The following is a 56,795-nucleotide window of genomic DNA, read 5'->3' as shown; positions in this document are numbered from 1 at the left end:
TCGACGACCAGAAATTTGCCTCTGGCATGCACCACGCAGGCGACGGTTACGTGTGGCTTAAACATCCGGACTCCTTTATTTATGCGTCCCGCCATTCACCACTGGCGAGATTGTCGAGTGTGTAATTGCCCATCGCATAGCGAATTAAGCGCAGGGTGGGAAACCCCACATGAGCGGTCATACGGCGCACCTGACGATTGCGCCCTTCATACAGAGTGACCTTCAGCCAGCAGGTGGGAATCGATTTGCGCTCGCGAATGGGCGGATTACGCGGCCACAACCAGTCGGGTTCCGCCACCCGTTCAATACCCGCAGGCAGGGTGGAACCATCGTTCAGCGTGACGCCAGTGCGCAGAGCGTTGATCGCCTCGTCTGTCGGCTCGCCTTCGACCTGCACGTAGTAAATCTTGCCCGTACGCTTACCTGGCTGAGTCAGTTGCGCCTGCAACGCCCCGTCGTTGGTCAGTACCAGCAGGCCTTCGCTGTCGCGGTCGAGTCGCCCGGCGGCGTACACGCCCTGCACGTCGATATAGTCTTTCAGCGTGCGGCGTCCGGCATCGTCAGTAAACTGCGGCAACACATCGTAAGGTTTATTGAACAGAATGACGCGCTTCGGCGAGTTATCGTTACGCGGTCTGGTGGTTTGTCTTGAGCTGAATCGCTCAACCCGGTGATTTCTATAAGAAGTTTTCGGCATGGTATTTTCAGACATGGTCAATTGCCGCATTATAGCCTAATTACGAATGCCTTTCATGGAGCCAAACATTCAGGTAGTATTGACAGGCCCATTACAAATCATTAACAAAAAATATTGCTCAAACTTGTCCGCGCCTGCGGTGCGAGAAAGGAGGAGCAAACCCAGAAGCGCTCGAAGGAGAGGTTAATGGAAAGCAAAGTAGTTGTTCCGGCGGAAGGCCAGAAAATCACCCTGCAAAACGGCAAACTCAACGTCCCTCACAACCCGATTATCCCGTTTATTGAAGGCGATGGCATCGGCGTTGATGTTACCCCGGCGATGCTGAAAGTGGTGGATGCCGCTGTCGAGAAAGCCTATAAAGGCGAGCGTAAAATTTCCTGGATGGAAATTTACACCGGTGAAAAATCCACCAAAATTTACGGCCAGGACGTCTGGCTCCCGCCTGAAACGCTTGATCTGATTCGTGACTATCGCGTTGCCATCAAAGGCCCGCTGACCACCCCAGTCGGTGGTGGTATTCGTTCCCTGAACGTTGCGCTGCGTCAGGAGCTTGATCTGTATGTTTGCCTGCGTCCGGTTCGTTACTACCAGGGCACCCCAAGCCCGGTAAAACATCCGGAACTGACCGACATGGTTATCTTCCGTGAAAACGCTGAAGATATTTATGCTGGTATTGAATGGAAAGCTGACAGCGCTGACGCGGAAAAAGTGATCAAATTCCTGCGTGAAGAGATGGGCGTGAAGAAAATTCGCTTCCCTGAGCATTGCGGTATTGGCATCAAGCCGTGCTCTGAAGAAGGGACCAAGCGTCTGGTTCGCGCGGCTATCGAATATGCGATCGCGAATGACCGTGACTCTGTCACGCTGGTACATAAAGGCAACATCATGAAGTTCACCGAAGGCGCGTTCAAAGACTGGGGTTACCAGCTTGCTCGCGAAGAATTCGGCGGCGAACTGATTGACGGCGGCCCGTGGCAGAAAATCAAGAACCCGAGAACCGGGAAAGAGATCATCATCAAAGACGTTATCGCTGATGCCTTCCTGCAGCAGATCCTGCTGCGTCCGGCAGAATATGACGTCATTGCCTGTATGAACCTTAACGGCGACTACATCTCCGACGCTCTGGCGGCGCAGGTTGGCGGTATCGGTATCGCACCGGGCGCAAACATCGGTGACGAATGCGCACTGTTCGAAGCGACCCACGGTACTGCACCGAAGTATGCCGGTCAGGATAAAGTGAACCCGGGGTCCGTTATCCTTTCCGCAGAGATGATGCTGCGCCACATGGAATGGTTCGAAGCTGCAGACCTGATCGTGAAAGGTATGGAAGGGGCCATCGCGGCCAAAACCGTGACCTACGATTTTGAACGTCTGATGGAAGGCGCTAAACTGCTGAAATGTTCAGAGTTTGGTGACGCGATTATCGCGAACATGTAATCCAGTTACTGGGTTAAATGCGAAAGGGAGCCAATCGGCTCCCTTTTTTTCTGTCCTCAAGAAAATCTATCCATAATCTCTTATGAACGCATGGTATCCGGCAGGTGGGCTTCATGTAACCACAGTCATGCTTCAAGAATCGTAGGGGCAACCGGAGAGTCTCCTTTTGGTTCAGCATATTAGAGGCTTTTGGTGCTGTCCGACAGGGTATTAAGGGAATAGTGTCATGGAAGGTGAATTTAAATAATCATATGAAAACAGAGGGATACTATTCAGTAGCATATTTATAACATTGAAAGTTTAGCAAAAAGTGCTGTCACTAAAATAATTAGCAGGGTATTAAATCTGTTATAAATTCTTAAATAAATGAGAGGCCATCTTAAAGATAAAGGGTGTTTTTCATGTAAGTAGCGATAAATCCAGGAACAAAAATAAGTATTACTAAGAATTTATGAAGGCGGGTAATTTAGAAGCCTTATTAATATTTTACTCGCCAGATTTCCCTATATTGACTTGTTTTTAGTGCAGTGCAAAACTGCATCTGGACATAAATATAAGGAGCCTTTACTAAACAATGTCCCACTATGGCTGACATGCTGGTTAACTGCATGCAGGTAGCGGAGGTTTCTTTCAGATAAATTCTTACTTTTGTTCTGTTAGGGTATTTTTATAAGGAATTGTCTGGCGATGTGAAACATTCTCAGGATAAGCAAGTTTCACAGGGGCTGTAACGATTTCTTGTGGATAGTTATGTTTCCTGGCGACGCCCGACAGGATGCCTTCCCCGAAAATAACTTCTCAATAGCATTTATTGATTTATCCATGGCAGTAATACATGGAGGGATTAAATAAACCACCGCACTCAATGGTAGTTATCATTCTGTTAAGTACGTATTTCGGAAATATTTTCTGAAAGGGATGGTGTTGCTTTTTTTTAACAAAACAGGCCTGTCGATTCTGTTTAATTTTAATAACAATAATGAAACAGGCAGGAAGCCTATTATTTTACGAGCGTGCAATATGAACAAAATCTATCGTGTTATCTGGAACAGTACCCTGATGCAGTGGGTGGTAACCTCTGAGTTCGGACGCGCCAGAATTAAAAGAGCAGTCAGTAAGTCAGTGAAGGCTGCAGGTTTGATAGCTGCGCTGTCAGCGGGAGTATTTGCAACTGCTGCCACATATACACCGGAAACTGCTAATAATGCCGGGCAGACCATGAATGTCACTGATAACGGGACGTACAGTCTGGATGGTAGCATTCAATTCACCGGTTCAACAGGTATTAATAAATACGGCTATCCTTCCATCCAGGCCGCATGGGACGCGGGGGGCATTATCTCCGGTTCCGATCCAACAGGAATGTTCACTATGAGTACCGGTGCACAATCTGCCGGTGTTCTGGTTACGGATCCATCAACTAATATTTCACTGGTGGTCAGCACCTTCGATAACAGCCAAATTAAAATTAACACGCCAGGAGTCCCTGGTATGGTTATTTACGTTCCAAACCCAGAGGGAAGCGGCCCATTTGTTGACGCGCAAATCGCGGACGTTTCTGGTGGCGGTACATTTAACCTGAATGCAAGCGGAACTGCGGGAGACAAAACTACAAAAAATACAATATTTGTCAATGTGACGAATGGAACGGCGAACATTAATTCGCAGAATCTGACATTTCAATTTGCCGATAATACCTCTGCACTAACATCCGACGAACTGGAATCGAAGACGGTTTCTTCAAATATAGTTACATTTAATGGCACATTCACGGTCACATTGGCTGACGGCTCGCAGGTGAATCAGACAGTCAATAATATAGATGATTTTCAGGCGTATAACTCATGGTTAAAGCAGGCACTTACTGCAGGCGAGTTGGGTGTGGGTGTTGCAGCGCAGGCAGCGTATAACAGTGCGTTTAGGCAGGCTTATACAGTAACAACGGAGACATGGACATATAACCCTCAGGAAGCGCCGTTTACCGCTGATGACCCGGCGCTCATTCCTGTGGGTGACCGGATCGGCCTTGCTGCGGACGGCCCTGATTCCACAATCAGTATTAATCCTGGTGCAAGTGTAACTATGCATAGCCAGGGTACGGCTCTGGCAAGGATCAGTAACGGTGCTAAATATGTAAATAACGGCACGATCAATGCGGGTGCCTACTGGATGAACAATACTCTGGTCGGTCTGAGCGGTGCAACGCTGGTGAATAACGGCGTTGAAAATATGCTGACGACTAACGAACACTCCCCCGATTCAATCAGCGGTGCCGGGACTACATATGTTAACAATGGTGTCGTTAACCTGTCAGGCTGGACGGGATCAACGACCTCGGGATACATATCCAACAGAACCTGGATGAACGTCGGGGATGGTGCGACCGGTATCAACAACGGCGCGATCAATATCGGCACGACGGCTCAGTTGTTCGGTGGTCGGCCAGTTGCCGCAGCAGTCACAGCGGGAGGGACATTCGTTAATGCCTCCGACGGGGTTATTTATCTTGGGCGTAAGGAGTCAAGTGACACAACATCTGCTCCAATTGCGCGTGGCGGTGCAGATACATTACAGCAGTTCGGTGCCTACGGTTTTTATGTCAACAGTTCCGGTACAGCCAAAAACGATGGACAGATCATAATCGGTACAGGTGTACAGCAGGGTTATGGCATTGTTGCGACTGGTACCGGTGTTAACGTGTCAGTTGGTGCGGATGGTGTGATTACAGACAAGGGTAATTACCCGGTTGCTGCCGGTAGCGCACCGTTGCGCAATGCTGCCATCTACAGTAAGGCCACCTCCGGTACCGTAAACAATGGCGGGACCATCAATCTTCAGGGCACCAACGGCACTGGACTGTATGTGTTTGACGGCGGGCTGGCGTCTTCTTCCGGCACCATCAATGTTGGCGAGAGTCCGCTGTTTGCTTCCTCAGGCCTTCGCAACTACGGTATCTGGTCAACGGCGAATAACTCTAAAGCCACACTCACCGGCGCACTGAACCTGACCGGTGACGGTGCGGTCGGTGCCTATGCCGAAAACGGCGGTAACGTCACCATTTCCGGCAACGGGGCGGTGAACTTTAATGACGGCACTAACCAGCTCGGTTACTACGTCTACGGCCCGACGGCCTCCATCACCAACAACGGTACCGGCGCACAGGATGTCAGTACGGAAGACTCCGTGCTGTTCCGCGTCGACGGCGGTGCTGACTTCGCCGGTGGTGCCGGTGCGGCTTCCGTCCTGACCGCCTCCGGTCAGGGTTCAACCACGGTGGTGGCTAACGGTAAGGATGCCGCATCCGGCAATGTCTCCGCCTTTAACTCCGGCGGCATGACCCTTAACCTGTCCGGACAGGATGCCACCGGGGTGGTTATCCAGGGCGGTGCGCAGGGCAAAATCAGCTCGAATGCCACCCTCAATATGACTGCCACTGGTGCGATTGCAGGGATTGCTGACGGCCAGGGTTATGACATCAACGGTAAGGCGCTGGGCACTCCGGTAGCCGGTGTGCTGGCGAACGCCGCACTGGCAGCGGGTGCCGCGGGCTTCGGTACCGGGACCATTCTGGTGACGGAAGCGGCGCTGAACTCCGCGCTGGATGCAGTCACCGGTTACATCGCCCGTCACGGGGCGGAAGTCAGCAACGCCGGGAACATTGTGTTCACCGGTGAAGACACCACCGGCCTGCTGGTGGAAGCCGGTGCCCGAGGGGATAACACCGGCAGTATCACCATCGGTGCCGGCGGTACCGGTATCGTGGCGCAGGATGCGACCGGTGCGAACACCACCGTGGTCAACACCTCGGGGAATATTGTGCTGAACGGTGGCAGTGTCGCTAACCGCACCACCGGGATTATCGCCAGTGGTGCAAAAACCACAGTTAACATGACCGGCGGTACCGTGACCCTGAACGGCAACGGCGCCACCGGCGTGCGGGCGTCTGACGGGGCGACAGTGAACCTCTCCGGCACCGCCACCCCGGATTTCTCTGACACCGCGACGGACCAGATACTGTTTGCCATCTCCGGCGCCGGCTCCACCATCAATACGGATGTCCCGACCGGTACGGTGCTGGATGCGTCCGGTGAGCGTTCCACCCTGTTCCGCCTGGAAGACGGGGCGGCGATGGGCGGCGACATTCAGGTGGCCGCCAGCGGGAAGGATGCCACCGCGCTGTACGCCACCGGTGAGAACACCACGGCGGTTATCGGCAGCGGCAGTACCCTGGATATCAGCGGTGCCGGTGCCACGGGCGTGATTTCGTCCGGTGGGGCCTCTGCCACCATCACGAGCGGTGCCATCCTTGACCTGACCGGCACCGGGGCGACCGCCGGTATCGTGGACGGCAACACCTATGCGGATGACGGCTCGCTGTCAGAGACCGGTACCGGCGCTGACCTGATTAACGCCGCGACCATCAGCTCTGCCGTGGACAAAGCCACCGCCTTTATTGCGAAAAATGGCGGTGTGCTGGATAACAGCGGCGATGTGGTGCTTACCGGTGATAACTCCACCGCCGTCAGGGTGCTCGGCGGTGAGGTTGACAACAGCGGCAATATCACCGCGAACGGCACCGCCCTGTATGTCGGGGCCGGTGACCAGGGGCAGAGCTCCACCATCACCAACAGCGGCACCGTGCTGGCGACAGACGGACGGGCAGCCATTGAACTGGCGGCCGGCAGTCTGGACCTGGTGGGCAGCGGCGTGGGTACCATTGAAGCCCGCGGGACAGCGCATGGCGTACTGGTAAGCCAGGGTGCCACCGGACTCGACGTGACGGATGCGCTCATCATTGTCAATGTGCCCGGCGCCACCGGTAACGGTATCGAGAACGCCGCGAACCTGACCGACCTGCAGCTGATCGACACCACCATTGATGTGGCGAACGGCGCCGGGGTGCGCACGGCGGTCACCATCAACAGCACCAACAGTGGCACCATTAACGTCAGTGGCGCGGGGACCGGGATTGCATTTGATGACCTCGACGGTAACCCTGTCACCGGTGACCTCGACCTGTCCGGCTCGTCTGACCTGGCCATTAACGTCACCGGTGCGGGCGGTACGGGGATTTATGCCAACACCACCGGCACCGTGGACACGGCAGCGAGCATTACCGTGAGTAACGCCGCCGGCGGCTCTGCCCTGAAACTGGGTGACAGCGTGACGTCTGCCACCAACCGCGGCACCCTGACCTCGGCCAGTGCCACGGCACCGACAGTCGATACGGCAAATGCCACTGCGTTCACCAACACGGCCAGCGGGGTGATTACCGCGTCGGCGTCCGGCAGTCCGGCACTGGCCATGAATGCGGCGGGAGCCACGGCGGGCAACGCCGGGACCATCAACGGCGACCTGGTGATGCGCGGGGCAAACGGCACGGTGTTTAACAGCGGTACGGTCAGTAACAACATCACCACCACCAGTGGCAACAACGCGGTCACGGTGAATGCCGGTACTGTCGGCGGCAATATCGCGCTGAACGGCAGCGGCACCAACAGCGTGCTGCTGACCAGGGGTGCTGACGTGAACACCATCAGTGGCTCCGCAGGTAACGATACGGTCACCATTCTGGGCAACGGCAACACCTTTAACGCCCTGAACGGCGGCAGCGGTACGGCAACCGCGGTGTTTGACGGCGTGACGGCGGGCTTCCACATGGACGGCACCGGCGCACAAATCAACAGCCACAACCAGGTGAACCTGCGTAACGGCTCGCTGTTCAGTCTGGATAATGGTTATTCCCTCGGCGGTAAACCGTCCGGTGGCGCGGGCTTTGACATCGATTCCGGCTCGGTACTGGCGGTGAACGGTACGGCTGACCGGGTACTGGCCAATAAACTGACCGGCACCGGTACGGTTGAGGTGGACAACAGCGGAGCCGCGTTTGACTTCGCCGCCACCACCGGCAGCGCCTTTGCCGGGACCGTGGATTTAAGCAATGCCACGCTGGCACTCGGCGGTCTGAACACCACCGCTATGACGAATGCGACCCTGAAAGCCGACACCGGAAGCATCACCACGGTGGCAGACGGTGAACAGGCTATCGGCGGTCTCACCTTCGCCGGCGGTGAAATGGAGTTCAACGGTACGGCACCGGATGAACGGGTGGCAACCAGCCATGTGACAGTGAACACCCTGGATGCGTCCGGCAGCGGTAAGGTGCAGATTAACATTCCTGACCCGTATGTCCCGGGGCATGACACGGCGACCACCTCGTCGCTGATGACCCAGGATGATGCCAACATCGGTCTGGGGCTGGTCAGTGCCACCACCGTCACCGGCAGCGGCGGTAACCTGGCCCTGGTGGACCAGAACGGCAGCACCATCACGGCAGCCACCCAGGTGGATATCGCCCAGGGCGGCAGCACGGTGGCGAAAGGCACGTATGACTATCGCCTGACCACCGCAGGTGCCACCGGCAGCCAGGACGGCCTGTATGTCAACTACGGTCTGAAAGAGCTGGAGCTGCTGGCGAACCAGACCCTGACGCTTGACGGCACTCCGGGTGCCACCGGCGCGGCGGCGGACCAGTCCGCCCGCATCACCGGCAGCGGTAATCTGGCGGTCAGCACCACGGGCAGTGACGTGCTGTCGCTCTCGAACAGCGGCAACGACTGGACCGGCGACACCACCGTGCTGAGCGGTACCCTGCGTACCGACGTTGACGGCGCGCTGGGCGATACCGCCACACTGGCGATGAACAGCGGGGCGAAAGCCGACCTCAACGGCACCGCGCAGGTGGCGGGGATGCTGGCCGGCGATGTCAGTTCCGTCCTCGACATGCACGGCGGCACACTGGACCTGGCAAACGGCGGTTACAGCAACGGCAGCCTGACCGGCAGCGGTAACCTGAACGTTGACGGCGGTGTGCTGACGATTAGTGGCGCCAACAGCAGCCTGACGGCCACCACCACCATCAGCAGCGGTGCGGAAGTGGTTATTGATGATGCGCAGGGCGCCGGTACCGGTGATATTGCCGATGAAGGCACCCTGACACTGGACGGCGCGACCGGCATGCTGGCGAACGCCATCAGCGGCACCGGTCATGTCGACGCGACGAACGCCACGAACGCCACCGTCACCGGTGACAACAGCGGCTTCAGTGGTCTGTTTAACATTGATGACGGCAGCAACCTGACCGTCAGCGAACAGAACCACCTCGGTACCGCATCCGTCAACGATAACGGTCTGCTGACCGTGAATACGGACAGCGACTGGACGCTTGATAATAATGTCATCAGCGGCAGCGGCGACCTGACCAAAGCCGGTACCGGCACCCTGACGCTGGTACAGGACATGGTGAGCTACACCGGTACCACCGACATCACCGAAGGGGAACTGGCACTCGGCAGTGACGTCGCCTCTGCGGTGGACCTGCTGAGCGGGCAGGTGAACGTGTATGACGGCGCCAGATTTACCGGTTACGGCAGCACCGCCGGGGATGTCGACGTCATGCAGGGCGGTACCATGCAGACGGACGACTTCCTGGTGGGCGGTAACCTGACCAACAGCGGCGCTGTCCTGCTGACCCGCACAGACAACGTACCGGGCAACACCCTGACGGTGAACGGCAACTACACCGGTAACAACGGTCTGCTGGCATTCAACACCGAACTGGGGGGCGATGACTCACCGACCGACAAACTGACGGTCCACGGCAATACGGCCGGTAACACCCGCGTCAGCGTCAACAACACCGGCGGTACCGGGGCACAGACGGTGAACGGTATTGAGGTCATCCAGGTGGACGGCAGTTCTGACGGCAGCTTCGCGCTGACCACCGGAACGGTTGAGGCAGGTGCCTATGTCTATGCGCTGGCGAAAGGCACGGGAGATGCGGCGAAGAACTGGTACCTGACCAGTAAATGGAAAGGCAGTATCCCGCCGGCGGATGACCCGACAGACCCGGTTGACCCGGTCGACCCGGTTAAACCCCCGGTGAAACCGCCGGTGGTTGACCCGACCGCCCCTGACGCACTGCGTCCGGAAGCGGGCAGTTATATCAGCAATATCGCGGCAGCCAACACGCTGTTTAACCACCGCCTGCACGACCGTCTCGGTGAACCGCAGTACACCGACGCCCTGCGTAACGGTGACGGTAACGCCACCAGCATGTGGATGCGTCACGTCGGCGGTCACGAGCGTTCCTCTGCCAGTGACGGCCAGCTGAAAACACAGAGCAACCGCTACGTGCTGCAGCTGGGCGGCGACATCGCACAGTGGAGTTCCGACGGCCTCGACCGCTGGCATCTGGGCGTGATGGGGGGCTATGCGAATGAGCACAGCAACACCCGCAGTGACCGTGCCGGTTACGACTCTGACGGCCGTGTCAGTGGTTACAGTGCCGGTCTGTACGGTACCTGGTACCAGAATGACGCGGACAAAACCGGGGCGTATGTCGACAGCTGGATGCTGTACAACTGGTTCGACAGCAGCGTGACCGCAGAAAACCGTGACAGCGATGAGTACAAGTCAAAAGGACTCACCGCCTCGCTGGAAGCCGGTTACACCCTGAAAGCCGGAGAGTTCTCCGGCAGCCAGGGCACGCTGAACACCTGGTATGTGCAGCCGCAGGCGCAGGTCACCTGGATGGGCGTGAAGGATAAAACGCACACCCGCAATGACGGCACCCGCATCGAAACGGAAGGCGACGGCAACATTCAGACCCGTCTCGGCGTGAGAACGTACCTGAACAGTCACCACAAAATGGATGACGGTAAACAGCGTGAGTTCCAGCCGTTCGTGGAAGTGAACTGGATCCACAACACCGAAGCCTTTGGCGTGAAGATGGATGGCACGAAAGTCAGCCGTGACGGCGCGCGCAACCTGGGCGAAATCCGCACCGGTGTGGAAGGCAAGCTGAACGACCGCCTGAGTGTGTGGGGCAACGTGGGCGTGCAGATGGGTGACAAAGGCTACAGCGACACCCAGGGCATGCTGGGGGTGAAATACAGCTGGTAACTGCAGGACCTGAAAGAAAGGAGCCGGGTAACCCGGCTCCGCTTTCAGTGATCTGGCCGGGACAATACAGATTATTAATATTAAACCGATGGCATCTGAAGGACTACGCAGTGTAATGAGTTAATACATAAAGCTATTTTGTGAAAAAATAAAATAGCAGGAAATAAAACATGTCTAAAACAAAGCAGGAATGGCTTTTTCAGCTAAGGAAATGTAACAGTCTGGAGACGCTGGAAAGAGTCATAGAGAAAAACACCTACGAGCTGACAGAGAATGAACTGGAGAGTTTTAATTCCGCAGCTGATCACCGGCTGGCAGAAATAATAATGAACACACTGTATGACAAAGTGCCTGCTTCAGTCTGGAGGCTGGTTCGATAAAAACTTCTTCTCAGGCAGCAAAAAGAATATAAGGCTTTAGTTTCTGATTTACCTGGAAGGAAGATGGTAGTGAAAGGAAAAGTTAATATTTGGCCTGTAGATTTATAATAATAATTATGGTGAATCCCCCTGTGCGGTGGGGCGTTCTGGTGATTATTTCCCTGAAGGCACGCGGACAGACGTCACCAGTGTTCTGTTCACCGGGAGGCACCCGGCACCATAACCTTACGTGTTTTGCTCGTTTGATTATTGTATCCATATTCTACCGCACCATGATGTGCGGTTTTTTTTGCCCACAGTCCCGCTACCCGGTGCGACGATTATCCATAACCAACCCAGGCGGTGCCTTGCAGGGAGTCATTGAATGGGTGATCGACACGGTTCGAATCCGGCTCCGTTACAACCCATCACTTAATCCTGCCAGCAAGCGCTCCTGTGAAGGTTTAATTTAAGAATCCAGGAGATTGCCGTCATTACAACGCTTATTTACATTTAAAGTGCGTAATCCATCTTGAGGAATATATCATGTTTAAGCGTCGCACATTTAAAACTGCATTGGCGGCGGTTATCTCGCTTTCAGTGATTGCCACCCCTGTATTAGCAAATCCGGGGAATGGTAATGGTGGGGGCAATGGGCACGGTAATAGCGGTGGTGGGCATGGCAACAGCGGTAACAGCCATGGCAACAGCAGCGTAAGGAATGACAAAGGAAATTCATACGGCCTGTCTTCCGAAAAAACGAATAACGGGAAGAACAACAGGAAACCTGATCATGTCGACAGAGACATCAGCGTCTCCAGAGCGCGTTCACTGGCAGTTAATTATGGACTGACTGGATATCAATCCTTACCTCCTGGCATCGCAAAAAATGTGATGCGTGGAAAGCCACTGCCGCCAGGGATAGAGAAAAAAACACTACCTGCTTCAATGCTTGGGGAACTGCCAAACTACCCAGGTTATGAATGGAAGAGGATTGGCGATGATCTGGTGCTCGTGGCACTGAGCACTGCGATCGTTACAGCCGTTCTCAATGGTGTATTTGATTAAACATTCAAAGCAATGAATTTCAGAAGCCTCGCAAATGCGAGGCTTTTGTTCGACTTTTATATGCAGGAAGTTGCAATGAAGAGACTCTCAACTATTATTATTTCGTCACGTTGAGTTTACAGCCATTATCTGTACGATAATTTTACCCATGACCAGCGAACCCCCACCGCTGGTCTTTTTTTAACAATGATGATTACGTTTTTTGAGATATATTCTCTCACAATGGCGTTGAATGTCTTTTCATCGTTCGGTTAACATTACTAATGTATTATGCTTGATGCATCGTACACCTGGAGTTATCCGGACATCAGTGTTTTAGTGTCAAAACCATCATTGCCCGCACCTTTGTGCGGGCTTTTTTTTGCCCACTCATGGCGCCTCAACAGGAGACGTTTACTCAAAAAAAGAAAACAAACGAATTCCTGACATTCAAACATTATTTGCTCAAAGTTTCTCTTGTAAACAATGATATTAAAGCATCATGGCGCAATGTTTAACTTGTCGTAAAGCCGGGGGTTGTATTTATTCGGGAGGGAACACGATGAAGAAAATAACATGGGTAGGGGTTGCAACTTTTTCTCTCGCAGGCCTGACTTATTTTATTCCACAATGGAATGTCTTACTGGCGGCGCATGATAGCTGGTGGCCTCTGGCAAAAGAATTCATACTTTTCAGTGGCGTGACGGCATGGATGTTCATGACATTAGCGATGATTTTGTCATTACGTTTGCCAGTCATCGAAGCAGCGACAGGTGGTCTGGATAAAGGGTTTGTCTTACATAAATGGTCGGGAATTATTGCGCTGGTGGCAGGGGTAATGCACTGGCTGATGGAGATTGTTCCAAAATGGATGGCTCAACAGGGCTGGGTAACGCGTCCGGCAAAACCCAGACGCATTGACGCAGGGGCAGCAGACTGGCCGCTCGAACTCGCTTCAACAGGGCAGTCCATCGCAGAGTGGGCAATTTATGTACTGATTATATTGTGCGTTGTCTCGCTGGTGAAAAAAATACCGTATAGCTTTTTCAGGTTTGTTCATAAAATATTCCCACTGGTTTATTTATCTGTCACTTTTCATGCGATAACCGTTCTTGCTAAAACCACATGGTGGTTGACAGTGTCGTCCTGGATAATCGTTATTTTAGCGGCCATTGGTAGTATTGCGGCCTTTATGTCGCTTTTCCAGCGAATCGGCAAGTCACGGAAAAGAAGCGCCACGGTTGCTCGTATTGAACACAATGAAGATATGATAGATGTCATTCTGCAAACAGAAAAACCGATGCATTTCCGTTCAGGGCAATTTGCTTTTGTTCGTTTCGGCAATGACAAAGAGCCACATCCTTTTACTATTGCGTCATCACCGGACAATCCTTGTATGTTGCGCTTCGTTATAAAGGCACTTGGGGATGATACCTGGCGACTGTTTACGGACCTCAGACAAGGAGATACCGCAGAAGTGGAAGGTCCTTATGGGTGTTTTGATTTCACAAGTTCAGCCAAACGTCAAATTTGGGTTGCGGGGGGTATTGGTATTACGCCTTTTCTCTCCCGCCTGACTGTACTGGCACAAAAGGGGGGAAGCGTGACACCCATTGATTTTTGGTATTGCGGGCGCAAAGGGATTCCGGAAGGATTAAAAGAAATATGCCACAAAGCAAATGTTCTATTACATGTCATTGATACCAGTCGTCAGAAACGTCTCGACAAGAGGATGCTCTCTGAGGCGATTTCTTCGGGAGAAAAAGTGGGTATCTGGTTTTGTGGTCCGGCATCATTTGGCCACTCACTACAGCGCGGCCTGAAAGATAAATCGATAGAATTCCACTGCGATAGTTTTTCCCTACGATGATGCGGGTTAATTTATCCTGAATGCACATGAAGTCATTATGTATGGTTAAATCAACGGGCCGGAAAACACGTTTGGTCCGACTGCTCAGTAGAGGATATAAGGGCATGAAACGATAAAGCCCCGGCATCCTGCATGGTGCAGTGCGCGGGGCAGCGATTGTACTGAGGCTGATATTGCGCGATGATCCCCATCGCCGGACGCCACTATCTGAAACTCCGCTGGCCCAATGCACTCAGGGATGTCATAAATTTGCCGATACTGGAAAATAATAATACCCCAATATTCACGTTCAACTTATCAGCGCCAGAAATACGCGCCGGAGTTGACGGCAGCTGAATATTCTGCTCACGGGTAATAATATCAGCGACCACAGGCTGAATATCACTGACGTTCATTTTCTTTACCACCGCATCAACATGGATACGGAATCCTCTTCTGGGAATCGTATTGATAAGCTTATCGCCATCAGGAACCATTTCCTTAAGCGCGCGGCGAATAAGAGAAATGTTCTGATAAAGCGTATTCGGAGAAGTATTCGCTCCACGCTCTTCCCAGACCTTCTGGTATAATTCAGCATGAGAAACAATTTTCCCTTGCTGATCAAGAATAATCTCGAGACATTTTGCCGCCGGGTAAGTCAGTTTTGCCGCAACACCAGAGCTTTTCAGCACCAGCTGATTTTGCCCCGCGCGGAAATCAATACAGTCATTAATTACGTATAACATCATGGTACCTGTTTCTCGTATCATTCTCAGACGCCGGATTCTGGCATTTCAATAACAATAAAATGGCTGTGATCTGTTGTGGCGCGAAAGGTCAGCACCGCCGGACCACTGATTTCCAGAGAATCGCGCTCATTCAGAACACAGTTCTCATCAACAGTCAGACTTCCTTCAACATTGTTGAGATATGCCTGACGTCCTGCTTTCAATTCAAATGTCACATTATGATCATTCACCAGTTCGCTGGCGTACATGTTCACATCCTGATTCAATAGCAGCGGTGCATCGCTGTTGTTGATACTGCCCACAATATGCAACAGCGTGTTCAGTCGATCCGCAGCGGTGAATTTATGGTTGCTGTAACGCACTTCCAGACCCTGAGCGGGTGGGATAATCCAGATTTGCAGAAAGCGACACCAGTCATCGTCATTATTCAGCTCCGAGTGCCAGACGCCTTTCCCTGCGGTAACAACCTGAACATGTCCACGTTCCAGAACATCCTCTTCACGGGTGGCGCTGTCCCAGTGTGTCAGTTTGCCATCAATGATGTAGCTGACAATTTCCATATCTTTATGCGGATGTCGGTCAAACCCATGATGAGGTTTAACATTGTCATCATTGATCACCCGCAACACACCGAAGTTAATATTGTCCGGATCATAGTAATTGGCGAACGAAAAATGAAAAAAAGTATCTGCCGGATGGTATTCACTCGCTGGCAGATAATGCAGCGTATTTGCTTTCTTTACATAATAAGGGGTTGTCATTGTCTGTCTCTGGTCTACACATAATGAATGCATAATATATTTTGCTTCTTTTCCGATAAATGGGGCGGTGGCTAAAACACCGTTACGCAAAATGAAAGAATATGACCTGATTTCGTTACGCAGTTTTGTTGCCGTGGTGGAAATGGGCAGTTTCTATAATGCCTCAGTTCAGATGGAAACCAGCAGCGCGTCGATCAGCCGTCGGGTCTCCGCCCTGGAAAATGCACTTGGCGTTCATCTTCTTAACCGCACAACGCGACAACTCGAACTGACAACCGCCGGACAACAGTTTTTTCAGGATATAAAAGAGATCCTGGAATCCTTTGAGCAGGCGGAAGAGCGCCTTTCCAGTATTCAGGAAACCCTGAGCGGGGTAATACGCATGGCCGCGCCGATGACCTTTGGCATCCGAAAACTGTCACCGCTGCTACCTGCGTTCATGAACAAATACCCCCAGATAATGATTCAGCTTCAGTTAGAAGACCGGATTACTGACCTTGTGGGTGAAGGTATTGATTTGTCGTTAAGGATCGGCGAGCTCCAGGATTCAACCTTAGTCAGCACGCGAATAACGGAACTTCCACGCCTGTACTGCGCCTCGCCGGAATACCTTGAGCGATATGGCACGCCACAGACGCCTGCCGATCTTAAAGGGCATCGCTGTCTTCGTTATTCGTATCTGACCGCCCGAAGCGAGTGGGGAATTACCGAAGGGGGAGAATTACCGGATATGCATTTTCCTTTATTTGCCGGAAATGGCGAGGTTTTACGGGAGGCCGCGATTCAGGGCGTCGGGATAACGATGTTGCCATGGTTTATTGTTGAGGACGCTATCCATGCCGGGGTCCTGGTACCGGTGCTCCAGCCCTATGCTCCGCCTCCGTTGCCGCTGTCCATCGTCCGTCCGACACGGCGTTATACCCCTCTGCGGGTAACCACACTGATGGACTGGTTGCGGGGTACGTTGTTTACGACCGGAAATTAATAAAACCGCCAGAGAAATCCGGCGGTTTTAACATCTGCCTTTAACTTTTAATGCTTTGTGCTGCATCGTCGATGACATCAGCAACCGCTTTCGGTTGGGTGAGGAAGAGCACATGACTGGCGTTCACCTCGACGACCCGGGCGTTGATCCGTTCAGCCGTTTTGCGCAGCAGTCTGGGGTCGATGGCGTTATCCTGGGTGGCAATAATGGCCCAGCTGGGTTTATTTCGCCAGGCGGCATGCGTCACTTTGGCATCGAAGTTCGCCATATTCAGCGGGACTTGCGAATCACGTAAAAATGCGGCATCGGCATCACTCGTATCGCCGGCGAAACCAGTCTTAAATTTTTCCAGATTGATAAAACCGAAACCATCTCGCTGTGTGTCGATAACAAATTCAGCGGGTGGGGGGATTTGCGTAAATTGTGAAGCGGTCGATTCACCTGCATCAGGTGCCAGCGCAGACACATAGACCAGCCCGGCGACCTTCGGATCAACACCCGCTTCCGTAATCACGGTGCCGCCATAAGAGTGCCCAACCAGAATAGTCGGACCTTGCTGCCGGTCGAGAACGCGTTTTGTTGCAGCGACATCATCCGCCAGTGATGTCAGTGGGTTTTGCACAATGGTCACCCGGTAGCCGCGCCCGGTCAGTTCGTCATACACACCGCGCCAGCCAGATCCGTCTGCGAACGCGCCATGTACCAGTACAACATTACGTACCGTTTGTGTGTCGGCAATACGGTCGGCAGAAACCGCTAGGCTAGCCGTGGCCAAACCCACAGTTGCAGTAATAGCGGCCAGAAGAGCTTTAAATTTCATGGTCATTACCCTCTATTATTCGCGATAACAGTTATCGCGATAAATAAAGCTAGGGGGATTTTTATTTTGTGTCAAGCGATAACATTTATCGCGATAGTTATTGTTGTGGTATGCTTGGTAGTGATGACCAGGAGTGAAAGATGACGACATTGAAAACGAAGAAGAATATGCCCGCTCCGCCTCTTGATGACCAGCTGTGTTATGCCATCTATTCGGCAGGTATTGCTATTCAGCGGATCTATAAACCCCTGCTGGATGCGATGGGGCTGACGTATCCCCAGTATCTGGTACTGAACGTGTTGTGGCGTGATGATAAACAGACCGTCGGCAAAATCGCCCAAAAGCTGGCGCTGGAGCCCAGTACGCTGACACCGCTCCTTAAGCGTCTCGAAGCGGCAGGTTTTCTGCACAGGACGCGAAATCCTGACAACGAGCGGCAGGTAATGATTGCCCTGACGGAGCGGGGACGACAGTTGCAGACCAGGGCGGGTTGTCTGAGTGATTCGCTGCTGGAAGCATCCGGGCAATCACCTGCAGAACTGGCGCAACTGAACGGTCAGCTCCGCCAGTTGCGGGATGCAATGTATTCACATCTGGATGGCTGGGATACCCCGGAATAGCCGGGTTCAGCGCCGAATGTTGTGGTATTCAGAAGGTTTAATTTTTAGATGGCGCCGTTGATACCTGATGCTACGCTTTTCTTGGGTATCAGGGGATATATCATGAAAAATAAAGACGAACAAACGGGGCTGGTTGGGCTTGCCATTGGCGCCGCCGTGATCGGACTGATCTCTGCGCAGAAGGCGATTAACCGCAATGCCATCGTAGAAGAACTGGTGCGACTCGGCAGGCAAAATGGCGATGGTGTTGAAGACGAGGTATTTGTAAAAGCGGCGGAATTAGTCAGGAAGGGCATATGAATGCCCGCCTTGTTGTACGGGCACCACAGCGATTATCACTCCCACAGCAACAAGGGAGCGGGTAATCTCTTACACCTCAACATAGGGCAAACTATCAAATTTTAAGCTCCCGTTGAGCGCACTGCTTGATGTCCTTTATCACACTGGTAATGGTTGCGACGATACGCGCCTGATAGTCCTGAAGCTCATCCCAGTCTTCAAAGTCATTGTCGAACTTTTTGGGTAATCCTTCCAGGATAGTGCTGACATCATTACTCAAAATAAATGCTTTTATAACAAGCATATCAGTCAGTTTTTCAATGCTCTCGACAAATATTTTATGATAGTTTTCCTGTTTTTCCTGGAAATCTGGTGAGCCCATTGTCACTTCTAATTGCTGTTTTGCTTGCTGCAGTTGTGAGTAAATGTATTGCTCATCTTCTTCGGGGAGTTCGCTATCCAGGAATCCCTCAAGCTGTTGGGGCGCTATGTGTAGATCGATAGTATTTGATTCATGGTCTACCCACTTCTTAATATTCGAAAGCGCGAGGTATATTGACTCGTAGATTTCATATTTCTTTTGCCAGATCTGCTGGGAGATCCATACTTTTTCAGTAAAACTCGCTTCAATGCGCTTTGTCGCTTCAGTGTTTTGCTCAAGCTGTCTTTTTAAAATGTCGAAGTTTGCAGTAGTGGTGTCAATTTTTACTTTTTCTTTAATGTAAATACCCAGCCCCGCACCTACTAAACTTGCCAGCAACGTCGCCAAAAGAATCAAGGCATATGTACCTCCGCTAAGTTCAAGAGAATTAAGCTTCGTCGCTAACTCTAACCACATTTTAGGGTTTTCCATATCTGGCCTTTTCTCAACATCGTAATGGATTTCGTATCACTATGAACGTTTCTCGTTTGCTGGTCTATAGTATTGTCATTTACCGCCACTCAAAAAGGATCTTCACGTTTCTGAGTTGTTACGTCCATGGATATTTGCTTTATGGAAGAAGAGTTGACGATAATCATCTTTCGGGGCTATAGTTTTTTCAGCTTAATGAGCTGTTGATGGTGATTATGGTAACGCAATATTCATAATCATATTTCCTTTTTTAATATGTTAAGCATAGCTACTACGTAGTTTTGAAAAGGATTACTCATGAAAATACGGATATGTAAAATCATCTTATCTTTATCAATTTTGTTATTCACAGGTTTGAGTTATGCCCATTCCGGAGGTACTAACTCAGAGGGGTGTCATACTCAAAAAAGTACAGGTGAGTATCACTGCCACAACAGGAAGTAGTTTTCCATAATATCCAATCCTGCGTTGTTGGGTAAATAAATACGGGAGCCGGTGGTTCCCGTTTTTGACTGGCTTTAGTTCCGCGCACATCGTTAGCGTTATTTTCCCTCGTCCGGTTTAAACGCTAACTGCCAGGCATACTGACGGATATCCTTTGGCCAGTTCGCGATGCAGGCGGTGAAACCTGCTTCATCATCAGCAAACAATGCCCGCAGGCTGGCTTCGTATTCAGGAAAGTCACCCGCAATTTCATACATAAACTGATACGCACGTTCATGCCTGCGGCGTTTGTTTTCGGCCGGTTCATTGGTTTTTCTTGCCTGCTCGATGAGTCTGCGCAACGTGGCGGACGCGCCGCCCGGCTGAGTCGCCAGCCAGTCCCAGTGGCGAGGGAGCAGGGTGACTTCTTTCGATGCGACGCCCAGCTTCGGCCTGCCGCGGGATTTCACGATCACTGTCTCTTCGCTCGTTTGACTCTCCAGTTCCGGGTAGACCGCTAAGGCGCTGGCTTCATCGCCCTGAACATGAATATCCAGGCGCTTGCCATTCTGATCATTAAAGACGAAAACCGGTTCGTCATTGAGAGTGGTGGCCTGAATTTGCCGTAAAAGCGTGCTCAGGTCGCCGTGAGCTATCTGCCGCTGCTGATGAAAAGCGGTTAAGGTGACACGAGTCATAAGGATAACCTTTTTATCCGGGTAAAAATGATAGCCTACTCTGTATACAGCTCACTGTCAATTATACCCGGGTAAAATGAATGGGCAGGCGAGCTTACGGCAGCGCCAGCGCATCCGCCCCCGCCCGGAAACGCAACTGACCGGAAACGTCGTTTGCCGCCGCGAACACAGCTTCGGCGACATCGGACTCTCGGGTAAATGCTGTCGCTTTAGCGAACCCGTCAAAAACACCACGAGCGAATGATTCATAGACTTCAGGGATCAACCCCTGCATGCGCTGCTGACCATTGGCAGCAAAGCGGGTCGTCGGGCCATATCCCGGCTCGACCAGCTTAACGCGGACACCGAAATGGTTAAGCTCGTGTTCCAGTGAGCCGGTAAACCCTTCAATAGCAGCCTTGCTGGCGGTGTAAGCTGCCACCAGTGGATACGCGGCCAGTGTGGCGCTGGAGGTTACGTTCACAATCGTGCCGCTTCGCCGTGCGCGAAACTGTGGAATCACTGCCTGACACATGGCCATGACGCCGAAAGTGTTGGTCTCGAAGATATCGCGGACTGTTGACATCGGTGTAACTTCAAACGCGCCGAACAGGCCAATGCCTGCGTTATTTACCAGCACGTCGACAGGTCCGGCGGTTTTCAGCGCCAGCGCAATGCTGTCGGCGTCAGTGACATCCAGTAGCAGAAGCTGAAGGTGCCGCGACGCGGGAAACAGGGTTGCTTGTGGTGTGCGCATGGTGGCAATGACTTTCCAGCCCTGTGCGAGGAAATAGCGAGCGGTCTCCAGGCCATAGCCGGAAGAGCAGCCAGTGATCAGTACCGTTTTCATATCAGGCTCCGGGGTGTGGGTAAACTCGGAGTAAACATTAGACGCCCGCATCAGGATTAACGATAATTGATAGTCCGGTTAACTTTAGCGTGAGTCCTGAAATGAGTGATCCACTCTCAGACGTCGTCCGACTGCTTCACCCCGGTGCGGCATTTGCCAATATTATCAGTGGCAAGGGCAACTGGGCGGTGCGCTATTCCGAATACGGTCTGCCCAGCTTTTGCATTATGCTGGAAGGCAGTTGTTTGCTGCAGGTGGACGGTCATGCGCCTGTCACCCTCAGGGCGGGTGATTTCATTCTGCTGCCCGCAACGCCGGCGTTTACCCTGTCGAGTTTTGTACCGGCTCCGCCGGTTTTTCTCGATCCTTTTAGCGTCGCGAGTGAGCAGGGGGAATTACGTTACGGCGATCAGGATGGTCACCCGGAGATGCGCTCCCTGGGCGGGGCATTTATATTCGACTGCGCTGATCCTGGCCTGCTGGTTTCCCTGTTGCCGAAGGTCGTTCACGTCCGGGGATCCACGCGTTTGTCACAACTGGTGGAGATGGTCGGTGAGGAGTCCGCAGAGCAGAAACCAGGGAGCGCCTTTATGCTTTCCAGACTGGCGGAACTGCTGCTGGTGGAGGCGATGCGTTCAGTTGCGACCGGCAGTGCGCCTCCCGGCCTCTTGCAGGGTTTAGCGGATGAACGGCTGGCGCGTGCGTTAAAACAGATGCACGCACACGTTGAGTATGCCTGGACCATTGATGAACTGGCGAAGGCCGCCGCGCTGTCGCGTTCCGTCTTCTTCGTGCGCTTCACCCGCAGGGTAGGGATGGCGCCAATGGAATACCTGCTTGCCTGGCGCATGAAGATCGCCAAAGATTTACTTCGCGACAATGAACTCTCTGTGACCACGATTGCAGAGCGGGTAGGATACAGCTCAGCAAGCGCATTCAGTGTGGCGTTTAGCCGTCATGTCGGCCTGCCGCCGGGGCGTTATGCACGATCGTTGTCAGCAGAATAAAGGGGCTGAAGTGAACACTATCGATCTGAACACGCTTTACGATTCCACAACGCAACGGACATTACGTCTCTGGCAACACCAGCGAGGTAACGAACTGGTGGCGCAGAAGAGCGCGTATGATCCGCAAAAATTTGCCATTGGGGCGGGGATCCAGCCCGTAATGAGTGCGGAGATGCGCACGCTACTGCAGACGTTGACGCAGATTACCCGGTATGATCCGCTGGCTGACGTCATGCCTGAGGCGGCGTTTCATTTCACCTTCCTGCCCGTTACGCTGCCCCTCTGGGAGGCTGATGAACCATTACCGGCAAAAACGCAGGAGTTACTCCGGATCTGGGCGAATTTTCAGGGAGCGATGGTCGCCATCAGCGATCTCAGGCTGGTGGTGCTGCCGGGGCAGTTGTTACTGGCGGGTATTCCTGATGAGCAGTCCGTTGCCCTGCGTCAGCAGTTTTGCACACAGATTTTAGCTTCATCCTGGGAGGCAGAGTTACGTTTGCGCCATGTCAATACGCCGTTGCCGGCACCGTTCTGGCACAGCACGTTGTTACGCTACCGGGCGCAGTGCCTGCCTGAGCATCTGCAGACATTTTTTCTTGAACGTCAGACGTGCCGTTACGGCGATGTTTGCGGCGCGCTGACGCTGACAAAGGCAATTTACAACTGGGCAATAGCGTATCCGTTGGGCCAGCGCGAATAAAAATATAAAGTAATAAGTCGATCATTATCCGAATATTAAAAGTGATAAATAACCTTCTTTGACTATTTATATTTCACATTTATAAGAATAAATATCAAATACAATACATGGCGATACATCGCAAATTCAACGTATTTTTAATTTTTTGATTGAAAGTCGTAAATCGATTGTTATATTAATGATGCCCATTGTTAACGCAGGGATGTAAGAATGAAAAAGAAAATCATTCAACGGCGAATTAATAAAAATCAATACGTTAATCCTGAGCATATCGTCAAGGTTGATTGGCTCAGCCATGATGAAGTCTTTGTCATTCAGATTGTGACGGGAGAACGAATCACCCTGGATAAAGAAGAATCTCATGATTTAATGGATTATTTCGATTTTAAAAATCCATTGTGAAGTTGGCCGCGACAGCGGCCTTTTTACTTTATTCTCTGGTGCTATATGCGAATCGCCAGTTCAGCATGAAATAAAATGACCGCCGCTCCTGAAATGGTTACTTTTTCCGGCTGGTTATCGCGAATAGTCACGGATATATCCACCACGCCGCTGCGACCGATAGCGCGCCCCTGATGACCGCGAATGCGGAGCTGTTTGCCGTCATGAGCCATCAGGCCATGATGTACCAGCCATGCGCCCATCGGGCCGTTGGCATTGCCGGTGACCGGATCTTCGGCAATGCCGATCGCCGGGGAAAACATCCTGCCGTCAGTCTCTGCTTTACCGGGGCGGATGAGAAACGGGAAGAAGCCGTTACAGCCGATTCGCTGGCTGATAGCCGCCAGTGCCGGAAGGTCAGGCGCGAGCGTATCAATTTTCACTTCCGGTTTCAGCGGAACCATCACTTTCGAATGGCCGGTAGAGGCCACCTGAACCGGCAACCCCGGTAGCATGTCATTTTCATCAAGCCCCAGCGCGGCCAGAATCGCGGCGCGGGTTTCTCCCTCCAGCGGCGGCTCAAACGTCGGCGCGCCCTGTTCCAGCGCCACCCGCAGGTCGTCGCCTTCCGAAAGAATATCCACCCGATGGCGGCCCGCCAGTGACGTTTGCCAGACCGTACAGTCCCGCAAACCAAGCACTTTCGAACGCACATAATGCGCCGCGACAGTGGCGTGACCGCAGATCGGCACTTCGACTGTCGGTGTGAAGTAACGAATGCGGACATCGCTGTCATCGCTTTTTAACAGAAAGGCGGTTTCCGAATGGCGCAGCTCGCGGGCGATGAGTTGCATTTGCGTTTCGCTGAGCCCATCAGCATTCAGCACCACACCTGCTGAATTGCCACGAAACGGTTCGGTGGTAAAAGCATCAACGTGATAGATCTGTGGCGTCATTTTTTTCTCCGTGACGGTGATCGGTAATAATGAAATTCAGACGCCTCGGATCTGCGTGTTATAGCGGATAGCGGCCATGGTGGCGGTCATGCTACTGCAAAACAGGCGGTTATACGCCAGGTTCCAGTAGTTATTGCGATGCACAAACACCATGTATTTTTCGGTGCCACAGCAGGGAACGACGCAATAACAGGGTGATGTCTGCTCGTTGGGCGGGAGCCCTTCGCCATAAGAAGAAAAGAGAATGCGGGTTTCTGCGAGAGTAAGCTGATCCATGATAAAACTGTCCATTTCCGGGGCTGATAACGCAAAATTCAGTGCCCCAACCATATCGTATTGAAATGGATTTAGCGAGAAGAACGCGCGTTTGATGTGTACAGAGTGGAAGAGATAAAAAAACCTGCCACAGGAATGCGGCAGGGAAACTAAGAAAGTTTACATCGAATGTCGGAGAAGATTATGAGCTATTTGTATGACAAATAAAAGAAAGATTTGCGTTTAGTTTTTCGCATAATGTGCCTGTAAGGTGCGATGTAACATTAAACCTTCAAAATGTTTTTCATTAGTGTTACAACTAGCCGCGAACGTGACCATCGCCTGTCGAAAAGGAGGGAAGCGCGATGATTCTGGAAAGACTGAAAAGTAAAAACGGCAAGAAATTTCTCGCTGTCGTGGTAATCGCGTTTATTGCGGCGGTTGCCGTGGTCGGAAGAGCAACCTTCGGCGGGGTTGTCAGAGAGTACAATCTGCCGTATTCCGAATGGACAACCGGCATGTTTGTGTTGCAGGGCGCGATGGTCTGTATTTACAGCATCGTCTTTACTATCCTGATTTCCATTCCTTTCGGCTTTATTCTGCTGGGTAGCGACAGCCAGAAAATGAAGTGATGATGCGTAAGGCGGCGGGATAACCGAACGCCTTCACATCATCTGCATTACCACCAGCCAAATTGCGTTCCGGCAACCGCGACGACAGCAATGACAATCATGATCAGCGTGGTTTTACGCATCATGCGCCTCCGGGAGCGGCATAGCCGCCAACAAAAAACCAGGTCAGAAACACAACGGCGGCAATAAAAATTGCTACCGGAAATAGTACGCCTAATTTCATCGTCATTCCTTATTAACTAAACGCGCTTATCATACCCGAAGCGTCATTCTATGGTGCTGAAAAAGAGCGTCTGGCGACGACTTTTTTTATCCAGATACATGGCATCGTGAGCGGCGCGTAACGCAGTTTCGGCATCTGTCGTTACCGGGGCAACGGCCACCAAACCAATGCTCATCCGTAAATGAAGAGGCTCTCAGCGCCGCATTCACCTCACGCTACTTTCATATATTCACTGCGCGCAATAAAAAAAGCCCCGTCGGGGGAGACGGGGCAAAACTCATTGATTATGGAATGATCTGTTCTCTGGTCATTCGAGAACAGGCGTAATCGTACGTGGCAAAAGTGCAGTTAAAATGAAGAAATCGTGAAGATTTACGGGGGCGAAAACGCCTGAGGCCAGTGACTTCGCGGGTTTGCTGCGATACACTCCCGATCGGATTTATCTGAAATCAGGATCGGCAAAAGAAGTATGTTTCAGCTCAGACCAGGCACCATGGCGATGATTATCGGTGCACGTACCCTCGCCGGGCAGGCGAATATCGGAAAATCAGTAGAACTTTTTGCACTCTGCAAGCCAGGGGAACGATTGCTCAACCCGGTTAATGGCGTGATGACAGAACTGCCCGCGGATGCGCCACGCCCGCTGTGGCTGGTGACCGGGGCGGTTTGCGCGAATGATGGTCAGCGTGGGTTCGCGTTTGTACGCGCGGAACATCTGATGCCATTCTTGCCTGATACTCAGCCAGAAGATGCCCGCCTATTTGAGATGAGCTAACCACTCCGCCAGCACCAGCGCATGGTTTTGTCGGGTATTTTTTGCGGCATAGAGCAGGGTCAACCCTGTTTCATCGGCCTTCTTGAGCAGCCGTTTGCCTTCTTCGCGCCGGGTGTCTAACTCCTGGCGGTAATGCTGGCTGAAGCTGGCGAAGTCGATCACTTCACCATAAAACGCTTTACGCAGCGCTGCCGATGGGGCAAGGGTTTTACACCATTCATCCTGCGCCAGACTCTCTTTTTTCATTCCCCGTGGCCATAACCGGTCGACAAGCACACGGTAGCCGTCGCTGGCTTCTGGCGCATCATAAACGCGTTTGCACTGGATCATCGTTCATCTCCCTGGTTCGTGCATACCAGGATAGTCCATTCGCCGCAGATATGACAGTATTACGCCTGCGTCTAAAAACTGTCAGGCATAAGGATCCTGTTATGGAACACACCGCTCTCAACCCCGTACTTCGCATTGCTCTTGTGGGCGATCACAGCGACACCGTACTTGCTCATCAGGCAATTCCGTTAGCTATCGATGATGCGGCTGCCGTACTGGAGATGGTCGTTCAGTATGAGTGGTTGAACACCCCGGCGATAACCTCGGCGGACGACCTTACCAGTTACGATGCGATTTGGGTGGTGCCAGGCAGCCCCTATAAAAACGTCGAAGGCGCATTTACCGCGATCCGCTATGCCCGCGAAAACAGCATCCCGTTTCTTGGCACCTGTGGCGGCTTCCAGCACGCTGTCATTGAATATGCCCGCAATGTGATGGGGTGGGCGGACGCCGCGCATGCAGAAACTGACAGCAGCGGGCGAATGGTGATCGACGCGTTGACCTGTTCACTGGTGGAGAAAACGGATGCCATCGAACTGCGCGGCAACACAATTGTTCACCGTGCCTATGGTCGCGATGTTATTCAGGAAGGGTATCACTGCAATTACGGGATCGCCCCGGATTTTGCCCGTGAGCTGGAGCATCAGCCGCTGCGTGTGACCGGCTGGGATGAAGAGGGTGATATTCGGGTGGTTGAGCTGACCACGCATCCTTTCTTCGTGGCGACATTATTCCAGCATGAGCGTAATGCCCTGGAAGGGCGTCCGGCGCCGCTGGTGCAGGCATTTCTGCACGCCGCTGCGCAATAATACACGTTGCCCGGCGAACGCTGTCGCCGGGCATGTGCATTGTCAGGCATGGATTTCGCGATCGCGCCCCGCGAAGGCACCGAAGCAGGCCATGATGATGGCGAGCAGCGCCACGGCAATCAATGGAATGTGCCAGTCCCCACTGGCATCATGAATTTTTCCCATCAACGGCGGACCGCAGGCCGCCAGCAGATACCCCACCGACTGAGCCATACCTGAAAGCGCCGCCGCCTGATGCGCCGAACTGGCGCGTAAGCCGATAAACGTCAGACCGAGGATCATCGTCGCACCTGACCCGAAGCCGAAAACCAGTGTCCACGCAATGGCCTGATCCGGCAGTAACCAGAAACCCACGGCACTGACAGCGCACATCAGCGAAACCAGCACCGCGATGCCACGCTGGTCGCGCAATTTATGCAGGATCAGCGGAATGGCAAGCCCGGGCGCGGCAGTCGCCAGTTGCAACAGTCCGTGCAGAGAACCGGCCTGCGATTCACTGTAACCGTTGCTGATGAGAATGGCCGGCAGCCAGCCGATAATCACGTAATACACCAGCGAGTTCAGCCCGAGAAACAGCGTCACCTGCCAGGCAAGCGCTGAGCGCCAGATACCGCGATCATGCAGCGAACGTGCGCTGGTGACGGCCGCAGGCTGTTGGTTTCGCCACTGGGGCAGCCAGAACAGTAATGCCAGCAGCGGAAAGACCATCAGCATCAACAGCGCGCCTCGCCAGCCGAAGCCGTGTAGTGCCAGCGGGACGACCAGCGCCGACCCCAGCGCCGCAGCGCCGCCCATCGTCAGGGAATAGGCACCGGTAAGCCGGGCGACATGCTGCGAAAAATCACGTTTGATGAGGCCTGGCAGCAGTACGTTACCGAGGGCGATACCGCAACCGATGATCGCCGTGCCGACAAACAGCAGCATAGCCGAGGGCAATGACCGCACCGCAATCCCCGCACAAATCAACAACAGGGCAGCGAACAGACTGCGCTCAATGCCAACGCGCCGGGCGATGCCCGCTGCCAGCGGTGACACCAGGCCAAAGGCCAGCAGCGACAGGGTGGTTAACAACCCGGTCTGAGCGGTCGTCAGGCCGTATTCCGCGCGAATGCTGTCCAGCAGTGGTGCCGCACCGGTAAACGTCACGCGCAGCGTCGTGGCAATCAGCAGCATTCCGGCGATAAGCAGCAGAGTATGGCGGCCAGTGGGAGTAACAGAAACAGACATAATATTCTCAGTGATAAAAAAGTGACGACACAATAGCGGTTTTCGTCGGTGATTAAATCAAGCTAAAATGACAGATTATCGCTAAATTCGGACAAGATGATGTACGGACTGGGACTGGAAGGTTACGCCCCCGACAGTCAGCACGACGCGGCGGTCGCATTTCGTATTCGCGTTGTGGAGGACGAACAATTTATTCCACGCCACCAGCACCGCAAAGGCCAGTTGATCCTCGCGTTGCATGGTGCCCTGACCTGTGAAGTGGACAATGCCATGTGGATGGTGCCCCCGCAGTATGCTGTGTGGGTTCCCGGCCAGGTGCCGCACAGTAACCGGGCTACGCCGGGCGCGCAGATCTGCTTTTTGTTTATCGAACCTGGCAGGGCAGAGATGCCGGATCATTGTTGTACACTGAAAATCTCGTCGCTGGTCCGGGAACTTATTCTGTCGCTGTCAGAACGTACTGGTGTGGCATCGCAAACGGCGGAAACCGGGCGGCTGGTTCAGGTGCTGTTTGATGAGCTTCCTCAGCAGCCGCAGCAACATCTGCAGTTGCCGGTCTCATCGCACCCGAAAATTCGCGAAATGACAGAGACCATGGCACAGGCGCCGGATCGCTGGCAAACCTTAGGGCAATGGGCGAGCCATTTTGCCATGAGTGAACGTAATCTTGCCCGGCTGGTAGTAAAGGAGACCGGGCTGAGCTTTCTTCGCTGGCGCCACCGCTTACAGCTCATTCTGGCCCTGCAGCTGCTAATTCGTGGGCAGGCCGTGCAACAGGTGGCGCACGCGCTAGGCTACGATTCCACCACCGCGTTTATTACGATGTTCAAGAAAGTGCTTGGTAAGACGCCGAAAGCGTATCTCGCTGAGCTGGATCCCGGATCATGATTTTCCGATCAACAACGACACCAGACCGGCGGCAATCAGCGGCCCGACCGGCACGCCACGGAAAAGCGCGACGCCAAGTACCGTGCCAACCAGTAAACCGGCCACCAGTTGCGGTTGCGCGCTCATCAGCGTAACGCCACGACCGCCAAGCCATGAGACCAGCACGCCGATAGCAATCGCCACCAGCGACTTCCAGTTTACAAACGAATGCAGCAGCGTTGAGGGTGGCAATGAGCCGCTGGCAATAGGGGCCATGACCCCGATTGTCAGAATAATAATCCCAAGAGTGAGTCCCTGTTTTTCAATCCACGGGAAAAAGGCGTTGAGGGGTGTCACACGGACAATAATCAGCACCAGTATGGATACGGCTACGGTGGTGTTGTGGCTGACAAATCCCAGCGCGGCGAGCCCCAGAAGAATCATTAATGTGGCGTCAAACATGCGAAAATCCCTGCAATATAAATATTAGCCCGCTTACTTTACGCGCAAACGGGACACCTGACAGTGATTTTTCGCAGTGTTGCTGCGGTTTGGGCAAATGCACGTGTCATCACAACATGGGTAAAAATTGCTGGTGTGTGTCATCAAATTGACATTATATTGTGTAAGGATTTCCTAAAAGGCAGACTGTACGAGGTAAATACCGTGAACGATCCGATGTGGGTTGAAACGATGATCATCACCGCCAGTTTCCTGGCGATCATGATGACCCTTGTGATGTCAGTGCTGTGGCTGGAGCGATACGAAGGCTAGTGACTACTGTCGCGACGAAAATCCACCAGTTCAGGGCGAGCGATTCGCAGGTAGTCGCTTGTGTTCAGAATAATTGACTTTTCCAGCAAACCCGCATTAAACGCAATTTCATCGAAACGCGAGAACAACAACGGATCGGCCACCAGTTTCAGTGACGGATGAAAACTGAAAGGGGGGATCGCGCCGAATTCACATGCCGTCAGCGCATCCACTTCCACCGGACTTGCCAGCGACGCTTTCAGCCCACCCAGATGTTGTGCCAGTCGTGCCAGGTCAGCCTGCTGATCAGCCGCCAGAATCGCCAGCACGTGCTGATTCACTCCGTTTCCCTTTACCTTACATACCAGCGCTTTTGCACCCTGTCCTAACGCGGTACCGCGGATTTCAGAAACCGCTTCACACTTCCCGACAGCCTCATGCGTTATCACACGAAACTGCGCGTTGCCGTTTTGCAGTATATTGAGGATTTGCTGATGGATATTGCGATCTTCAAGCCCTGTCACCTGTCTCTCCTTATGAAAAAACCTTACGGGGATACTCTACTGCAGGAGGAGGGAAGGAACAACATCGCTGCCTGGCATAAAGGCAGCGATGAAGGCGTTATTTTTCAGCACCCTGTTTCTGGAACAGTTCCCGGAAGACGGGGTAAATATCTTCCTGATCGCGGATGTGCTGCATGGCAAAGTTTTCGAACGTCGCCTGCAGATGTTCATACTCCCGCCACAGCGTCTGGTGTGCCCGACGGGTGATTTCGATGTAACTGTAATACCGCACCACTGGTAGCAGTTTTTTCGCCAGAATTTCGTGGCACAGAGGGGAGTCATCCGCCCAGTTATCGCCATCCGACGCCTGAGCTGCATAGATATTCCACTGTGCCGGATCGTAACGCTCTTTTACTACCTCATCCATCAACTTCAGGGCGCTCGAGACAATCGTCCCACCGGTTTCCTGCGAGTAGAAGAACTCATGCTCATCCACCTCTTTGGCCTGGGTGTGGTGGCGGATATAGACGACATCAACGTTTTTATAGGTCCGACTCAGGAACAGATAGAGCAGGATATAAAACCGTTTCGCCATATCTTTGGTGGCCTGATCCATCGATCCCGAGACGTCCATCAGGCAAAACATGACCGCCTGGCTGGACGGTTCCGGGCGTTTCTCGTAGTTCTTGTATCGCAGATCGAAGGTGTCGATAAACGGTACGCGTTCAATTTTTGCCCGCAGCTCGGCGATCTCTCTGCGCAGACGCTCCTCTTCAAGCAGTTGCGCTGGTTCGCTGTGACTGACGATATCAAGATTCGCTTCCAGCTCTCGCAGTTCCCGACGTTTACCCGCGGTCATTGCGGTACGACGGGCCAGTGAGTTCTGCAATGATCGCACCACGCTAATGTTCGCGGGCACGCCGTTGGAGGTAAACCCGGCCCGGTGCGTTTTGAACTCATTAAGCTGTTGTTGCTGGTTTTTCCTCAGGTTCGGCAGCGCCAGATCTTCGAACAACAAATCCAGGTATTCATCTTTCGAAATCTGAAAGACAAACTCGTCCTGACCTTCCCCGTCAGGACTGGCCTGACCCTGGCCGCCGCCGGAACCGCCACCGCCGCCTTGCGGGCGTTCGATGCGGTCATTCTGGACAAAATGGTCGTTGCCGGGATGAACGCGATGACGCAACCCGCCACGACCCTGATGAAACATCGGCTCGTTAATATCATCCGTTGGAATGGAAACGGACTCGCCGCTGTCAATGTCGGTCACCGACCGTTTGTTGATGGCCTCCGAGATCGACTGCTTGATTTGTGCTTTGTAACGGCGCAGGAAGCGCTGGCGGTTCACCGCGCTTTTGTTTTTACCGTTCAGGCGCCGGTCAATAAACCAGGTCATAGGCCCCCCGTACTGCTTTTGCCAACCATACGCAATCCTGGTAATGCCGGTTAGCGCTCCGCTTATCCGGCCTACCGGTGGTTGTATTTTGTAGGCCCGGACAGCGCAAGCGCCGCCGGACGTTACTGTTATGACGATTTACGTACGCGGAGATACCATTCGCAGAGCAGACGCACCTGCTTACGGGTATAGCCTTTCTCCATCATCCGGTCGACGAAATCATCGTGCTTTTTCTGCTCGTCGGTTGAGGTTTTGGCGTTGAACGAAATGACCGGCAACAGCTCTTCGGTATTTGAGAACATCTTCTTCTCAATGACCGTGCGGAGCTTCTCGTAGCTGGTCCAGTTCGGATTACGTCCATTGTTGTTCGCTCTGGCACGCAGTACAAAGTTGACTATCTCATTACGGAAGTCTTTTGGGTTGCTGATCCCGGCGGGCTTCTCGATTTTCTCCAGTTCCGCGTTCAGGGATTCACGGTCAAACAGCTGACCGGTATCCGGGTCGCGGTATTCCTGATCCTGGATCCAGAAGTCGGCGTACGTAACATAACGGTCGAAAATATTTTGTCCGTACTCGGAGTAGGATTCCAGGTAAGCGGTCTGGATCTCTTTGCCAATAAACTCAGCATATTTCGGGATCAGATAGCCTTTGAGGAATTCGAGATAGCGTTCCGCTTGCTCCTGCGGGAACTGCTCGCGTTCAATCTGCTGCTCCAGCACGTAGAACAGATGTACCGGGTTTGCCGCCACTTCCGTATGATCGAAGTTGAACACCCGGGAGAGGATTTTAAAGGCGAAACGCGTCGATAGCCCGTTCATCCCTTCATCCACCCCGGCGTAGTCACGATATTCCTGATAGGACTTGGCTTTCGGGTCAGTATCTTTCAGGCTTTCACCGTCATAAACGCGCATCTTCGAATAGATGCTTGAGTTTTCCGGCTCTTTCAGACGCGAAAGGATGGAGAAGCGCGACAGCGTTTCCAGCGTGCCAGGCGCACACGGCGCATGGGTCAGCTCACTATGGTTAAGCAGTTTCTCGTAGATTTTGATCTCTTCGGAAATCCGCAGGCAGTAGGGCACCTTGACGATATACACACGGTCAAGGAACGCCTCGTTGTTTTTGTTGTTACGGAAGGTCACCCACTCAGATTCGTTCGAGTGCGCGAGAATAATGCCGTTAAACGGCAGGGCAGAAATACCTTCCGTCCCGTTGTAGTTACCTTCCTGGGTGGCGGTCAGCAGCGGATGCAGCACCTTAATTGGCGCTTTAAACATCTCAACGAATTCCATGATCCCCTGGTTGGCGCGGCACAGGGCGCCGGAGTAACCATAGGCATCCGGGTCGTTTTGCGCATAATGTTCCAGTTTACGGATGTCGACTTTACCGACAAGCGCAGAGATATCCTGATTGTTTTCATCGCCGGGTTCTGTTTTGGCGATGGCAATTTGTTCAAGGATTGACGGTCTGACTTTCACTACACGGAATTTAGTGATGTCACCGCCAAATTCATGCAGCCGCTTCGCCGCCCACGGCGACATGATCGTACCGAGATAGCGACCTGGGATGCCGTATTCCTTCTCGAGGATCTGCGCATCTTCCTGTGGGTTAAACAGACAGAACGGATGATCGTTGACCGGACTACGTTCACCATTAGCGCTCAGCACATAAATCGGTACCCGCTGCATCAGCGATTTCAGCCGCTCGGCAAGCGAGGACTTACCACCGCCGACAGGCCCCAGCAGATAGAGGATTTGTTTCTTCTCCTCCAGCCCCTGAGCGGCGTGCTTCAGGTAGGAGACAATTTGTTCGATGGCTTCTTCCATGCCATAGAACTCTTCAAACGCCGGGTAACGTGCGATGACCCGGTTCGAAAAGAGACGGGATAGCCGTGGTTCCTGAGCAGTATCGACCATGACAGGCTCACCGATAGCCATCAATAGCCGTTCTGCCGCGTTGGCATAGGCACTGCGATCTTGCCGGCATACGGTAAGAAATTCCTGCAGTGTGAACTCTTCGTCCTTGGCAGCTTCATAGCGCTGGCGATAGTGATCGAATATATTCATGGCATGCCGTCCTTTCGTTTTTTAGCACAGGTTAAGAGCCGTTCGTATGAATAATGGAGGCTCCCGGAAGAGGTAAGCACAACGCCGTTCACTGATGATCCAGCAACCCTTGTGCCAGGTTGCTGGTACGCCCAGCTTAACGTGCCCGGCAATTACACCTTCTGAAATTAAGCGTAGATGGCATTTGCGAAACTTGCATGGTGCCAAAAATTAATTTCAATGACATATCAATGACTCATCCGAAAATAGTTACTGGTTATTAACACGATATGGCCAGCATTCATCTGCGGTTCATCGAACGGTCAAAAGAGTGTCATCTTTAAATGCCACTTTAAGCAGTTTATTAATATAAATGAAAGTAAAAGAATTGAGCTCAGAAGGCCAGACGGTTACACTTTTTTGCCGCTTAGAATTAGACAACAGGATAATGGATTGTGACTAAACTAAAACTTTTAGCGCTGGGCGTTCTCATCGCAACCTCTGCCACTGCTGCGCAAGCTGAAGGAAAATTCACGCTGGGTGCTGGTGTAGGTATCGTTGAACACCCTTACAAACAATATGATGCCGATGTCTACCCGGTTCCGGTTGTTACCTATGAAGGCGATAACTTCTGGTTCCGTGGCCTGGGGGGGGGTTACTACCTGTGGAATGACACCAGCGACAAGCTGTCTGTTACCGCTTACTGGGCGCCTCAATACTTCAAGCCTGGTGACAGCGATAATAACCAGATGCGTAAACTGGATCGCCGTCAGTCCACCATGATGGCTGGTCTTTCTTACGTTCATAACACCGAATACGGTTTCCTGCGCACCACGCTCGCTGGCGATACGCTCGACAAGAGCAACGGTATTACCTGGGATGTGGCCTGGCTTTACCGCTATACCAACGGCGCGTTCACCCTGACACCGGGCATTGGTGTTGAGTGGGCAAGCGACAATCAGAACGAATACTACTATGGTGTTACGCAGCGTGAATCACGTAAGAGTGGCATGCGCAGCTATGACCCGGACAGCAGCTGGAACCCGTATCTGGAACTGTCGGCGAACTACAATTTCCTCGGCGACTGGAGCGTTTACGGTCTTGCTCGTTACACCCGTTTGTCTGATGAAATTACTGACAGCCCGATGGTGGATAAATCCTGGAGCGGACTCATCTCTACCGGGATCACGTACTCCTTCTGATGTTGCACATTTATTGTGCATATTGTGCATCAAAACAGGGCGCTTGCGCCCTGTTTGCTTTTTTATGGTGCGGGCTACCAGGCGTACTGCACCCGGAACGTCCAGTTGTCCACATCGGGTGTGGTATAGGCCCGGTGATCAACGGTCCTCGACCATGAGACCATGCCGCCAAAATGGGGCGTCAGCATGAAGCCGAGCGAGGTGCCAAGCGATGTGCTCTGCTGCTGGTTGTTCTGCACATCGCTATTGACGGTCGTTTCTCCGCCACCTGCCCAGGTTCCGTCTGCTGAAACCCACAACGCCGGAGAGAAGGTATAGCTGATGTGCCCTTCGGCGGCATATTGCGGTCGCTGCGACAGCGTCTGATCGCCGTGATAATCGTTGTTGTCGGTATAGAAAGTGGCCCAGGTATTCAACTCAAACCAGAAGGGGCCCAGCGGGTAACCACTCGCCAGCTCGGGGCGAAACGCCCAGCGGTTGGCGCCGGTATTGATATTTTTATTCTTGTCATAACTGCCGGTGGGTACAGTCACCCAAAAGGCGGCCGTAATAAAAGGTTCAGGCGTCCATTGCCGGAATTCTTCTTTACTCAGCGCCGGGCCTCCCGTCAGATTATGCACAAAGACGATTTGTGTGTCGCCGAGGTTGCTGGCGCCTTTTGAGCCAGTCAGCCACTCAGCGTCATTCAGCGACGCCGAGACATTGGCATACGGCTGAATGATTTGTATCGCTGATAATCGCCCGTCAATGGCGAATGAGTGAGCATAACGCAGAATGAACAGGTCGGCGTCGGTATTTACGCCGTCAAAGGGCAGCGCGGTGTTGACGGCGGTTGAGGCATTAATGTTGCTGTAATAAGCAAAAAACATATCGAGGTCGGTCGGTAGCGCTTGCCAGTCACGCGCGTTGTCCGCAAGCGCCAGTGGCGAAAACAGGGCAGCAGAAAGCGTCAGCCAGCGAAGGGCAGTCCGTTTACGGGTCATGATAGATATTCCCAGTATCAGATAAATGATGACGCTCTGGTAAGGACGTTACCAGAGCGAATAGATTATGGTTTTGGCTCCACGGCAGGTGGTTGCCAGCGGTGCTGCAAAATATCCTGCTCAGGCCCATAGGCGCGGATCATTAACGAAAACGCGCCTTCTTGTGGTGTGGGCAGCCAGTTGGTTTCCCGGTCTTTGCCTGGCGAATCAGATTGCAGATAGAGCGTCAGCGAACCGTCGTCGTTATAGTGGAGGTCTTTGTTTCGTGTTCCCAGCGCATAACGATTGATGCGGTTCTCGACGAAAAAGTGTTGCGGGTTATAAACCGTCAGTGACCAGAACCCGGCAACCGGCGGTGTTTGCCCGGCGGGGAAGGTCAGGGTATAGCGCGATTTTCCGTTAAGCAGCGTACCGTTTTTGTCGAAGTCCTGTACGAAATACTGCGTCTCCTCGGGTTTATTGACGAAAATAAACGCACGGGCGGAGGCGGTACGGGTGAAGAAATCAAAACCAAACTGCGCGCCGTTAATGTTGGCGGTCCAGTAGTTCCCAGCCGGTCTTCCGGCCAGATGGAACGCCAGCAGCGGCTGAGTAAGCTCGCGTTCAGCGGTCTGCGTTGCTTCATCCATCAGTTGGCGGTAGCGCGGTGACTGATACAGCTCGAGTAACTGCTTCGCTTTGGCGTACTGCGCCTCTTCTCCTGCCAGTGGTCGCGCGTCGTTTAGCACCGACGGCAGTAGCTTCCAGAAGTTTTCCGGCGTTACCCAGCGGGTTTCGCCTTCCGTTTTATGTTCAGCAGGATACTGCCTGAGAGCGCCCCAGTCGCGTGGTTGCGGTTTACCAGTGTAGTTTGCGAGCGGGTAAAGATTGATGCCGGAGATCAGCGATTTCACCGCCTTTTTATCCTCAGGCGTATCGGCCTGGAATATCCGCGGGATCAGCACCGATGTGTTACTGGTAGAGCGAAATACTTGCTTGATCCCCGGCGGGACGGTGCCCTTCCAGTCAGGGCCAACCAGTAAATAGAATCCCGGGCTGGTGCCATACTGTCTGCCGAGGCTGGCAAAGCTATCGGTACGCAGATCAACGGCCTGGAAAACCCAGAAGCGACTGCCAAAGTCAGGAACTTGTACCACCATTGGCGATTTATCCAGCGCCAGCGCGGCAAAACCGTACACGACGTCCTGATTCGGGCATGCTACCTGGCGCTCATCGGGTTTGATGTAATCGTCCAACATAGAGAGCGCGTTCGGTGGACCGACCGGAATAGTACCACCAAGTAAACCCGCTTCAGGCAAATGGCTGAAGGCCAGACGGCGTTGATAGATATTGATCATCGGCCAGGCCCACATCCAGGTATCTTTCACTGCCAGATTAAGCCAGTCAGCGCTGACATTCATGCTTTCTACTGTCGCGGTGGCGGCATTTGTACTGGTTGACGCGCTGGCACTAAAACCCGACGACAGCAATACCATGCTCATTGCGAGTGCGATCCGTTTTGTTTTCATCTGCTTTCCCTCAGAACTGGTTTTCATTGACAGGTGTTACCGCTGGTGGGAAACGATCCCCTGCAGCGACGTCGGGTTCAGGGACGTAAGCCCGGAAGGTAAAAGCGAATGCCTGGTTGGTCGAGGAGGGCAGCCAGTTACTTTCAGGGAAGTGCTTCGGCGGGCGAGGGCCAATGACAATATCCAGAGATCCATCACTGTTCTTTTTCAGGCCGGAGTAATTGTTGAAGTTGTAGCGCTTAAGCGGATTTGGAATAACCTGGTAATCCGGAATGCTGACCATGATGATGGACCAGAATGCTTTTGCCATCGTCTCTGGTAATGCCGTCGCCGGGAAATGCAGACGATAAAAACCGTTGCCATTCAGCGACTGACCGTTGCTGTCTTTCGTTGCCAGGTAATAGACGGCTTCACCCGGGCTGTTAGCCCAGATCCCAAGCAAATTAATGGCGGTACGCATACGGTAGTCGGTCCCGTAATGACCGTTATAGCCGCGACCTTCTTTATGGCCACCAAGCCAGTTGTTTTTCCAGGTGGCGATACCGGTGTGCGCTTCCTGCATGAATGCCGGAATAACATGTTGGGTAAGCGCGTTGTCTGTCTGCTGGCGGTACTGGCTGTTGGTATGTACTTTTTGTGCAATATCGCGAACGCTTTGCTGCACCCCGGCAGCGACCGGTGTGTAATCGGGCGCGCTTTGCAGGATTGCTTCTGCATTATCAAACAACGCCACACCTGGCAGCTTGTCATTGGTAAACTCAGGGATCGCTGGTGGCTGTGTAATATGAGGTGTTCCGGTGATAGTCAGCGTGACAGCGCGTTGAAGTTTTGTCGCCTCCTCAGGCGAATCTTTCAGCTCAAAACGCCCCAATAGCTTGGCTTTATTAGACGGCAAAATGACAGGGATAGCGCCTGCGGGTAATTTAACATTACTGTGGGCGGTCACTAAAGCAAATATACCGGATGGATGATTCGGATAGACTCTACTATTTATATTAGTAATGTTGTCTCCCCATTCATTTAATAATTGAATGGTGTAATAACGATCTTTAATTTCCGGCACGGAGACAAGTGCGGCTGAGTTGTCATCAATTGCAATCCAGGATTCAAGATAGGCAACATCAAAGTTTGGATTAACGAATGCCGTATCACTGGCTAAATTATGGTATTTAATAACATTATAATTCATTCCGGGTTCGCGCATATCGGTATTTTCCTGACGAATAATTAATGCGCGCCCGAGTAGATAACTCCAGGCGTTATAGAGCTGGTTCTCATCGGCAGGTGCTTGTGCTTGTGCTGCTGAGGTCAACGACATCACACTGATAAGTAGCGAAACAACAAATAATCGAATTGAATTCATATCCACACCTTTGTACGTCTGTGTTATCTGTTGCTACACGACAGGGTGATGAACAGACAACGCAGTGCTACGAACAGGACATAAGGAAGAAACTACGGTTCCCGTATAATTACAATTACCACTAATATCTGTTTAATAAGCGATGCCTGATGTCGACATGCTGAGGGAATAATACATAAATGACGGGCTTTAGAAAGTGCGAAGACAGGAAAAAATAAACGGAGAATGGTTTATATTTTGGAAGTGGAAAAAGGCTCGCAATTTTACGTTATTGCAGAAATATTCATACACGGTTTTAAAAAGACATAATGTTGTTAAGGAATGGCTTAATGAAAATGGCCAGTGCGTAAATTCATCCGGCCATTTGCTGCAATTAGCGATTGACCTGAATGGTCTGTGTCAGACGCGTTGGTTTGTCTTCCTGTGCTTTCTGGGTCTTGCTTGCGCAGGCGGTTTCCACACAGACGAATGTTTTGTAGCCATCATCCGGCATGTCACCCATGCTCACGGAAAGCGCAGGTCCCGGATTCCAGCCGACAACGTCGCTGTTGTGGCCATGGATGACATTGATACGACGTGCCAGCGCGTTGTCATGGATAACGCTGCAACCTTCGGCATTCATATACACACGGTCGGTACGATCCGGAAAAGTCTGCACGCCGTTAGTGAGCACGTCTTCTTTGGCGTTGTTGACCTTGTCGATGAAGCGATCGCCCAGCCCCGTGACCTTCACCGCCGCGATGTCACCGACGTTGAAATAGGTATGCAGGGCAGAGGTAGTTTCGAAATCACCGTGTGCTTCCAGCTCAATCTCACAGGTTTTACCCAGCTTGAAACGCGCATAAAGCGTGAATTCATTCGGCCAGAATTTGCGGGTAGCGTCGCTGCTCTGTAGTTCAAAGGTCAGCACCACACCGTTATCGTCTTCATTGTGGGCTTTCAGCGTCCACGGCAGATTACGGGCGAAGCCGTGTGCCGGCAGACCCTGTTGCGCTGCCGGGCCAAACCATGGCCAGCAAATGGGCACACCGCCACGTAAAGCGACGCCATTTTTGAACGGTGTATTGTTGCTGAGCCACAGGACGTCTTGTTCACCAGCCGGTTTCCAGGAGAGCAGATGCGCGCCCTGTAACGCCAGAGAAGCTTTAACCTGTGGGTGATCGACAACGACAAGCTCCAGCTCATCAAGCTGGCGACGAGAAAGGACAGGGGTAAGCTGTTCAACAACCGGGAGAGCAAAAATTTTATTAATCATGGTGCAATCCTTCGTTAAGCCACAAAAAAGAAAAAGGCGACCGAAGTCGCCTTTATTGATCAGTTTCTCATCTCAACTTATTTGGAGATGTGAGCGATCAGATCCAGAACTTTGTTGGAGTAACCGGTTTCGTTGTCGTACCAGGAAACCAGTTTCACAAAGTTGTCGTTCAGTGCGATACCGGCTTTGGCATCGAACACGGAAGTGCAAACTTCGCCGTTGAAATCGGTAGAAACAACGTCGTCTTCGGTGTAACCCAGAACGCCTTTCATCGGGCCTTCAGAAGCGGCTTTGATGGCTTTCTTGATATCTTCGTAGGAAGCTGCTTTTTCCAGACGAACAGTCAGGTCAACAACGGATACGTTCGGAGTCGGAACGCGGAACGCCATACCAGTCAGTTTGCCGTTCAGTTCCGGCAGTACTTTACCTACTGCTTTAGCAGCACCGGTAGAGGACGGGATGATGTTCTGAGCCGCGCCACGGCCGCCGCGCCAGTCTTTGTGAGACGGGCCATCAACGGTTTTCTGGGTTGCAGTGGTCGCGTGAACGGTGGTCATCAGACCTTCGATGATGCCGAAGTTGTCGTTGATGACTTTAGCCAGTGGTGCCAGGCAGTTGGTGGTGCAGGATGCGTTGGAAACGATGTCCTGGCCAGCATATTTGTCAAAGTTAGCACCGCGTACGAACATCGGGGTGTTGTCTTTGGACGGGCCAGTCAGAACGACTTTTTTCGCGCCAGCGGTGATGTGTTTACGTGCGGTTTCGTCGGTCAGGAAGATACCGGTTGCTTCAGCAACAACGTCAACACCGACTTCGTTCCACTTCAGGTTAGCCGGATCGCGTTCAGCGGTAACACGGATTTTTTTACCGTTTACGATCAGATGACCGTCTTTCACTTCAACGGTCCCGTCGAAACGGCCGTGAGTGGAGTCATATTTCAGCATGTAAGCCATGTAGTCAGCGTCTAACAGGTCGTTGATTGCTACGATCTCGATGTCAGAACGTTTCTGAGCAGCACGGAAAACAATGCGACCGATACGGCCAAAACCGTTGATACCTACTTTGATAGTCATATATTCCACCAGCTATTTGTTAGTGAATAAAAGGTTGCCTGTAAAATTACAAAAACCTTACGCAGCGTCAAGCGGAATCGTGTCAATCATTGCGACAAATCAATCCTCTGAATAACCTTTGAACGACTGACTCGCCTCACTCTTCCTATGAGCTTGCAACCATATGGGGGCTGCGCCCGGAATTTTAAAGGGCCAGCGAGATAAAAATGTGAACTTCCTCACAATTACCCGGCTGCGCATTGGCTCCGTGTAAGTTTAGAACAAAAGTCTACGCCTCAGTGTTAATGTTTTGTTAGAATCGGACGAGTGTAATATCGGATTCAACCGCGAGATGTGAGCCCATGGCGAATCAAAAAACCCCGGAAGAACTGAAAAAAGACCTGAGTGAAATGCAGTTCTACGTGACACAGAATCACGGTACAGAACCGCCTTTTACCGGGCAACTCCTGCATAACAAACGTGATGGCGTTTATCATTGCCTGGTGTGCGATGCACCGCTGTTTACTTCGCAAAGCAAATATGATTCGGGCTGCGGCTGGCCGAGCTTTTACGAGCCTGTCAGCAACGAGGCGATTCGCTATCTGAACGATTACTCGCACGGTATGCAGCGCATTGAAATCCGTTGCGGCAATTGCGATGCCCACCTCGGTCACGTTTTCCCGGACGGCCCGCAACCCACTGGCGAACGCTATTGTGTTAATTCAGCCTCGCTGAGCTTCAGCGACGACGAAAATGGCGACAAAATAAAAGGCTGAAAAAACGATTCAGCAAATTATTCCACAGGAGCGGAAAACGTAATGAATGTTGATGAAATGATCAGCGCTATGACGCCGGAGATTTATCAGCGTCTGGTGACAGCGGTAGAGCTCGGAAAATGGCCGGATGGCGTGGCGCTGACGCCAGAGCAGAAAGAGAACAGTCTGCAACTGGTGATGCTCTGGCAGGCGCGGCATAACACCGATGCGCAACACATGACCATCGACACACAGGGTCAGATGGTGATGAAGAGCAAGCAACAACTGAAAGAAGATTTTGGCATCGCGCCGAAGTCCATCGCCACCCTTAAAATGCAGTAAGTTGTTTATCTGTCGGGCAGGCTTCGTACCCGCCCGACAGACCCTCGCTTAGTGTTTGATCCCTAAAGACGTCGCCAGCTGCTTCGCCAGTTGGTTATTATCGTCTGCGCCATATTCCCAGAACATCGCGCCGCCTAAGCCTTTCTCTTTGATGTACTGCGCCTTGAGATCCACAGAGCGCGGATTCTCATACGACAGTGCGAACAACGGCTCGCCGCTGGCAGATTTTATTGACAGCCACGGAACTTTGGCCTGATCATCCCAGTGCTCGGTAAAGCGTTTTTGCGGATCGTTAATCAGCTTGCTGACAATATCGTTGTACTTCACATACGTGTCTTTATCGAGGTGGTAGCCGAGCGAGCTGAACAACGCTTTTTCCGCTTCACCAAAGTAGGGTTTGGTGACCGGATTATTCTGCGCGTCAGCTTTTGTCCAGTCGATGCCTGGCTCAACGGCGCGTTTAGGCACCCGCCCATAAAACCCAATCCCCAGATTCATCTGTTCAGGTCTGAGCCCTGCCGCCAGGTAGTTATTAACCACGAAATCGGCGCTGTATTTGTCGGCTGCGGCGACCGTTGGCCAGTTGCCTGAGTCATACAGGTTCGAGTTGAAGTACTGCGTGCCATACGCCATGTCGTAGGTCATCAGGTTGATGTAGTTCAGCACCGGTGCAATGGCTTTCACATCGACCCAGCTTTTCGGACTTTCCGCATTCGCGCCAACCGCGATGGTCACCAGTTTTTTATCGCCCAGCGTCTGACGCAGTTCCTTCAGCAGGGCAGTAAAGTTATCACGATCCGCAGGTTGCTTATCCACCAGACCCCAGGCGCCATTCACCGGATACTCCCAGTCAAGGTCGATGCCATCAAGCCCATAGCGGTCCATCACCTCCTGAACGGAGCGAATGAACGTCGCGCGACTTTCTTTGTTATCGGCGGCGCCGGAGAACCCACGCGCACCCCAGCCACCCACGGACAGCAGGACTTTCAGATCCGGATTCTGTTTGCGTAATTCAGGGATCTTTTGCAGATCAGCCTGTACTTTCGGTGACAACCATAACTGATGCAGCTTATTCGGATCTTTCAGCGCGTCGTTAGTTTCGTCTTTCTCATTGTTGTAAATCAGGCCGAACGAATAGTTGAGATGAGTGATCTGGCGAACATCGAGCTTATCGATATCGCCGCCAGGACCGGCAGTGACGTCGCCGCCACCATTAAAATAACCAACGGAAATCAGGGGGGCAGCAAAGGCATGGGAAGCGCAGAGCAGGGGTAATGCTGCCAGCAATGGCAAAAGTTTCATACTGTTTCCTCTTTGACAATATTTTAAAAACCAACACGCCACGGAAATGGCGTGGCGAAAAAAACAACGGGATCAGATTAGCAACGAAGCGGCAACAAAACTGCGAGTGAGATTCAACTTATGGTCATTATGTGGAAAATGCCCGGCGGGAGGTGCCGGGCAGGGGGATCAGGCGTGGGTTTCCTGCCAGTCAGAGAGCGTATACAGCGTGGCACCTTCAGCCGCCATATCCATAAACGCCTGTGCGCTGTCTTGCGGCTGGATATTCACACCGCGGCAACCATCGGTGATTACGCTGACCGTGTAGCCCAGTTGCAGCGCGTCCAGCACGGTAAACTTCACGCAATAGTCTGTCGCCAGTCCCATCACGATCAGCTCTGTGATTTCGTGATGGCGAAGCCAGACGTCAAGGCCGGTTTTTTGCCGGTGGCCGTTGTCAAAAAACGCGCTGTAACTGTCAATTTGCGGGTTTTCGCCTTTATGAAACACCGCGTCGATCGCTTTTTGTTTCAGCAACGGATGAAGCGCAGCGCCTTCGCTCTCCTGTACACAGTGATCAGGCCACCAGGTTTGCGCTAAGCCGTCCAGCTCACCCTGGGTATAGGGTTCAGCGTCATGCTGACTGGCAAAACTGCCGTGGTCCGCCGGGTGCCAGTCCTGGCTGGCGACAATCGCTTCACCACGTGCTTTACACCAGTCAATCAGGGTGTTGGCGATGTCTACTGTGCTGTCGCCTTCCGGCACCGCCAGCGCGCCGCCGGCGCAGAAATCATTTTGTAAATCGACAAGTAATAATGCCCGGTTTTTCATCAATACTCCTCAGTCGTCCGGCGTCAGCTCACCGCGCAGGTTCTGCTGCATGGCGTCCCGGATCGCCGGAGCTGCCAGATGTTGACTTAACAGATAGTGAAGTTTAGTCAGCGTCGCCTCAACGGTCATATCAAACCCGCTGATCACGCCAGCCTGCGCCAGTGCGTTGCCGGTAGCGTAACCGCCCATATTCACTTTACCGGACATACACTGCGTCAGATTCACTACCACAATGCCTCGCTGGCTGGCCTGCGCCAGCTCCTGCAAAAACTCACGGTTTTGTGGTGCATTGCCCACGCCGTAAGAGCGCAGGATCAACGCTTTCACCGGCTGACGAAGGAAGTTTCGTACCACGTCAGCGGAAATTCCCGGATAAATCGTCACCACGCCAATCGGCTGCGGCGTAATTGGATGAACGATCAGCGCTCCGCTGCCGTGCGGGGCGGGCGGCGTACCAAGACGGCGGATATGAATACCCGCTTCCAGTAGCGCGGGCAGGTTAGGCGAGGCGAAAGCGTTGAAGCCGTCGGCATGCGCTTTGGTGGTACGGTTGCCGCGATAGAGACAATTATTGAAAAACAGCGTTACTTCGTTGATCGGATAATTCGCCGCCACATACAGCGCATTTAGCAGGTTGATTTGCCCGTCAGAGCGCAATTCAGCAAGCGGAATTTGTGACCCTGTCACAATTACCGGTTTACCCAGATTCTCCAGCATAAATGACAGCGCAGAGGCGGTGAACGCCATGGTGTCGGTGCCATGCAGGATCACAAAGCCGTCGTACTCGTCGTAATGGTGTCTGATGTCATCGGCGATATGTTGCCAGTCCTCCGGCGTCATGTCCGATGAATCCATCAGCGGGGCGTATTCGTGAATAGTGAAATCCGGCATTTCAGGACGGTGGAATTCAGGCATCAGCGCCAGTTGACGCTGTAAATGACCGGAAACGGGAATGTAACCCTGCTCAGATCGTTGCATACCAATGGTACCGCCGGTATAAGCAACGTAAATCGATTTTTTTTGCATGGTATCAGGCTATTACGTAAAGAAAATCCCCTCCATCAGGAGGGGATACCGGTTACTTAATATTGGCGCAGGTAAGGCAAAATGCATAGCGGTTTTGTGGATCGTTAAACGCGGCGAGTTTATCTGTCTCCGCTTTTACGGTGCTGGCGGCCGTCACGACCGGTGCCGGGAAATACGCCTGCAGAACCTGCGGTAGCGCGGCGCGAACTGAAGCACCGAGGTTATCCATTAATCGGCTGAACAAGCTCGGTTCTTCCTGATAGTAATCGACGTGCCACGTTTTCACTTTGGCGAGTGACGCCGCTTTCGCCACTGCATCGTCAAAGTCGCCGAGGCTGTCGACCAGACCGTTAGCTTTCGCATCCTGCCCGGTCCAGACATGCCCCTGAGCGATTTTGTCGATCTGTTCCGGTGTGCTCTTACGGGCCTGCGCCACCAGCGAGATAAAGCGCTGATAACCGTTTTCAATGCTCAGTTGCATCATCTGCTGCACTTCCGGCGGCAGCGTTTTGGTCAGCGATACATCTGCCAGTGGTGATGTCGCCACTCCATCGGTGTGAACACCTATCGAATCCAGCGAGTTTTCAACCGTGTTGATGACGCCAAAGATACCGATAGAGCCGGTCAGCGTGCTGGCGTTCGCCACAATGTAATTCGCCGGGGTGGAGATCCAGTAACCGCCGGACGCCGCCATGCCACCCATCGAAACCACCACCGGTTTGCCGGCCGCTCTGGCTGCCGCCAGTTCCGAACGGATCACTTCTGATGCCGTCACGCTGCCGCCTGGGCTGTTCACCCGCAGGACAATCGCTTTCACTTTCGGATCGAGTCGCGCATCGCGGATTTGCGCGGCAGTGGTATCGCCGCCGACATTGCCCGGCGTCTCCTGACCATCCATGATCGCGCCATTAGCAAAGACCACAGCGATGCTGTCGCCCGCGTCAGACGGGGTATTCAGGGAGTAATCGTAATAGCTGACGGCACGGTAGTTTTTTTCTTCCGCATTCCAGCCAAACTGCTTCGACAGTGCTTTTTCCACCTCGGCGCTGGAGGCCAGTTGATCGACCAGCTTGCTATCCAGCGCATACTGCGCCGTGTCACCGCCGGTTTTGCGCAAGCCGTCTAACAGTCCCTGCGCGCCTGGGAACACCTGTTGTGGAGTGATTTCCCGGTTCGCGGCGATAGTGTTCAGGTAGTTCTGCCACAGCTCGCCAATCCAGCGGCTGTCCGCTTCACGGGCGGCCGGCGACATATCGTCACGGATGAACGGTTCGACGGCTGATTTATAGGTACCGACGCGGAACACATGGGTGGAGACTTTCAGCTTATCGAGCAGGGATTTGTAGTACAGGCCATTGGTGGCAAAACCGTGCAGATCCACCAGCCCCTGCGGAGAGAGGTAAATCTTGTTAGCAAAGCTTGCCAGATAGTACTGGCCCTGAGTGTAGTTATCACCAATGGCATAAACGGGTTTACCGCTGTCGCGGAATTCACGCAGCGCCTTACCGATGTACTGCATGGATGGTTGATCGCCGCCAGCAAAATCTTTGAGGTCGAGCACGATGCCGGTGATGTTGCGGTCATCCTTCGCCTGACGGATAGTCTGCACGATATCAAACAGCGAATTTTCCTGCAGGCGGTCGGAACTCGCGCCGAGGAACTGACGGCTGAGCGCGCCGAATTTACTGTTGGTGGAGGGTTTATCCACCACAACACCAGTAATATCCAGCAGCAGTGCGCCGCGCGATGCATGCTCAGAAGGGGTATTGCTGAACTGTGTCCAGATACCCACCACCACCAGCACCAGCAGGATAAAAAATAAATTCAGCACCAGCTCACGGATAAAATTGAGCAATCGCCATGTCCATCTAAAGAAACCGGCAATGATTCGCCAAAGGGTTCGCATGTATTCTCCCTGACCAGACAGATAAAGAGTGCGCTACTTCAGGCGTAACGTACGGGTATCCTAAAGTTACCGCCGTCGGTTGTCAGCAGGAATCGGTTCCCGCTCTGTAACTAAATCGCTAACCATGTTAATTTTGTGAAATATTATCCCACAGGAGCACGCCAAATGGATGCACTTGAACTACTGGTAAACCGTCGCAGCGCTTCTCGCCTGACAGAGCCTGCACCGGCAGGTGAGCAACTGGAAAATATTCTTCGCGCAGGTATGCGCGCGCCGGATCACGGAACGTTACAGCCCTGGCAGTTCTTCATTATTGAAGGCGACGGTCGCGAGCGTTTCAGCCAGTTGCTGGCTAACGGCGCAATTCAGGCCGGAGAAGATGAAAAAGCGGTCGATAAAGCGCGCAATGCGCCGTTTCGCGCGCCGCTGATTATCGCCGTTGTGGCGAAATGCCAGCAGCACCACAAGGTGCCGCAATGGGAGCAGGAGATGTCTGCCGGCTGTGCGGTGATGGCAATGCAGATGGCGGCCGTCGCTCAGGGGTTTAACGGCATCTGGCGCAGTGGCGCGCTGACCGACAATCCGCTGGTTCGCGACGGTTTTCACTGTCGCGCGGAGGATAAAATCGTCGGTTTCCTCTACCTGGGCACCCCGCAACTGAAAGCCTCTACCACAGTATCGGTGCCCGACACGTCACCGTTCGTGGTTCGTTTCTGATGTTTACCCGCCCGGTGCGCATCGTGTTACCGGGCCGATCCCTTCATTTTTTCCACCCATAATGCGCGCTTAATGAGCAACAGTGCGCGAAATCAGACAGCAGCACTTATCACGCCACGCGTTGAGCGGTACCATAGCCGGATTGCAATGACAGGAGATGTCCATGAGCGAGCAAGCCATTCGTTTAACGCAATACAGCCACGGAGCCGGTTGCGGTTGTAAAATTTCCCCCAAAGTGCTGGAAACCATTCTGCATAGTGAACAGGCGAAGTTTATCGACCCGAACCTGCTTGTCGGTAACGAGACCCGCGACGACGCGGCGGTCTACGATCTGGGGAACGGCACGTCAGTGATTAGTACCACCGATTTCTTCATGCCGATTGTCGATAATCCGTTCGATTTTGGTCGCATCGCGGCCACTAACGCCATCAGCGATATTTTTGCGATGGGCGGTAAGCCGATCATGGCGATAGCCATTCTGGGCTGGCCCGTTGAGAAGCTGTCGCCGGAGATCGCCCGCGAAGTGATTGAGGGCGGGCGTTTTGCCTGTCAGCAGGCGGGTATTGCGCTGGCGGGCGGCCACTCCATTGACGCGCCGGAACCAATTTTTGGTCTCGCCGTCACCGGGATTGTCCCAACTGAGCGGGTGAAGAAAAACAGCACCGCACAGGCGGGTTGTAAGCTGTTTCTCACCAAACCGCTGGGCATCGGCGTCCTGACTACTGCTGAGAAAAAATCACTCCTCAAGCCAGAGCATCAGGGGCTGGCGACGGAAGTAATGTGCCAGATGAACCTTGCCGGCGCAGCGTTTGCCAACATCGATGGTGTGAAAGCGATGACCGATGTCACCGGTTTTGGTCTGCTGGGCCATCTCAGCGAAATGTGCCAGGGGGCAGGAGTACAGGCGCAAATTCGTTTTGCCGATGTGCCGAAACTGCCGGGCGTGGAAGAGTACATCGCCAAAGGTGCGGTTCCGGGCGGCACCGGGCGAAACTTTGCCAGCTACGGTCATCTGATGGGCGAAATGCCGGACGAGTGGCGTTCGCTGTTGTGCGATCCGCAAACCTCTGGTGGTCTGCTGCTGGCGGTACTGCCTGAAGCGGAAGCTGAAACAAAAGCCGCAGCGGCGCAATTCGGTGTGACGCTGACCGAAATCGGTGAGCTTATCACGGCGCGCGGCGGTCGGCCGATGATCGAGATCCGTTAAGTCGATGCGTCTGTTCATCGCGGAAAAGCCGAGTCTGGGTCGTGCCATTGCGGACGTGCTGCCAAAGCCGCACCGTAAAGGGGACGGTTATATCGAGTGCGGCAACGGGCAGGTGGTCACCTGGTGTATTGGTCACCTGCTGGAGCAGGCGCAACCGGATGTTTATGACAGCCGTTATGCTCGCTGGAACCTGATGGATTTGCCGATCGTTCCGGAAAAGTGGCAGCTACAGCCGCGCCCGTCGGTCACCAAACAGCTTAATGTCATCAAACGATTCCTTCACGAAGCCACCGAAGTCATCCACGCGGGTGACCCGGATCGAGAAGGACAGTTGCTGGTCGATGAGGTACTGGATTACCTGCAACTTTCGGCGGAGAAGCGCCAGCAGGTGCAGCGCTGCCTGATTAACGATCTCAACCCACAGGCGGTTGAGCGGGCGATTTCTCGCCTGCGCGCCAACAGCGAGTTTATTCCACTGTGCGTGTCAGCGCTGGCCCGCGCCCGCGCTGACTGGCTGTACGGCATCAACATGACACGTGCCTATACGCTGCTCGGGCGCAACGCGGGTTATCAGGGCGTGCTGTCAGTGGGGCGCGTTCAGACCCCGGTGCTGGGGCTGGTGGTCCGGCGTGATGAAGAAATTGAAAATTTCGTCGCCAAAGATTTTTTCGAAGTGAAAGCGCATATCGTCACCCCCAAAGACGAGCGCTTTACCGCGACCTGGCAGCCGAGTGAAGCCTGCGAACCGTATCAGGATGAAGAAGGGCGCCTGCTGCACCGTCCGCTGGCGGAGCATGTGGTGGCGCGCATTTCCGGGCAACCAGCGATAGTCACCGCGTATAACGACAAGCGCGAGTCGGAACCGGCGCCGCTGCCGTTTTCACTTTCCGCCCTGCAGATTGAAGCGGCAAAACGCTTCGCCCTGAGTGCACAGAACGTGCTCGATATCTGCCAGAAGCTGTACGAAACTCACAAACTGATTACCTACCCGCGTTCCGACTGCCGCTATCTGCCGGAAGAGCATTTTGCCGGTCGTCAGGCGGTGATGAATGCGATTAGCGTTCATGCGCCTGAACTGCTGCCACAACCTGCAGTCGATCCCGATACCCGCAATCGTTGCTGGGACGACAAAAAAGTGGATGCCCACCATGCGATTATCCCTACCGCCCGTAGTACGGCGGTCCGTCTCAGCGAAAACGAAGCCAGGGTTTATGGCCTGATTGCACGCCAGTATCTGATGCAATTCTGCGCCGATGCGGTGTACCGGAAATGTCAGATTGACCTCGATATCGCCAACGGCAAGTTTATCGCCAAAGCGCGTTTTCTTGCCGAAGCGGGCTGGCGGACGTTGCTGGGTGCGAAAGAGCGCGACGAAGAAAACGACGGTACGCCGTTACCTGTCGTGGCGAAAGGCGATGAGTTGCTTTGCGAGAAAGGGGAAGTGGTGGAGCGTCAGACCCAGCCGCCGCGCCATTTCACTGACGCGACGCTGCTCTCAGCCATGACCGGTATCGCCCGCTTTGTGCAGGACAAAGAACTGAAAAAGATCCTTCGCGCAACTGACGGTCTGGGCACCGAAGCCACCCGCGCCGGGATCATCGAACTATTGTTTAAGCGCGGGTTCTTAACCAAAAAAGGGCGCTATATCCATTCGACCGATCCTGGCAGGGCACTAATCCACTCGTTGCCGGAGCTGGCCTCGCGACCGGACATGACCGCGCACTGGGAGTCGGTGCTGACGCAAATCAGCGAAAAGCAGTGTCGCTATCAGGATTTTATGCATCCGCTGGTGGGCACGCTCAATGAGCTGATCCAGATGGCACGCAATACGCGTGTCAGTCAGTTCAGGGGGTTGGCGGCGCCGGGGGGTGAAAAGAAAAAAGGTCCTGCGAAGAAGCCCGGCAAGCGTAGTGCCGCCGGGCAAAAAAGCGCTTAAATCACACCCTGCGCCAGCATCGCGTCGGCAACTTTTACAAAGCCGGCGATGTTTGCGCCACGCACGTAGTGGGTCTGCTTGCCTTCACCGCCATACTCCACGCAGGCCTGATGAATATCCAGCATGATATGGTGCAAACGGGCGTCGACCTTCTCAGATTTCCAGCTCATTCGCGCGGCGTTCTGCGCCATCTCCAGTCCGGATGTCGCCACGCCGCCCGCGTTTGCCGCTTTACCCGGCGCAAAGAGCACACCGGCTTCGAGGAACAGATCGGTTGCGGCGATGGTCGTTGGCATGTTTGCGCCTTCCGCCACCACTTTCACACCGTTGGCGATAAGCTGTCGCGCGGCGTCAACATCCAGTTCGTTTTGCGTCGCACACGGCAGAGCCACATCTACCGGCACCGACCACGGCTGTTTGCCTTCCAGATAGGTCAGCCCAAACTCACGGGCATAATCCGCAACCCGGCCATCGCGGCTGGTTTTGATTTCGCAAAGGCGCGCCAGTTTTTCCTCAGTAAACCCGGCTTCATCCACCACCGTGCCGCTGGAATCTGATGCGGTCACCACGCGGGCGCCGAAAGCCATGGCTTTTTCGATGGCATATTGCGCCACGTTACCGGAGCCGGAGACGGCGACGCGCATCCCTTCCAGATCAAGTCCGTGGCGTTTCAGCATGGCGTTGGTGAAGTAGATCAGTCCATAACCCGTTGCTTCCGGGCGGATCAGGCTGCCGCCGAACGACAATCCTTTGCCGGTAAACACACAGGCGGTGTTGTTGGACAATTTTTTCATCATTCCGGCCATAAAGCCGACTTCACGCGCGCCAACGCCGATGTCACCAGCCGGGACGTCGGTATCCGCACCCAGATGACGATACAGTTCGGTCATCAGGGCCTGGCAGAAACGCATAATTTCACCTTCGCTCTTGCCTTTCGGATCGAAATCGCTGCCGCCTTTCCCCCCGCCCATCGGCAGTGTGGTAAGGGCGTTCTTAAAGGTTTGCTCAAAGCCGAGGAATTTCAGGATCGAGAGGTTAACTGACGGATGAAAACGCATGCCGCCTTTAAACGGACCGATAGCAGAGCTGAACTGGACGCGCCATGCACGGTTAACCTGCACCTGATTGCGGTCATCAACCCAGACAACGCGAAACTGGATCACGCGCTCCGGCTCTACCAGTCGCTCAAGCAATGACAACTGGCGATAGCGCGGGTTCTGTTCAAGAAAAGGCCAAAGGGTGGACATCACTTCTCTTACCGCTTGCGCGAACTCGTGTTGCTGTGGGTCGCGCTGTTGAACGTGTGAGAGAAAAGTCTCCAGAGATGCTATCTGTTCCATAGACGGTTAAACCTCATTTGATTGTGAATCGTTTAGTAGTGTTGTATTTGCTTTACTTATAATTATCAGGACAGCGATTTTCGAATATACCACTGGCAACGCAGCGGCTGACAAGGAAAATTCTGCCCGATGGTAAAATTCATAATTTGCGGCAGGTCATAACTAAATGCGATGGTGAGTCAAATTTAAGGAAGTCAGAATATCTGCCGATAATCCGGTGATGAGGTGTTATCAGGACGAGAAATGATGAAACATATTGTGATGATCGCGTTGTTGGCAGTTGTTGTGTCAGGCGCGCAGGCGCAAGAGCGCTACCGCCCGGATGTGGAAGTGAATGTGCCACCCGAGGTATTCAGTTCAGGCGGACAACGTACTCAGCCGTGCGCGCAATGCTGCGTCTATCAGGATCAAAATTACTCTGAAGGGGCGGTAATCAAAGCGGAGGGCGTGATGCTGCAGTGTCAGCGCGATGAGAAGACCCTCAGCACTAATCCCCTGGTCTGGCGGCGAGTAAAGCCATAAACGCTTCCGACTGTGTTTCCCCGGCTTCGACTTTACCGCCGGTAAACCAATGATTGCAGCGACAACATCAATCGTTTTAAGCATATGAATCAACACTCTCGTTAAGGTGATGCCATACTATCGTTTCCTTTGTGATGACTAAAGCACACCAGGAGTTTGCAGGTGAAAAATGATTCGCCATGGGTGGCACCACTGCAACAGCTTCCCGTCAGTCTGAAACCCATCGCTGCTATGCAACAAAAACACTATGGCGCGGTGCTGAACCCCACCCGCTGGTGGGGACGTATGCCACGGCTGTTCTGGCTGGTGGCGCTGTTTGTCGGTTTTCTTGAGCGCCGCCGTTCGCCACTGGTCCCGGAATTGCGGGCGCTGCTGATGACTCGTATTTCGCAGGTTTGCCATTGCGATTTCTGCATTGATGCCAATAGCTTGCGGCTGGCGGAGCGCAGCGGCGCGATGGACAAAGTGCTGGCGGTCGCCAACTGGCGGGATTCGGCGCTGTTTACGCAGCAGGAGCGGGTAGCGCTGGCCTATGCGGATGCGGTCACCGCAACGCCGCCACAAGTCGATGAAGCCCTGAAAGCAGAATTGTCGGCGTATTTCAGTGCCGAAGCGATAAGCGAAATGACGGCGCTGATTGCGTTTCAGAATCTCTCCGCGCGCTTTAATGCCGCGCTGGCGATCCCGTCGCAGGGGTTGTGTCAGCGTCCGGGAAAATCTGATGCTTGACCGTCACCTGCATCCGCGTGTGAAACCGTGGCTTAATACGCTCGCGACACGGCTCGATAATCCCGGCGTCACGCCAGACGGTATCACGCTCGTCGGCTTTGCGATTGGTTTGCTGGCGCTGCCGTTTCTGGCGCTGGGCTGGTACTGGGCCGCATTGGGCGTGATCATCCTGAACCGCCTGTGTGACGGGCTGGATGGTGCGCTGGCGCGGCGGCGTGGGCTGACAGACGCTGGTGGCTTTCTTGATATCGCTCTCGATTTTCTGTTCTACGCTCTGGTGCCATTTGGCTTTATTCTTGCCGACCCGGCGCAAAACGCGCTGGCTGGGAGCTGGCTGCTGTTCGCGTTTATCGGCACTGGCAGTAGTTTTCTGGCGTTCGCGACACTGGCGGCAAAACATCAGATCGATAATCCGGGCTATGCGCACAAGTCATTTTATTATCTGGGTGGTTTAACGGAGGGCAGCGAAACGATCGCGTTGTTTATGCTGAGCTGTCTGTTCCCGGTGTGGTTCCCGGTGATGGCATGGATTTTTGGCGGCCTGTGCTGGCTGACGACACTGACCCGTGTGTGGAGCGGGTATGTGACCCTGAAACAGTTATAAGCCCGGCAGACGCGTCGCCGGGCATCAGTGGATTACAGAGTGCTGTCCGGCCCGCGTTCACCGCGAGCGACCGGGTTTTTCGGGTTCTGGCTCCATTCATACCAGCCGCCGTCGTACACCGACACCTTCGGCCAGCCCATTGCCCGCGCATACATGAAGGTTTCCGACGCACGCCAGCCAGTGCCGCAATAGAAAGCCACCTGTTGTTCTGGGAGAATATTCCAGCTTTTCCACATCGCAGCGATGTCGTCCGCGGACCGCATGGTGCCGTCCGGGTTATGGAAATCTTCCATGTGGGTCGAATCGCTTCCGGCATGGCCCCAGCGGGCGCCCGCGATTTCCCCTTTCGGTTTGATATAGCTGTAACCGCTGGTCACCCCGGTAAACTCGGGCCATGAACGAATGCTGACCAGCGAGGCGTCCTGACGATGCAGCAAGGCGCGCGCCTGTTCCATATTGAGCATTAATTGTGGCTGACCGGGAATCGGCGCGCCAAAATCCGGCGCTGGCGTCGCTTTTGACGGCATGCCTCGCTCGACCGGCAGGCTGGCGTCAGACCAGGTTTTCCAGCCGCCGTCCAGCAGACGGACATCTTTCACCCCGGCATAAAGCATGATCTGCGCCACGCGCGCGGCGGCATATACATCGCGCCCGTAGAGAACCACCGTGGTGTCGTGACGAATGCCGTGCTTCGCCAGCATCGCTTTTAGCTGCTCATCGGAGACTTTATTCCACAGCGGTTCGCTTTCCACTTCGTTGGTATCAATATAGCCCGCCCCCGGAATGTGGCTTATCAGGAAATATTTCGGTGCGCCCCAGCCCGCTTCAAACACTTTCCAGTCACCCGTCGGTGCCGCTGTCACTGGTTTTCCCTGCTGCAGATCATGCAGCCACTGCGGGTACACCAGCTGTTCAAAATGCGGCAATTTTTGCAGGCGTGCCGGGTCGTTCAGCGCATCGCTGAGGGTGTTGATCTGAGTAAATCCGGCTTTTTTCAGCCGCGCGAAGACTGAGTGAACGTCTTCATCACTGCCGTACAGCGCCAGCGCAGTGTCAGCGTGCAACTGATGCTGTTTCGCCCAGTCACGAAGTTGTTCGTCGCTCATCGCGGAAAGCCAGCGTGCGGCGAGATTACGCGCGGCAGGTTCGTGGCCCTGAGGCCCGTTCAGCGTCTGCGGCCAGCCATTATAGAACGCGCTCGGGCGTGTATCGATCGCCACGCCGTGATGTTGCTGAAGCTGTGAGAAAGTAAGAGACGTCGCCATTTCAGCGGCAAAGGAAGGGGAAGAAGAGGCAAGCCCGATAATCAGGGCCAGCGCGGTCAGTTGAGAAACACGTTTCATCGAAATGCCCGTCGTTGTGGATAAATTGAAGCGCCATTCTGCGACCCCGGAATGAGAAAAACGTTGCGCAAACGCAGCTTATTGCCAGTTTTCCAGCAACATACAGCGACCGTTCACAGGAATGTCGGCGACATCATGCGTCACCAGCACTACCGGAATTGCCAGCCGCGCCAGTTCGGCAAACACCCACTGGCGAAAGCTCTCGCGCAAGGAAACATCAAGGCGACTGAAGGGTTCATCCAGCAGCAGTGCGGCGGGTTGCGCCAGCAGGGCCCGCAACAGACTGACACGCGCCCGTTGCCCGCCGGAGAGCGTCGCCGGGTCGCGCTGATAAAACCCGGCGAGTTCCGCCTGTTCCAGTGCCGCTTCCACACAGGCTTTTCGCTGCGTGCCTTTAATTATTGCAGGCAGCGCCAGCAGAAGATTTTGCCCGACACTGAAATGATCGAACAACAGCGCATCCTGAAACAAAATGCCGATTTCCCGCCCCTGCGTCGGCAATGTGTCACGGCGGCGATCATTCAGCCACAGCTCGCCATGCGCCTGAAACGCGGCAGGGAGCGCACCCACCATCCAGGCGAACAACGACGATTTCCCGCTGCCGGAAGCCCCCATCAACGTCACGATTTCGCCAGGCGCAACGCTGAAATCGACATTACGTAGCAGC

Annotated in this window: 55 protein-coding genes and 1 pseudogene (1 of these 56 running past the window's edge); 27 read left to right on the top strand and 29 right to left on the bottom strand. The window is 53.4% G+C overall.

Annotation, left to right across the window (positions count from 1 at the left end; translation table 11 throughout):
* Window positions 1-65, bottom strand: partial view of an NUDIX domain-containing protein gene (locus tag GTGU_RS04185; protein WP_038154443.1) — the 5' end (the start) only. It extends 397 nt beyond the left edge of the window; only the first 65 of its 462 coding nucleotides appear in the window; the start codon lies at window positions 63-65; its stop codon lies off the left edge, out of view.
* Between the two features lie 14 nt (window positions 66-79).
* Window positions 80-727 (bottom strand): 23S rRNA pseudouridine(2457) synthase RluE, encoded by a 648-nt coding sequence (gene rluE / locus GTGU_RS04180; protein WP_038154442.1) that lies wholly within the window; start codon window positions 725-727, stop codon window positions 80-82.
* A gap of 156 nt (window positions 728-883) precedes the next feature.
* Here rluE and icd point away from each other — a divergent pair, with 156 nt between their 5' ends.
* From icd to GTGU_RS04155, 6 genes and pseudogenes are all read left to right on the top strand, one after another.
* Window positions 884-2,134, top strand: coding sequence for an NADP-dependent isocitrate dehydrogenase (gene icd / locus GTGU_RS04175; protein WP_038154441.1), 1,251 nt, complete (start codon window positions 884-886; stop codon window positions 2,132-2,134).
* A 918-nt stretch (window positions 2,135-3,052) separates the two neighbouring features.
* A pseudogene (locus tag GTGU_RS26985) lies at window positions 3,053-3,289 on the top strand (ESPR domain-containing protein); the annotation flags it as partial.
* Window positions 3,290-4,015: 726 nt separating this feature from the next.
* On the top strand, window positions 4,016-11,098 hold the full coding sequence (locus GTGU_RS04170; protein WP_211252859.1) for an autotransporter outer membrane beta-barrel domain-containing protein: 7,083 nt from the start codon (window positions 4,016-4,018) through the stop codon (window positions 11,096-11,098).
* Window positions 11,099-11,268: 170 nt separating this feature from the next.
* Entirely contained in the window at window positions 11,269-11,478 is a 210-nt protein-coding gene (gene hha, locus GTGU_RS04165; protein ID WP_038154440.1) for a hemolysin expression modulator Hha, read from the top strand.
* Between the two features lie 525 nt (window positions 11,479-12,003).
* A complete protein-coding gene (locus GTGU_RS04160) occupies window positions 12,004-12,525 on the top strand; it encodes an anti-virulence regulator CigR family protein (protein WP_038154439.1) in 522 nt (173 codons plus the stop codon).
* 541 nt (window positions 12,526-13,066) lie between these two features.
* The gene (locus GTGU_RS04155; protein ID WP_051857293.1) at window positions 13,067-14,374 is read left to right on the top strand and encodes a ferredoxin reductase family protein; all 1,308 of its coding nucleotides are present in this window, start codon (window positions 13,067-13,069) and stop codon (window positions 14,372-14,374) included.
* A 203-nt stretch (window positions 14,375-14,577) separates the two neighbouring features.
* Here GTGU_RS04155 and GTGU_RS23940 read toward each other — a convergent pair whose 3' ends face one another.
* On the bottom strand, window positions 14,578-15,102 hold the full coding sequence (locus tag GTGU_RS23940) for a winged helix-turn-helix domain-containing protein (protein ID WP_169741160.1): 525 nt from the start codon (window positions 15,100-15,102) through the stop codon (window positions 14,578-14,580).
* Window positions 15,103-15,125: 23 nt separating this feature from the next.
* On the bottom strand, window positions 15,126-15,863 hold the full coding sequence (locus GTGU_RS04145) for a pirin family protein (RefSeq protein WP_038154438.1): 738 nt from the start codon (window positions 15,861-15,863) through the stop codon (window positions 15,126-15,128).
* 67 nt (window positions 15,864-15,930) lie between these two features.
* Between GTGU_RS04145 and GTGU_RS04140 the strand changes: the two genes are divergently transcribed.
* Window positions 15,931-16,848, top strand: coding sequence for a LysR family transcriptional regulator (locus GTGU_RS04140; protein WP_245609584.1), 918 nt, complete (start codon window positions 15,931-15,933; stop codon window positions 16,846-16,848).
* A 40-nt stretch (window positions 16,849-16,888) separates the two neighbouring features.
* On the opposite strand, the gene GTGU_RS04135 is transcribed toward GTGU_RS04140, so the two are convergent.
* Window positions 16,889-17,668, bottom strand: a complete 780-nt coding sequence (locus GTGU_RS04135) for an alpha/beta fold hydrolase (protein WP_156964049.1) — start codon at window positions 17,666-17,668, stop codon at window positions 16,889-16,891.
* 140 nt (window positions 17,669-17,808) lie between these two features.
* Here GTGU_RS04135 and GTGU_RS04130 point away from each other — a divergent pair, with 140 nt between their 5' ends.
* Both GTGU_RS04130 and GTGU_RS04125 read left to right on the top strand, forming a co-directional pair.
* Window positions 17,809-18,288 carry a MarR family winged helix-turn-helix transcriptional regulator gene (locus GTGU_RS04130; RefSeq protein ID WP_038154435.1) on the top strand — a complete coding sequence of 160 codons (480 nt, stop codon included), beginning with the start codon at window positions 17,809-17,811 and terminating at the stop codon, window positions 18,286-18,288.
* 102 nt (window positions 18,289-18,390) lie between these two features.
* On the top strand, window positions 18,391-18,588 hold the full coding sequence (locus GTGU_RS04125) for a hypothetical protein (protein WP_038154434.1): 198 nt from the start codon (window positions 18,391-18,393) through the stop codon (window positions 18,586-18,588).
* A gap of 94 nt (window positions 18,589-18,682) precedes the next feature.
* Here the strand turns inward: GTGU_RS04125 and GTGU_RS04120 are convergent, their stop codons facing one another.
* Entirely contained in the window at window positions 18,683-19,420 is a 738-nt protein-coding gene (locus GTGU_RS04120) for a hypothetical protein (protein ID WP_156964047.1), read from the bottom strand.
* A 297-nt stretch (window positions 19,421-19,717) separates the two neighbouring features.
* Between GTGU_RS04120 and GTGU_RS26835 the strand changes: the two genes are divergently transcribed.
* On the top strand, window positions 19,718-19,864 hold the full coding sequence (locus tag GTGU_RS26835) for a YHYH domain-containing protein (protein WP_156964045.1): 147 nt from the start codon (window positions 19,718-19,720) through the stop codon (window positions 19,862-19,864).
* A 98-nt stretch (window positions 19,865-19,962) separates the two neighbouring features.
* Here GTGU_RS26835 and GTGU_RS04115 read toward each other — a convergent pair whose 3' ends face one another.
* Together GTGU_RS04115 and GTGU_RS04110 are read right to left on the bottom strand one after the other, a co-directional pair.
* On the bottom strand, window positions 19,963-20,541 hold the full coding sequence (locus tag GTGU_RS04115; RefSeq protein WP_038154431.1) for a DUF2239 family protein: 579 nt from the start codon (window positions 20,539-20,541) through the stop codon (window positions 19,963-19,965).
* A gap of 94 nt (window positions 20,542-20,635) precedes the next feature.
* Entirely contained in the window at window positions 20,636-21,370 is a 735-nt protein-coding gene (locus GTGU_RS04110) for an SDR family oxidoreductase (protein WP_038154430.1), read from the bottom strand.
* Window positions 21,371-21,471: 101 nt separating this feature from the next.
* Here GTGU_RS04110 and GTGU_RS04105 point away from each other — a divergent pair, with 101 nt between their 5' ends.
* The 3 genes from GTGU_RS04105 (at window position 21,472) to GTGU_RS04095 (ending at window position 23,479) form a co-directional block, all read left to right on the top strand.
* The gene (locus tag GTGU_RS04105) at window positions 21,472-22,377 is read left to right on the top strand and encodes an AraC family transcriptional regulator (RefSeq protein WP_156964043.1); all 906 of its coding nucleotides are present in this window, start codon (window positions 21,472-21,474) and stop codon (window positions 22,375-22,377) included.
* On the top strand, window positions 22,352-23,077 hold the full coding sequence (locus tag GTGU_RS04100; RefSeq protein WP_072011905.1) for a hypothetical protein: 726 nt from the start codon (window positions 22,352-22,354) through the stop codon (window positions 23,075-23,077). The genes GTGU_RS04105 and GTGU_RS04100 overlap by 26 nt, the downstream gene beginning before the upstream one ends.
* Window positions 23,078-23,287: 210 nt before the next feature.
* On the top strand, window positions 23,288-23,479 hold the full coding sequence (locus tag GTGU_RS04095) for a hypothetical protein (protein WP_038154427.1): 192 nt from the start codon (window positions 23,288-23,290) through the stop codon (window positions 23,477-23,479).
* A 41-nt stretch (window positions 23,480-23,520) separates the two neighbouring features.
* Here GTGU_RS04095 and GTGU_RS04090 read toward each other — a convergent pair whose 3' ends face one another.
* Both GTGU_RS04090 and GTGU_RS04085 read right to left on the bottom strand, forming a co-directional pair.
* Window positions 23,521-24,414: a PhzF family isomerase gene (locus tag GTGU_RS04090; protein ID WP_038154425.1), complete on the bottom strand. Its 894-nt coding sequence runs from the start codon at window positions 24,412-24,414 to the stop codon at window positions 23,521-23,523.
* A 36-nt stretch (window positions 24,415-24,450) separates the two neighbouring features.
* Window positions 24,451-24,690: a hypothetical protein gene (locus tag GTGU_RS04085; protein ID WP_156964041.1), complete on the bottom strand. Its 240-nt coding sequence runs from the start codon at window positions 24,688-24,690 to the stop codon at window positions 24,451-24,453.
* 344 nt (window positions 24,691-25,034) lie between these two features.
* Between GTGU_RS04085 and GTGU_RS04080 the strand changes: the two genes are divergently transcribed.
* Window positions 25,035-25,301 (top strand): DUF2534 family protein, encoded by a 267-nt coding sequence (locus GTGU_RS04080; protein WP_038154423.1) that lies wholly within the window; start codon window positions 25,035-25,037, stop codon window positions 25,299-25,301.
* Between the two features lie 121 nt (window positions 25,302-25,422).
* Here the strand turns inward: GTGU_RS04080 and GTGU_RS25635 are convergent, their stop codons facing one another.
* Window positions 25,423-25,524: a YoaK family small membrane protein gene (locus GTGU_RS25635; RefSeq protein WP_038154422.1), complete on the bottom strand. Its 102-nt coding sequence runs from the start codon at window positions 25,522-25,524 to the stop codon at window positions 25,423-25,425.
* Window positions 25,525-25,993: 469 nt separating this feature from the next.
* Here GTGU_RS25635 and GTGU_RS04070 point away from each other — a divergent pair, with 469 nt between their 5' ends.
* Complete coding sequence (locus GTGU_RS04070) at window positions 25,994-26,299, top strand: periplasmic protein (protein ID WP_038154420.1); 306 nt, start codon at window positions 25,994-25,996, stop codon at window positions 26,297-26,299.
* On the opposite strand, the gene GTGU_RS04065 is transcribed toward GTGU_RS04070, so the two are convergent.
* Window positions 26,282-26,629 (bottom strand): DUF488 domain-containing protein, encoded by a 348-nt coding sequence (locus tag GTGU_RS04065; RefSeq protein ID WP_038154419.1) that lies wholly within the window; start codon window positions 26,627-26,629, stop codon window positions 26,282-26,284. The two genes, GTGU_RS04070 and GTGU_RS04065, sit on opposite strands and share 18 nt — an antisense overlap.
* 101 nt (window positions 26,630-26,730) lie before the next feature.
* Here GTGU_RS04065 and GTGU_RS04060 point away from each other — a divergent pair, with 101 nt between their 5' ends.
* Window positions 26,731-27,438, top strand: a complete 708-nt coding sequence (locus GTGU_RS04060) for a CTP synthase C-terminal region-related (seleno)protein (RefSeq protein ID WP_038154417.1) — start codon at window positions 26,731-26,733, stop codon at window positions 27,436-27,438.
* A gap of 42 nt (window positions 27,439-27,480) precedes the next feature.
* Here GTGU_RS04060 and GTGU_RS04055 read toward each other — a convergent pair whose 3' ends face one another.
* Window positions 27,481-28,665, bottom strand: a complete 1,185-nt coding sequence (locus tag GTGU_RS04055) for a CynX/NimT family MFS transporter (protein WP_038154416.1) — start codon at window positions 28,663-28,665, stop codon at window positions 27,481-27,483.
* 96 nt (window positions 28,666-28,761) lie between these two features.
* Here GTGU_RS04055 and GTGU_RS04050 point away from each other — a divergent pair, with 96 nt between their 5' ends.
* A complete protein-coding gene (locus GTGU_RS04050; protein WP_169741159.1) occupies window positions 28,762-29,553 on the top strand; it encodes an AraC family transcriptional regulator in 792 nt (263 codons plus the stop codon).
* Here GTGU_RS04050 and GTGU_RS04045 read toward each other — a convergent pair.
* Entirely contained in the window at window positions 29,548-29,994 is a 447-nt protein-coding gene (locus GTGU_RS04045) for a DUF441 domain-containing protein (protein ID WP_038154414.1), read from the bottom strand. The two genes, GTGU_RS04050 and GTGU_RS04045, sit on opposite strands and share 6 nt — an antisense overlap.
* Before the next feature lie 204 nt (window positions 29,995-30,198).
* On the opposite strand from GTGU_RS04045, the gene yoaI reads away from it, so the two are divergent.
* The gene (yoaI, locus tag GTGU_RS26510; protein WP_235501648.1) at window positions 30,199-30,306 is read left to right on the top strand and encodes a small membrane protein YoaI; all 108 of its coding nucleotides are present in this window, start codon (window positions 30,199-30,201) and stop codon (window positions 30,304-30,306) included.
* Here the strand turns inward: yoaI and GTGU_RS04040 are convergent.
* The 3 genes from GTGU_RS04040 to yeaG all read right to left on the bottom strand — a co-directional run bounded on the left by GTGU_RS04040 (window position 30,303) and on the right by yeaG (window position 34,247).
* Entirely contained in the window at window positions 30,303-30,785 is a 483-nt protein-coding gene (locus tag GTGU_RS04040; protein ID WP_425427396.1) for a YbaK/prolyl-tRNA synthetase associated domain-containing protein, read from the bottom strand. The genes yoaI and GTGU_RS04040 overlap by 4 nt on opposite strands.
* 121 nt (window positions 30,786-30,906) lie before the next feature.
* Window positions 30,907-32,184, bottom strand: coding sequence for a YeaH/YhbH family protein (locus tag GTGU_RS04035; RefSeq protein WP_038154411.1), 1,278 nt, complete (start codon window positions 32,182-32,184; stop codon window positions 30,907-30,909).
* 128 nt (window positions 32,185-32,312) lie between these two features.
* On the bottom strand, window positions 32,313-34,247 hold the full coding sequence (gene yeaG, locus GTGU_RS04030; RefSeq protein ID WP_038154410.1) for a protein kinase YeaG: 1,935 nt from the start codon (window positions 34,245-34,247) through the stop codon (window positions 32,313-32,315).
* A 434-nt stretch (window positions 34,248-34,681) separates the two neighbouring features.
* On the opposite strand from yeaG, the gene GTGU_RS04025 reads away from it, so the two are divergent.
* Window positions 34,682-35,428 (top strand): MipA/OmpV family protein, encoded by a 747-nt coding sequence (locus tag GTGU_RS04025; RefSeq protein ID WP_038154409.1) that lies wholly within the window; start codon window positions 34,682-34,684, stop codon window positions 35,426-35,428.
* A 74-nt stretch (window positions 35,429-35,502) separates the two neighbouring features.
* Here the strand turns inward: GTGU_RS04025 and GTGU_RS04020 are convergent, their stop codons facing one another.
* The 5 genes from GTGU_RS04020 to gapA all read right to left on the bottom strand — a co-directional run bounded on the left by GTGU_RS04020 (window position 35,503) and on the right by gapA (window position 41,610).
* Window positions 35,503-36,411, bottom strand: a complete 909-nt coding sequence (locus tag GTGU_RS04020; protein WP_038154407.1) for a transporter — start codon at window positions 36,409-36,411, stop codon at window positions 35,503-35,505.
* Window positions 36,412-36,476: 65 nt separating this feature from the next.
* The gene (locus GTGU_RS04015; protein WP_038154466.1) at window positions 36,477-37,919 is read right to left on the bottom strand and encodes a DUF1254 domain-containing protein; all 1,443 of its coding nucleotides are present in this window, start codon (window positions 37,917-37,919) and stop codon (window positions 36,477-36,479) included.
* 10 nt (window positions 37,920-37,929) lie between these two features.
* Window positions 37,930-39,282 (bottom strand): DUF1214 domain-containing protein, encoded by a 1,353-nt coding sequence (locus GTGU_RS04010; RefSeq protein ID WP_038154405.1) that lies wholly within the window; start codon window positions 39,280-39,282, stop codon window positions 37,930-37,932.
* 373 nt (window positions 39,283-39,655) lie between these two features.
* Window positions 39,656-40,537, bottom strand: a complete 882-nt coding sequence (locus GTGU_RS04005; RefSeq protein ID WP_038154404.1) for a D-hexose-6-phosphate mutarotase — start codon at window positions 40,535-40,537, stop codon at window positions 39,656-39,658.
* A 77-nt stretch (window positions 40,538-40,614) separates the two neighbouring features.
* Window positions 40,615-41,610: a glyceraldehyde-3-phosphate dehydrogenase gene (gene gapA, locus GTGU_RS04000; protein WP_038154402.1), complete on the bottom strand. Its 996-nt coding sequence runs from the start codon at window positions 41,608-41,610 to the stop codon at window positions 40,615-40,617.
* 341 nt (window positions 41,611-41,951) lie between these two features.
* On the opposite strand from gapA, the gene msrB reads away from it, so the two are divergent.
* Window positions 41,952-42,365 carry a peptide-methionine (R)-S-oxide reductase MsrB gene (gene msrB, locus GTGU_RS03995; protein WP_038154401.1) on the top strand — a complete coding sequence of 138 codons (414 nt, stop codon included), beginning with the start codon at window positions 41,952-41,954 and terminating at the stop codon, window positions 42,363-42,365.
* Window positions 42,366-42,407: 42 nt separating this feature from the next.
* Entirely contained in the window at window positions 42,408-42,686 is a 279-nt protein-coding gene (locus tag GTGU_RS03990) for a YeaC family protein (RefSeq protein WP_038154399.1), read from the top strand.
* A 48-nt stretch (window positions 42,687-42,734) separates the two neighbouring features.
* On the opposite strand, the gene chiD is transcribed toward GTGU_RS03990, so the two are convergent.
* The 4 genes from chiD to sppA all read right to left on the bottom strand — a co-directional run bounded on the left by chiD (window position 42,735) and on the right by sppA (window position 47,730).
* On the bottom strand, window positions 42,735-43,988 hold the full coding sequence (gene chiD, locus GTGU_RS03985; RefSeq protein ID WP_038154398.1) for a chitinase ChiD: 1,254 nt from the start codon (window positions 43,986-43,988) through the stop codon (window positions 42,735-42,737).
* A gap of 168 nt (window positions 43,989-44,156) precedes the next feature.
* Window positions 44,157-44,798, bottom strand: a complete 642-nt coding sequence (gene pncA, locus GTGU_RS03980) for a bifunctional nicotinamidase/pyrazinamidase (RefSeq protein WP_038154396.1) — start codon at window positions 44,796-44,798, stop codon at window positions 44,157-44,159.
* Window positions 44,799-44,807: 9 nt separating this feature from the next.
* Window positions 44,808-45,824, bottom strand: coding sequence for an asparaginase (ansA, locus tag GTGU_RS03975; RefSeq protein WP_038154395.1), 1,017 nt, complete (start codon window positions 45,822-45,824; stop codon window positions 44,808-44,810).
* 52 nt (window positions 45,825-45,876) lie between these two features.
* Window positions 45,877-47,730: a signal peptide peptidase SppA gene (gene sppA / locus GTGU_RS03970; RefSeq protein ID WP_038154394.1), complete on the bottom strand. Its 1,854-nt coding sequence runs from the start codon at window positions 47,728-47,730 to the stop codon at window positions 45,877-45,879.
* A gap of 165 nt (window positions 47,731-47,895) precedes the next feature.
* Here sppA and GTGU_RS03965 point away from each other — a divergent pair, with 165 nt between their 5' ends.
* From GTGU_RS03965 to GTGU_RS03955, 3 genes are all read left to right on the top strand, one after another.
* On the top strand, window positions 47,896-48,447 hold the full coding sequence (locus GTGU_RS03965; protein WP_038154393.1) for an NAD(P)H nitroreductase: 552 nt from the start codon (window positions 47,896-47,898) through the stop codon (window positions 48,445-48,447).
* 163 nt (window positions 48,448-48,610) lie between these two features.
* Window positions 48,611-49,654 carry a selenide, water dikinase SelD gene (selD, locus tag GTGU_RS03960; RefSeq protein ID WP_038154392.1) on the top strand — a complete coding sequence of 348 codons (1,044 nt, stop codon included), beginning with the start codon at window positions 48,611-48,613 and terminating at the stop codon, window positions 49,652-49,654.
* A 4-nt stretch (window positions 49,655-49,658) separates the two neighbouring features.
* Window positions 49,659-51,590, top strand: a complete 1,932-nt coding sequence (locus GTGU_RS03955; protein WP_038154391.1) for a DNA topoisomerase III — start codon at window positions 49,659-49,661, stop codon at window positions 51,588-51,590.
* On the opposite strand, the gene gdhA is transcribed toward GTGU_RS03955, so the two are convergent.
* Window positions 51,587-52,930, bottom strand: coding sequence for an NADP-specific glutamate dehydrogenase (gdhA, locus tag GTGU_RS03950; protein ID WP_038154390.1), 1,344 nt, complete (start codon window positions 52,928-52,930; stop codon window positions 51,587-51,589). The two genes, GTGU_RS03955 and gdhA, sit on opposite strands and share 4 nt — an antisense overlap.
* 258 nt (window positions 52,931-53,188) lie before the next feature.
* On the opposite strand from gdhA, the gene GTGU_RS03945 reads away from it, so the two are divergent.
* The 3 genes from GTGU_RS03945 to GTGU_RS03935 all read left to right on the top strand — a co-directional run bounded on the left by GTGU_RS03945 (window position 53,189) and on the right by GTGU_RS03935 (window position 54,785).
* Window positions 53,189-53,452 (top strand): YnjH family protein, encoded by a 264-nt coding sequence (locus GTGU_RS03945; RefSeq protein ID WP_156964051.1) that lies wholly within the window; start codon window positions 53,189-53,191, stop codon window positions 53,450-53,452.
* A gap of 162 nt (window positions 53,453-53,614) precedes the next feature.
* Complete coding sequence (locus tag GTGU_RS03940; RefSeq protein ID WP_038154388.1) at window positions 53,615-54,181, top strand: carboxymuconolactone decarboxylase family protein; 567 nt, start codon at window positions 53,615-53,617, stop codon at window positions 54,179-54,181.
* Window positions 54,174-54,785 (top strand): CDP-alcohol phosphatidyltransferase family protein, encoded by a 612-nt coding sequence (locus GTGU_RS03935; RefSeq protein WP_038154387.1) that lies wholly within the window; start codon window positions 54,174-54,176, stop codon window positions 54,783-54,785. Before GTGU_RS03940 ends, GTGU_RS03935 begins: the two co-directional genes overlap by 8 nt.
* A 32-nt stretch (window positions 54,786-54,817) precedes the next feature.
* Here the strand turns inward: GTGU_RS03935 and GTGU_RS03930 are convergent, their stop codons facing one another.
* Together GTGU_RS03930 and GTGU_RS03925 are read right to left on the bottom strand one after the other, a co-directional pair.
* On the bottom strand, window positions 54,818-56,128 hold the full coding sequence (locus tag GTGU_RS03930) for a sulfurtransferase (RefSeq protein ID WP_038154386.1): 1,311 nt from the start codon (window positions 56,126-56,128) through the stop codon (window positions 54,818-54,820).
* 78 nt (window positions 56,129-56,206) lie between these two features.
* Window positions 56,207-56,794 carry an ATP-binding cassette domain-containing protein gene (locus tag GTGU_RS03925; protein WP_051857291.1) on the bottom strand — a complete coding sequence of 196 codons (588 nt, stop codon included), beginning with the start codon at window positions 56,792-56,794 and terminating at the stop codon, window positions 56,207-56,209.
* Between the last annotated feature and the right edge of the window lies 1 nt (window position 56,795).

Origin of the sequence: Trabulsiella guamensis ATCC 49490 (assembly GCF_000734965.1) — a bacterium.
Lineage (GTDB): Bacteria > Pseudomonadota > Gammaproteobacteria > Enterobacterales > Enterobacteriaceae > Trabulsiella > Trabulsiella guamensis.
The sequence above is the reverse complement of the archived record's forward strand: the minus strand, read 5'-3'. Positions and strand labels throughout refer to the sequence as shown.

What these genes read in the sequence shown, in the direction of transcription:
- GTGU_RS03955 (WP_038154391.1), top strand. Translation starts at nt 49,659, where the DNA reads ATGCGTCTGTTCATCGCGGAAAAGCCGAGTCTGGGTCGTGCCATTGCG.
- gapA (WP_038154402.1), bottom strand. Translation starts at nt 41,610, where the DNA reads ATGACTATCAAAGTAGGTATCAACGGTTTTGGCCGTATCGGTCGCATT.
- GTGU_RS04145 (WP_038154438.1), bottom strand. Translation starts at nt 15,863, where the DNA reads ATGACAACCCCTTATTATGTAAAGAAAGCAAATACGCTGCATTATCTG.
- GTGU_RS03965 (WP_038154393.1), top strand. Translation starts at nt 47,896, where the DNA reads ATGGATGCACTTGAACTACTGGTAAACCGTCGCAGCGCTTCTCGCCTG.
- GTGU_RS04100 (WP_072011905.1), top strand. Translation starts at nt 22,352, where the DNA reads ATGCACGATCGTTGTCAGCAGAATAAAGGGGCTGAAGTGAACACTATC.
- msrB (WP_038154401.1), top strand. Translation starts at nt 41,952, where the DNA reads ATGGCGAATCAAAAAACCCCGGAAGAACTGAAAAAAGACCTGAGTGAA.
- GTGU_RS04070 (WP_038154420.1), top strand. Translation starts at nt 25,994, where the DNA reads ATGTTTCAGCTCAGACCAGGCACCATGGCGATGATTATCGGTGCACGT.
- GTGU_RS04120 (WP_156964047.1), bottom strand. Translation starts at nt 19,420, where the DNA reads ATGGAAAACCCTAAAATGTGGTTAGAGTTAGCGACGAAGCTTAATTCT.
- pncA (WP_038154396.1), bottom strand. Translation starts at nt 44,798, where the DNA reads ATGAAAAACCGGGCATTATTACTTGTCGATTTACAAAATGATTTCTGC.
- GTGU_RS04005 (WP_038154404.1), bottom strand. Translation starts at nt 40,537, where the DNA reads ATGATTAATAAAATTTTTGCTCTCCCGGTTGTTGAACAGCTTACCCCT.
- gdhA (WP_038154390.1), bottom strand. Translation starts at nt 52,930, where the DNA reads ATGGAACAGATAGCATCTCTGGAGACTTTTCTCTCACACGTTCAACAG.
- GTGU_RS04015 (WP_038154466.1), bottom strand. Translation starts at nt 37,919, where the DNA reads ATGAAAACAAAACGGATCGCACTCGCAATGAGCATGGTATTGCTGTCG.
- GTGU_RS04090 (WP_038154425.1), bottom strand. Translation starts at nt 24,414, where the DNA reads ATGACGCCACAGATCTATCACGTTGATGCTTTTACCACCGAACCGTTT.
- GTGU_RS03930 (WP_038154386.1), bottom strand. Translation starts at nt 56,128, where the DNA reads ATGAAACGTGTTTCTCAACTGACCGCGCTGGCCCTGATTATCGGGCTT.
- GTGU_RS04085 (WP_156964041.1), bottom strand. Translation starts at nt 24,690, where the DNA reads ATGGATCAGCTTACTCTCGCAGAAACCCGCATTCTCTTTTCTTCTTAT.
- GTGU_RS04125 (WP_038154434.1), top strand. Translation starts at nt 18,391, where the DNA reads ATGAAAAATAAAGACGAACAAACGGGGCTGGTTGGGCTTGCCATTGGC.
- GTGU_RS04105 (WP_156964043.1), top strand. Translation starts at nt 21,472, where the DNA reads ATGAGTGATCCACTCTCAGACGTCGTCCGACTGCTTCACCCCGGTGCG.
- GTGU_RS04035 (WP_038154411.1), bottom strand. Translation starts at nt 32,184, where the DNA reads ATGACCTGGTTTATTGACCGGCGCCTGAACGGTAAAAACAAAAGCGCG.
- GTGU_RS04050 (WP_169741159.1), top strand. Translation starts at nt 28,762, where the DNA reads ATGATGTACGGACTGGGACTGGAAGGTTACGCCCCCGACAGTCAGCAC.
- GTGU_RS04095 (WP_038154427.1), top strand. Translation starts at nt 23,288, where the DNA reads ATGAAAAAGAAAATCATTCAACGGCGAATTAATAAAAATCAATACGTT.
- selD (WP_038154392.1), top strand. Translation starts at nt 48,611, where the DNA reads ATGAGCGAGCAAGCCATTCGTTTAACGCAATACAGCCACGGAGCCGGT.
- GTGU_RS23940 (WP_169741160.1), bottom strand. Translation starts at nt 15,102, where the DNA reads ATGATGTTATACGTAATTAATGACTGTATTGATTTCCGCGCGGGGCAA.
- GTGU_RS04130 (WP_038154435.1), top strand. Translation starts at nt 17,809, where the DNA reads ATGACGACATTGAAAACGAAGAAGAATATGCCCGCTCCGCCTCTTGAT.
- sppA (WP_038154394.1), bottom strand. Translation starts at nt 47,730, where the DNA reads ATGCGAACCCTTTGGCGAATCATTGCCGGTTTCTTTAGATGGACATGG.
- GTGU_RS04160 (WP_038154439.1), top strand. Translation starts at nt 12,004, where the DNA reads ATGTTTAAGCGTCGCACATTTAAAACTGCATTGGCGGCGGTTATCTCG.
- GTGU_RS04080 (WP_038154423.1), top strand. Translation starts at nt 25,035, where the DNA reads ATGATTCTGGAAAGACTGAAAAGTAAAAACGGCAAGAAATTTCTCGCT.
- GTGU_RS04020 (WP_038154407.1), bottom strand. Translation starts at nt 36,411, where the DNA reads ATGACCCGTAAACGGACTGCCCTTCGCTGGCTGACGCTTTCTGCTGCC.
- GTGU_RS04135 (WP_156964049.1), bottom strand. Translation starts at nt 17,668, where the DNA reads ATGAAATTTAAAGCTCTTCTGGCCGCTATTACTGCAACTGTGGGTTTG.
- GTGU_RS04110 (WP_038154430.1), bottom strand. Translation starts at nt 21,370, where the DNA reads ATGAAAACGGTACTGATCACTGGCTGCTCTTCCGGCTATGGCCTGGAG.
- GTGU_RS25635 (WP_038154422.1), bottom strand. Translation starts at nt 25,524, where the DNA reads ATGAAATTAGGCGTACTATTTCCGGTAGCAATTTTTATTGCCGCCGTT.
- GTGU_RS04045 (WP_038154414.1), bottom strand. Translation starts at nt 29,994, where the DNA reads ATGTTTGACGCCACATTAATGATTCTTCTGGGGCTCGCCGCGCTGGGA.
- GTGU_RS04115 (WP_038154431.1), bottom strand. Translation starts at nt 20,541, where the DNA reads ATGACTCGTGTCACCTTAACCGCTTTTCATCAGCAGCGGCAGATAGCT.
- ansA (WP_038154395.1), bottom strand. Translation starts at nt 45,824, where the DNA reads ATGCAAAAAAAATCGATTTACGTTGCTTATACCGGCGGTACCATTGGT.
- icd (WP_038154441.1), top strand. Translation starts at nt 884, where the DNA reads ATGGAAAGCAAAGTAGTTGTTCCGGCGGAAGGCCAGAAAATCACCCTG.
- rluE (WP_038154442.1), bottom strand. Translation starts at nt 727, where the DNA reads ATGCGGCAATTGACCATGTCTGAAAATACCATGCCGAAAACTTCTTAT.
- GTGU_RS03990 (WP_038154399.1), top strand. Translation starts at nt 42,408, where the DNA reads ATGAATGTTGATGAAATGATCAGCGCTATGACGCCGGAGATTTATCAG.
- GTGU_RS04060 (WP_038154417.1), top strand. Translation starts at nt 26,731, where the DNA reads ATGGAACACACCGCTCTCAACCCCGTACTTCGCATTGCTCTTGTGGGC.
- GTGU_RS03935 (WP_038154387.1), top strand. Translation starts at nt 54,174, where the DNA reads ATGCTTGACCGTCACCTGCATCCGCGTGTGAAACCGTGGCTTAATACG.
- yeaG (WP_038154410.1), bottom strand. Translation starts at nt 34,247, where the DNA reads ATGAATATATTCGATCACTATCGCCAGCGCTATGAAGCTGCCAAGGAC.
- GTGU_RS04055 (WP_038154416.1), bottom strand. Translation starts at nt 28,665, where the DNA reads ATGTCTGTTTCTGTTACTCCCACTGGCCGCCATACTCTGCTGCTTATC.
- GTGU_RS26835 (WP_156964045.1), top strand. Translation starts at nt 19,718, where the DNA reads ATGAAAATACGGATATGTAAAATCATCTTATCTTTATCAATTTTGTTA.
- GTGU_RS04155 (WP_051857293.1), top strand. Translation starts at nt 13,067, where the DNA reads ATGAAGAAAATAACATGGGTAGGGGTTGCAACTTTTTCTCTCGCAGGC.
- GTGU_RS04065 (WP_038154419.1), bottom strand. Translation starts at nt 26,629, where the DNA reads ATGATCCAGTGCAAACGCGTTTATGATGCGCCAGAAGCCAGCGACGGC.
- GTGU_RS04010 (WP_038154405.1), bottom strand. Translation starts at nt 39,282, where the DNA reads ATGAATTCAATTCGATTATTTGTTGTTTCGCTACTTATCAGTGTGATG.
- chiD (WP_038154398.1), bottom strand. Translation starts at nt 43,988, where the DNA reads ATGAAACTTTTGCCATTGCTGGCAGCATTACCCCTGCTCTGCGCTTCC.
- hha (WP_038154440.1), top strand. Translation starts at nt 11,269, where the DNA reads ATGTCTAAAACAAAGCAGGAATGGCTTTTTCAGCTAAGGAAATGTAAC.